We start from the raw sequence: 56089 nt of genomic DNA on the forward strand, positions 1-56089 counted from the left end.
AGGGAACGCCCGTAGTATCGGAGCTTGCGCGCGTACATGCCTATGAATGGCCGGTGTGCGATATCGGACCGGGCTATCAACCCACCGAAAAACCGGCGGCGCCGACCTTGGTCCTGCTCCAACGCCATGCCGGACACGTGAATTTTTCACGCCTGGCGCCGATGGCTTATGCGTTGTTGGTGTCGCTGATGGAGCATCGGCGCAGCGGGCGGGAGCATCTGGTTGCGTTGGCGGAGATAGCCGGCGTGACGGCGCGGGAGTTAATGCCGATCGGGGTGGCGGCGCTTGAGGGGCTCAAGACGCAGGGGATTGTGTTGGGGGCGCGTTGGGGGTGAGCGAACGACTCTCGAATGTTCCGCGTTCCCAAAGAGTTAAAAACTCTTGATACGCAACGCGCTCAATTTCCAGTCTCGGCATGCTTTCCATATACACATCCATTTATGTCAGCGATGACCGAATCCTACTGACGCCGGACAGATGCGGCAACGCGCGTTTTGCCGAGACAGTTGTTGCTGCATTCGTGACCGACCGCTTTGGGTCCAGGAGGTTTAAAAGCACCGCAAAAAAAATCGAAGTGCGTACTCCTACGTCACCTCTGAAAACGTATGGCTAGTCGACAGACCTGAATTTCACATGGAACGCGATTTTTAATCATCCGAGCTGGCTTTGGAGTTTTTACACACTCTGGGCCAGAAGCGGACATTGATTCTCCTGTAGTTAGAGAGGGCCTCGTTGCCCAAACGCCTCACGTGCGAATTCCAAGAAGCTGCGCAGCTTTGGGGTCATTCTTCGGTCAGGGGCGTAAAGCATATGCATTGAGGTGGTCGGCACTGGATACTGCGGTAGCAGACGCACCAACGTCCCATCACGCAATGCATCGCTAACCAGCTCTATCGGCTGTAGAACCACACCCAGTCCCGCTACAGCTGCTGCCAGCAGTGGGTCACCCTGATTAATCGTCAATTTGCTTGTAATGGGAACATCGATACGCCCCTCTTGGCTATCGAAGCTCCAGTGCGAGCGACCATCAGAATAGGTAAAACCCAGACACTCCTGCTGCTGTAGATCCCATGGATTCGTGATGGGTGGGCGACGTGCAAGGTAGGACGGTGCAGCGCACAAAACCATTTGATAGGGCTCTAACGGCATCGCCTTCAACCCACTGCTCACCAGCTCGCCGATGCGAAAGACCACGTCGTAACCATGATCGACGATATCGACCAGCTCGTTCGATAGAGTTAGGTCGACAGACACCTGTGGATATCGAACCATGTATTCCAGCAGGCGTGGCGAAAGCGCGCGAATCCCGAACGTAACCGGCGCGTTGATACGAAGGCGACCGCTTGGTGTGCCACGCGTAAGGGCCGCCAGGCTCTCGGCGGACTGCATGTCTGCGAGGATTATTTTCGCGCGCTGGTAGAACGTCCTGCCGAAGTCAGTGAGGCTTTGCCTGCGCGTAGTCCGATGCAGTAGGGAGACACCGAGATGTTGTTCGAGCATTTTCACCTGTTTCCCTACCAGCTGAGGGGACAAGTTCAGATCGTCCGCAGCGGCGCTGAATGAACCCAGCTCAACTGTTTTGACGAACGTAGCCATCTGCGTCAGGCGATCCATTATAAACACCTTGTTTTTAGTCATGAGCCATCGTAGGCCTTTATCCCCTCCCTACCAATGGCTAAATTCTCGTCACCCTTCGAGTGGCCGGAGACATTCCGGGTTTACATCGAGGCCCATTAATAAACGAGGTATCCAAGATGGCACGCATTGTCAGAATCCACGAATACGGGGATGCCAGCGTTCTGAAGCTGGAAAATCTGGAAGTTTCGGCACCGGCACCAAACGAGGTGCAGATTGGTGTTAAAGCTATTGGCTTGAACCGGGCCGAAGTGATGTTTCGCAATCACGCCTATCTACAGGAGGCCGAGTTCCCTAGCCGCTTAGGCTATGAGGCCGCTGGCATCGTGGTTTCAGTTGGTAGCGACGTAACGGAGATCAAGATTGGTGACAAAGTCGCTGTGATCCCGCCTTTGGATATCGCTCGATGGGGCACCTACGGCGAGCTGGCCAATGTACCGGCTCACCTGGTGGTAAAGAGTCCTGAGAACTTATCCTTTGAAGAGGCTGCTGCGTCTTGGATGCAATACGTCACTGCTTGGGGGGCATTGATCGAACAAGCGAAGCTGCGGCAGGACGACTTTGTCATCATCACCGCTGCATCAAGCAGTGTTGGCCTGGCCGCCTTCCAACTTGCTCGTATGGTCGGAGCCATATCGATTGCGATCACTCGAACCAGCGCGAAAAAGCAAGCCCTACTTGATGCTGGCGCTGCGCACGTCATCGTTAGCGATGAAGAGGACATCGTCGAGCGTGTTATGGCGATAACTGCCGGTCAAGGCGCCCGTGTTGTGTTCGATCCTGTAGGCGGGCCGTCCTTTGACCCCCTCACGCAGAGCATGGCGCGAGGCGGAATCTTGCTGGAATACGGCGCACTTAGCCCTGAGCCGACGCCATTCCCACTGTTTACAGTGCTGGGCAAAAGCTTGACCTTGAAGGGCTATCTCTATGCAGAGATTGTGGCCGACCTAGAAACCTTGGAAAAAGCGAAGGCATTTATTCTGCAAGGGCTGAGGTCTGGTGCGTTGCGCCCGATCATCGCCAAGACATTCGCGCTTAGCGACATCCAGAATGCCCACCGTTTCCTTGAAGCCAATCAACAAATCGGCAAAATCGTGGTAACTGTCTGACCGGTATTTATGGGGCTGAGAGCGTAATCCTCGGCCCCGATTCCACCCGATCCAGATGACCGCTTCTGACCGCTTCTGGCCGATTGCTGCCGACCGCTTTCGGCCAATAGCTGCCTGTCACGATTGGCCCGGTTGTCGCGATCAGCCGATTTAGAACGCACTGCTCAGAGGTGGTCCCCAACCCGTTGAAGGTACCCACTAAGGGCACCTTTTTTCAGCTCTATCCCCAATGTGGCCAGACTTAAAGCAAGTCTTCAAGCTGCATCGTCAAAATGATTTTCCCGACGTTTTCGGAAGACTCCATCCGGCGATGCGCATCGGCAGCCCGTGCTAGCGCAAAGGTGCTATCAACAACCGGCTCAAGGCTTCCGGCACCCTCGAAGCGATCAAGCCAGTGCTCGCGGAAGCGCTTGATCATGGCGTGTTTCTCCGGTTGCGTGCGCGACTTCATGACCGTACCGATGATTTGCAAATGGCGATAAAGAATGTCCTCCAGCGCCACCGTGACGTTGCCGCCACCGCCGAGAATCCCCACCTGAACGAGGCGGCCGCCGCGTGCAAGGGACGCGACGTTGCGGGCGAAGTAGGGCTCACCGATAAAGTCGATGATCACATCGACGCCGCGACCCTGGGTTTTGTCGGCGATCACTTCAGCGAAGTCCTGCGTCTTATAATCGATCGCCACGTCAGCGCCCAAATGCTCGACACGCGCCAACTTGCTGCCTTCGGTCGTCGCATACACCGTGGCGCCGGTGGCGTAAGCCAACTGCACCGCGGCTGATCCGACGCCGCCGGCGGCCGCGTGAATCAGCACCGAATCGCCAGCCTTGAGTCGAGCCAGGTGCATCATTGCTTCATGGGCCGTGACGAAGACCTCGGGAATGGCTGCTGCGTGTACATAGTCAAGCTGCGCGGGGATGTGCATCGCCATGCGGTAATCGATGCGTGCCAACTCGGCGTAGGCACCGCCGCCGACCACGCCCATGACTCGATCTCCGACCTCGAACCCCGTCACCGCTTTACCTTTGCCGATCACTTCGCCGGCAATTTCCAGTCCGATGATCAGCGAGTCACCGAAATTCGGATGGCCGTACCCTCCGGTCCGGTGAGTCAGATCCGCACGGTTCACCCCGGCGGCATAGACACGTACCAGCAGGTCGTGAGGACGGACTTCAGGATTGGCGACTTCGACGAGTTCAAGGACGTCTGGCGAACCGAATTCTCTGATGTTGATGGCTTTCATTCAGTTGATCTCCGTTTCGCTGAACGTGGCGTTGGCAATAGCAGACGCAGTGATGGCGCCAGGGAAGCCCACGTAGAACGCCAGGTGCGTGATGGCTGCCCCCAGTTCGTCTTGGGTCACACCGTTGCCAGCCGCACGGCGTAAGTGGGCTGGCAACTCTTCCGAGTGCCCAGCGGCAATTAATGCTGCCACGGTGATCAGGCTACGGTCGCGCGGGGACAGCGCCGGGTCACTCCATATCTGCGGATAAAGCGTCGAGTCGACGAATTGCGACAGCTTTGGCGTGAACGCGCGCGCGGCTTCGCGAGGACTGCTGAAGTTGAGCTTGGACATGGGCGAGTTCCTTAAACCTGGCTGATGAATTTGTGGGTGAGATAGTGTTCGATGCCTTCAATGCCGCCTTCGGAGCCGTGACCGCTTTCTTTCATGCCGCCGAACGGGAGTTCGGTCGCGACGATGCGGTATTGGTTGATGCCGATCATTCCGGCCTCCAATCCGTCGGCGACATCAATGGCCGTGCGCGCGCTGGAGGTAAACGCGTAGGCCGAGAGCCCGTAGGGCAGGCGGTTGGCTTCTTGCAGCCCATCGGCCAGTTCATCGAACGGCATCAGTACGGCGATGGGGCCAAAAGGCTCTTCGTGCATGACGCGGGCGCTTATCGGTACATCTGCCAGAACCGTGGGTTGGAAGAAGTAGCCCTCGCCTGACAAGGCTTCGCCACCGACCAATACCCGTGCACCTTTCTCGACGGCATCGGCGACCAGTTCTTCCATTTTTGCCAATTGCCTTGGGTTGGCCAAAGGTCCGACCTGAGTATTCGGATGCAGGCCGTCACCGATTCTCAGGGCTTGGGTCGCCGCGACAAAGTGATCGACGAAGGCTTGATAGGCGCCACGCTGGATCAAAAACCGAGTGGATGAAATGCACACCTGCCCGGTGCCGCGAAAGCGGTTCGCGACGCCTTCGATAGCGGCTTTTTCAATGTCGGCATCTTCGAAGACCAGCACCGGTCCGTGCCCACCGAGTTCAAGGGTGATGGGCTTCACGCCTTCGGCAGCGCGTGCAGACAGCAGGCGCCCGATCGGCACTGAACCGGTGAAGGTCACTTTGCGAATGATCGGCGAGGCGATCAGATGGCTGGACACTTGATCCGGCACGCCGAAGACCACTTGCAGCACACCCTTGGGCAATCCAGCATCGTCGAGTGCACGCGCCAGGGCCAGCGCTGTGGAGGGGCTTTCTTCACCGGGTTTGAGAATGACGCTGCAACCGGCGGCCAGCGCTGCCGAGAGCTTGCGTGCCGGGGTGATGGCCGGGAAATTCCACGGTGTAAATGCGGCCACTGGGCCGATGGCCTGGCGTTTGACCAGTTGCAACACGCCTGGACGGTTGGCCGGGACCACACGGCCATCGATACGCCGGGCGCTTTCGGCAAACCATTCTAAATAATCCGCCGCGCGGGTCACTTCATCCAGGCTTTCATTCAGCGGCTTGCCTTCCTCCAGGGTCATCTGCGCGGCGATCTGCGGTGCGCGTTCGAGGATCAGGTCGGCGGCACGCTTGAGGATCTTGGCGCGTTTTTCAGGCACGGTCTGGTGCCATTGCTCGAAGCTCAGGCGAGTCACTTCCAAGGCGTGATCAAGGTCGCCTGCGGTGGCGAGTGGGACGCGCCCGATTTCCCGGCCGGTTGCCGGGTTGACGACGGCGGCAGTATCGCGCCCTTCGGCACTGATCCATTCACCACCGATGAAAAGATAAAGCGGGTCGTAGGAGGTTTTCATGATGTGCCCTTCAGTTGGTTATCAGAGATTCGTATGAAACCCGGCGCCTGTTCAGGCGGCCTGTGCAACCAAGTCTATGGAAGGAGGGCCCATTGATTTAGACGGGCCAGAGGGAATCATTGTTGTCGCCAGAGGTAATATCGAGTGGCGAGCCGAACGTGTAGGATCCGGTAAAAATGCGCGTTATCACGGGTGAGCGTCAGATCTACAGGAAGGTCGCGATGGATAAGCTTTCGAACATGTCGGTGTACATAAAGGTTGTCGAAATGGGCAGTTTCACGGCCGTGGCCAATCATCTGAATTCCACGGTCGGTAACGTCTCGCGTGCTGTCTCTGCGCTGGAAAACGTGCTCGATGCGCGCCTGTTGCAACGCTCGACCCGACGCCTGTCGGTCACCGATGCGGGGCGACGGTTCTATGAGCGCTGCACGAAAATTCTGGCTGATCTGGAGAGTGCCGAAGCCGAAGCCAGCAATGCCGCGCTGGAACCTCGGGGAACACTGAGGGTGCATTGCGTTCCCGGACTAGCCCGGCATCTGGTCACCGGGGCCGTGCTGGAATACCGCCAGCAATTCCCGGAAGTGACCGTGGATTTATTGCTCTCGCAACGCATGCCTAACCTTTTGGAAGACCAACTGGATGTCTCGATTCTGATCGCCCGCGCGCTCCCCGATTCGGCGTATGTCAGCCAAAAGATCGGTGTCAGCCATTGTGTGCTGGTGGCGTCGCCAGACTACCTGGCCCGGCATGCGGCCCCGGAGACGCCTGAAGATCTGCGCGATCACCAGTGTCTTTTGTTGGGTACCGTGGACTATGTGCGGGATGAGTGGCAGCTAAAGAGCAAAGCGGGGGACGCGACATTTGTCCCGACAGGTCCAAGTTTCAGCGTCAACGATATGGATGCGATGGCGCTTGCCATTCGAGAGGGCGCGGGGATTGGCTTGCTGGCCGGGTTCACGGCCATCGACGATTTGCGTTCCGGCAAGCTAGTGCAGGTTTTGCCTGACTACCATACCTATGAGCGCAACGTGTACGCCGTCTATACCTCTCGGCAGTTTGTCGATGCAAAAATTACCCGGTTTATTGAAACGCTGAAAGATCGGGTTGGCAGTCAGCTGGCAGCCACGGCCCAAGCACTAATCGATTGAAACAATGCGTGGCAAAAAAGTATTTGCGCCTCGATGAGACCACTCTCCGAGGCGCAATGATGGGCGAACATCTGACTTAGCCCTGGCTGCAACGGCCCATGACGTCATAGGCCAGTACGTGCTGTTTTCCTTGTGAATCCTGGTAGGTCATGTACGTCGGCACTACAGCGCAAACATCTGGCACCGGGTCTTCAGAGATGACCTTGGCGACATCAAGGTGGGTGCCATAACCGTATTGCTCTACAGGTTGAGTATTTGCAGCGCCGTCCTGTGCCGCTACCACAGAGCTGAAGCCCAAGAGTGCGACGATGATCATTGCCGTTTTCATAATGAGATTTCCTAAAGAAAGTGTGATGTTGCTGGCAGGACGTACTTTAGGTTCGAGGGTTTTCTGGAAACAGGAGCGAATCAGGGAAAGACTTTTCCAAATTTCGAACACAATGTGAGGATGTCTGACTTAAAGGCTATTCGTCTGTGACCGTCCGCTATTGGCCGACAGCAGCCCGTCACGCTGCCGTTTAGCTCGACGGAGATGTGCATTGACGTAAGATCGCCGCCCCCAAAAAAACAGGGAGGAAATCGGGGCCAGACCACGATTTTGGCTCACAGTCGGACTGTCTCATAATCGTGATTTGTCCCCGTTCCCCAATTAATGTCAATGGGTGGCGCTGCTGTCGACCTAGGGACTTCAGACGCTTGAGCGGATGCTAAAAGCCTTGTACCTGCTGCCTGTGCATCTTCGAGGGCGGCCGTCGCGAGCCGAGCCGCCGGGGAGTCTCGGCCCTTCGGGCATTCATCCTTCACACCTACGGGCTTCGGCCTGCGCGCACCGCTTGCGAGGGAACGCACCACTCCTCATTAATCTGTAACCTGCGGGCAAGGGTTGAAAACCTCGGTTACGTCGAGTGTTGTATGCCACGGGATGGCAGTGCCTGACACCATTCCGCCTACGGTTTGCTGTCGACCCGACTTGCGCACATATCCACCATCCGTTCCAGTGAAGACGTGCTGCCCTGGCTTCGTCAGATAATCAAAGAAACTGACCTTCACAGGCACATTCATTTGTCCACCTGGCGTGATGACGGCGAGCATGATCGCTCGGTCTTTGGTAAATACAACGAACGGTTCGACTCCAGTGCGACCACCAACTGTCTTCACGCACTGCACTTGTTCTGGGAGGATGCGTGCGGTTTCAGTGTAGGTGTGGTTGTTGTAGAGGCTGAGGATCAGGCCTTTGCTGGTCAACACTCCCAGGCCTTGAGTGGCCCTGCAGCTGCCTTCGCTTCCATATGGGAACAAGCACCAGTTCGTTTCCGACACGGCTTGAATATCCGATGGTGCAATTTTCAGATCGCGCTGGATTTGGGCTTTTGATTCCGGAGTGTCGTAAGGGATCATCACGCATCCTCCGACTGTCACTGCTGCGATGAGGCCGATGGCCGCAGCTACGTTTTGGATTGATGATTTGAAGGTGGTCATTATTCGCTCTCCTTGCTGTATGGCCACCACTGGAAGGCTGTGGTGATTTTGGTAGCGAACCTTACGGCATGGGCGGCAAACAGTCATCCTCGTGCTGATAGCTGGATGGGTAGATGACTTGACTGGACGCTTGTTAAAGTTCTGCGGAAACCGGAGACAGACCTACGATTTGGGCTCACCTGTCATCGGACTGTCTCATAATCGTGGGCTCTCCCCGTTTCCCCTATTTAACGAACTTCAGGCATGCGAACCCAGTCTTGATTTGCAGCTTCTGAATGGGTTCGACGCTCTCTTGGTCGCCAACTTTCTTGAGCACGCCTACGCCGCAGAAATACTCGTCGCGGTCAAAGATCGGAAGAATACCTGCCTTGGGCTTGATCGAGAAATCTTCGATTAAGGTATAGGTGGCGCCCTTCTGTGGCGTGAAGGAGAACGGTATCTGACAAGCGCTGTTTCCTGCGACCTTCCAATAGGTGAGGATCAGCTCCTTATTCACGGCGACACGCGATTCGATGTAACCACCGTTAGAGGGCAGGACGGTGTAACCCGCATAGCATCCATTGTCACTGAACGTCATGGCATCCAGTCTCGCACCACTTCCAGCCTTGAGGCGAACCGTCGCAAAGGGTTCATCCGGACCGGGAACGACATACTGCTTGCCCTGCAAAAAAGAAGTGCAACCGCTCATTAGCAACGCGCCGGCCAGCAAAATACAACGGCCGGATTTTTGATAGAGGTACATCCATCTCTCCCTGATTCCATTGGGTAACCCATTCCGGGGCTTGGGACTGCCGGATTGCGGGCTGGATAATACTGTACGAGGTCACGTGCCAACCAGTATTCAGGCACAGGCATGGAGAACGAGGCTCTTCCCCGCGAAGACGATGAGTGGTCGCGTAACTGAATGAAATGCCGTTTGATTTCCGCTCATCCGATCACGACAAGGATTTTCGAACCAAGCGTTGGCGTACCGGCTCGGAGCTACATAACACCGCCGCAGCCCACCGAGGATGACTCGGTCTCGCGGCTTTCACGGCGGGGTGAAAGTCCAAATCTGCCTGGAGTTTTCGCGATGTGTGAATGTTTCGTTCAGCCTGTCTCTGCCAAGGATTCCCTGGCGTTCTTTGCCCAGCGGGATGCCTTCGGCGCCCACAACAACCCAGGCCTGTCGGCCGACAGTCTTCACGCCGCGGCAGCTCCTGCGCTCCATGATCGACAAAGCGTGATCAAGCCGAACATGCAGGTCAGTGCCATCCGCAACCGTGGCGGGCATCTGGAGAGCATCAAGGTTCGCTGGGGGTGGTCGCCCGTCTGGTCGATGGGCACCATGCCGCCGCTGACGCACCTGCCCTTGCACCTGGTAATGCGCTCCAAGGTATTTGACCGGATCAAGCGCGACGGCCGCGTCCTGGTGGCAGTGGACGGCTGGTATGAAGAAGCCGCGGACACCAGCGCGCCCGCCCAGGCCAAGCGCCTGAGCTATACGACTTCGCGGCAGTCGTCGCCCATCTTCCTCGCCGCCCTGGCCCAGGCCAGCGAAACGCCCAACGGTTGTGACGGACTGGCCTTGGTGACGTATGGCGACATTGCCAATCAACAGCAGCGGCTGCTGGCCTTCACCGGGGAAAATGCCCTCGAATGGTTGCGCCCTGATCTGGATTGGGAGCAAGCGCGACACATGGCCGCCCACGTGGCTGTCGACGAACCGCAACTGGAACATGTGCTGACCGCCAGGCGCATGGTTCAGGGCCGACGGTGACCGCGGCCCACGCCAGAGGAAATCGCTGACAGCTCGAAGATCGGCGCTAAACTGGCAGGCCAGTCGCTTTGAAGTGGCTGGCCTTTTTTCTTTGACGAGCTAGAGACTTCCATGGCGAACCAAGACATCACGTTCACTCCCGACCCGGACACGGACTCCATCTCTTCCGACGTCGCCGGCTTCGGCGGCCTGCTGGTTTCCACGCAAATCCCCACCCGCGCCGACGGCAGCCTGGAACTGGGCGACATCACGCTGCAGAGCGAGTGCACGTTGCAGGCGCTCAAGACCGCACTGGAACGTGCCGGCAGCTCCATGGACCGCGTGTTGCACCTGACCATCTACCTCACCGACATGGCCGATCGCGCGGCGTTCAACGAGGTGTACAAGCGCTTCTTCGCCAAGCCTTGGCCTGTACGCGCGGCTGTCGGCGTGGCGGCCCTGGCGGTCGAAGGGATGCGGGTGGAAGTGACGGCGATGGCGGCGAAGGGCTGAGCCGCACGCCTCAGACATGCGAGTTGCTTTTGTGGTGAGGGAGCTTGCTCCCTCGCCACGGGTTTTGGGATAACCCAGATTGCAGCTCCAGCAGCGGGCCTTGTTTATTCGGTTGTAGGATCCCTCGGGTTCGGGCTACATCGTCTTGCGTCGTTGCCTACAACTACGCCAGAATCCGCCGGCTTGTGCGCCTTGGGGCCGGGCTTTACTGTTGCTCGGTCGCTGAAAATCAGCGATCGGGTTTGGTAGCCCGGCTTTCTGGTGCAAGTGCAGCCTCATACAGGGGACTTCTACACCCTCTGTCTTATGGTGGTCATGCGCAGGGCGTCCTCGGACGCGCCGGGTTGCCAGGTAACCGGTCTACCAACCTTCGTATGGCCACCACCCTTCGTTTGGTAGCGAGGATGATGGCTCCAATTCTTATCTGGAGTTTCATCTATGTTCAAAGTAACCCCGAATCCACCCGACACCGATCCAGCCGACCCGAAAGAATTCGACAAAGCCGCCGATCGCGCCCTCGATTACTACCTCAAGCCCAAATCCTGCAAACCGACACCTGACCCAAGCCAACTCTTCACGGTGATCAACGGTGTCGACACCGAAGCCCTGCTTGCCAACCTCAGCGAAACCCTCGCCTCGGCCAACGCGATGATCAACGACCTGGCGTTCGACCTGGACGGCTCGCGACGACACGTTGCCCTGGGCATCCTGCAGTTGATCGAAATGGGCGCCATGCTGGCGAACCGCGCGCTGGACAACGTCGAAGCGCGCTAGCCGCCGTTGCACAACTCCCCCTGTGGCGAGAGAGCTTGCTCCCTCGCCACAGGGGTTTGGCTGGCAATCGCCTGGCAAATCCCCGCCTATACTTCTCTGCCAATCCCCCCGGGGCCTGCACTTCCAACAATAAAAAGCAGAGGTGGAACATGGTCTGGCAACAAGTCTACGATCCCTTCGGTAATGCGGTGCTATCGACGTTCCTGGCGGCGGTTCCGGTGGTGGTAATGCTGGCGTCCCTGGCGTTCTTTCATGTCAAGGCGCACCTGGCGGCGCTGTATGCCCTGGCCTCGGCGTTGCTCATTGCGATTTTCGCTTTCGGCATGCCGGCGGACATGGCCGGTTCAGCGGCGCTTTATGGCGCGGCCAACGGGCTGCTGCCCATTGGCTGGATCGTGCTCAACATCATCTTCCTGCACCGGCTGACCACCGAGAACGGTTCGTTCAAGGTCCTGCAGGATTCCCTGGCGCGCATCACCGATGACCGCCGCTTGCAGTTGCTGTTGATCGCCTTCTGTTTCGGCGCATTCTTCGAGGGCGCGGCGGGTTTCGGCACGCCGGTGGCGGTGACCGGCGCGATCCTGATCGGGCTGGGTTTTTCGCCCCTCGCCGCCTCGGGCCTGGCGTTGATTGCCAACACCGCACCCGTGGCGTTTGGCGCCCTGGGCACGCCGATCATCACGCTGGCAAAAGTCACCGGGCTGGATGAGATGGAGTTGTCGATGATGGTCGGTCGGCAACTGCCGTTCTTCTCGGTGATCGTGCCGTTCTGGCTGATCTGGGCGTTCGCCGGCTGGCGCAAGATGCTTGAAGTGTGGCCCGCGATCCTGGTGGCCGGTGTCAGCTTTGCCATCCCGCAGTTCGTGGTGTCGAACTACCACGGACCGATGCTGGTGGATGTGATTGCCGCGCTCATTTCGATGGCCTGCCTCGCGGGTTTCCTGAAAGTCTGGAAGCCCGCCACGGTGCATACCTCGGCGGCGCTGACAGGGCGGCACGATGATTCGAAGATCGACGCCAGCGAACAACAGACGCCGGTGGCCAGCGCCGCGTTTTCCAATGACGCTCGACCCGCGGTGCTGCGCGCCTGGATGCCGTGGATCATCCTCACCGTGTTCGTGTTCGCCTGGGGCACCCAGGGCTTCAAGAACATTTTCGACACCCGCCCGGCCATCGATCCGCAGACCCAATCGGTCAAGCTCGATCCTCAAGGCAAGCCGATGCGCGAGGCAAATCCGATCTTCTCGCCGTTGCTGACCTTCGGCACGATCCATCAGCAGATCGAAAAAGTCCCGCCGGTGGTGCCCCAGCCCAAAACCGAGGAAGCGGTCTACAAGTTCAACTGGTTCACCGCCACCGGCAGCGGCATCTTCCTGGCGGCGATCGTAGGGGGCTTGTTGATGGGCTATTCCATCCCGCAACTGGCGCGCCAGTATCTTCGAACGCTGTGGGTGGTGCGCTATTCGCTGATCACCATCGTGGCGATGCTGGCGCTGGGTTTCCTCACGCGTTATTCGGGCCTGGACGCCACCATGGGCCTGGCGTTCGCCGCGACGGGTATCTTCTACCCGATGTTCGGCACTCTGTTGGGCTGGCTCGGCGTGGCGCTGACCGGTTCGGACACGGCGTCCAACGTACTCTTTGGAGGGTTGCAACGAGTGACGGCGGAGCAATTGGGCATCAGCCCGGTGCTGATGGCCGCTGCGAACAGTTCAGGTGGGGTGATGGGCAAGATGGTCGACGCCCAGTCGATCGTGGTCGCTTCCACCGCGACCCGCTGGTACGGCCACGAAGGAGAGATCCTGCGCTACGTGTTTTTCCACTCGGTGGTGCTGGCGATTCTGGTGGGCGGGCTGGTGACGTTGCAGGCGTATGTGGAGCCGTTCAGTCACATGGTGGTGGGAGGAAAGTAATCAGTAATGAACAAGCTCTTGTGGCGAGGGAGCTTGCTCCCTCGCCACAGGTAACGCGCTTACTGAACGCTCTTCAGCTTGACCACATCACCGGACACCGAGGTGGTGTAGCCGGTCAGGACCCAGGCCCAGAACCAGTTTTCCTGGACTTGGGTGTTGATCATGGCGTCGCCGCCCTTGGCTTTGATCGCGGCGGTCTGGGCGCGCACGAAACGGTTGTTCTGGCGGATCGGGATCACGCCGAACAGCAGCAGGCCGGTGGCCTTGGCTTCACTGTGACCAACGACGGTGTATTGGCTGCTGTCGTATTGCTGGGTCTTCATTGGGGTGCCGGTGCAACCCGCCAGGACCAGGCCGAACAGTGCGCAGGCGACAACTTTGCTGATGTGGTTCATTTGATGCTCCATGGGAAAACGCCCGGGATCCATCTCTCGGGCGGCGCGTACTTTAATCGATCAGCAACAAAAAGACACAACATCTCTCCCCCCATTTTTGGGATCGAAAGGTTCGTCGCAGAGCCATTCGTCAGGTGCGCCTCCAGCGAAACAGACCCTCGTCGATAGCATGAAGACTACGCCACGGAAGGCAGTTCTTGTCTTGACGGCCGCAACTATCGGCCGGTCCCGTTGGAGGGTTTTATCATGATTGACGTGACTGTCTGGAGCGTGACCCTGCCGGTGCAAACGCCCGCGCAGGTGGTGGCAACCAAAGCCATGCCCAGTTTGAACAACAAGTATTTCGACAATAACGGCCAGCGGATCATCTTCTGGGCGCCCGTCACCGGCTCCCATACCGGTAACAGCGACTATCCGCGTTCCGAACTGCGGGAAACCAGCAGGGACGGGAAACACCGCAACTGGCGCTACAACAGCGGCATCAACACACTCAAGGGCGAATTGACGGTCAACCAGGTGCCCTCGGAAGGTCGTGTGGTCGTGGCGCAGATTCACGCCAAGAATGCGCCGACGCCGTTATTGAAACTGGTGTACCGCTTTGAAAAGGGCACCGGCAATATTGACGTGGAATATAGGGTCAAGCCCAAGGACAAAAAGAGCCCGGTGATCTACACCGTGCCCAAGGTACCGCTGAACAAGTCCTTCTCGTACACGCTGCAAATGGACAAGCAAGGCCAGCTCTCGGTGCTGATTGGTAAAAACGGCAAGCAGGTCAAGCTGGACAAGTCCTGGCACGGCTACGATTTCTATTTCAAGGCCGGCGTCTACACCCTGGATAACAAGGGCTATTCCAATGAAGGCGGGAAAGTGACCTACACCAAACTGAGCGTCAGTCACAAGTGACTGACGCCCTTCCCCACGCTCATGCCTTGGACGGCGCCACGACCGCTTGACGCCCGTTGAAGGTCAGCAGGAAACACACGAGCACCACCAGCGCGAAACCGGCCGGGAACAGCCAGATGCTTTTCCAATCGTGCCCGCCCCCCACGACAAAGTGATCGGTCACCTGCCCCGCCACCCAGAACCCGATCAACATGCCCACGCCATAGGTCGCCAGGGTGATCAACCCTTGGGCCGAACTGCGCAAGTGTTTCGGCGCCTTGGCATCGGTGTAGATCTGCCCCGAGACAAAAAAGAAGTCGTAGCAGATGCCATGCAGCGCGATGCCGGTGAACAGCATGAACGCCAGTTCGGCGTTGTTGCCATAGGCAAACAGCACGTAGCGCAACGCCCACGCCAACATGCCCACCAGCAGCGCCAGCTTGATGCCGAAGCGCTGGATGAACAGCGGCAACAGCAACATGAACAGCACCTCGGACACTTGCCCGATGGCCATTTTCGCCGTCGGGTTGGTCATGCCGGTTTCGGCCAGGAACGGGTTGGCGTTCTGGTAATAAAACGCCAAGGGGATGCAGATCAGGATCGAGGCGATGAAGAACACCAGGTAGCTACGGTCCTTGAGCAGCCCCAACGCATCGAGCCCGAGGGATTGCTTGATGCCGCTGGAAACCGCCTGCTCCTTGAGCGGTGCCGTGCCGGGCAGCGTGAAGCTGTAGAGTCCGAGCACCAGCGAAGCGACGGCGGCCATCAGGAAAGTATTGCGCAGGCCGCCCGCCGAGATTGCCTCGCGCGAATCCCAGGCGAACACAAAGCTGATCACCACGCCGGCAACAATCCAACCGACGGTGCCCCAGACCCGGATGCGCGAGAATTCCAGCGCCGGGTCGCGCATCTGCCGGAAGGCCACGGAATTGACCAAGGCCAGCGTCGGCATGTAGACCACCATGTATGCCAGCACAAAGGGATAGAACCCGCTGAAATCCGTCGCCCAATACAGCTGGTACAGCAGCACCGCGCCCACCAGGTGCAACACCGCCAGGATGCGCTCGGCGTTGAAGTAGCGATCGGCGATCAGGCCGATCACGAACGGCGCGATGATCGCGCCCCAGGACTGGGTCGCGAAGGCCCTGCCGACCTGCCCGCCGCTGGCGCCCAGGGTGCTGGACAGGAACGTGCCGAGGGTGACGAACCAGCCACCCCAGATAAAGAACTGCAGGAACATCATCGTGCTAAGGCGTGCGTACATCGTCGTCATGACCGTCACCGTCTTGTTGTTGTTTTTGTTGAAACACGTCGTTCGTTGCTGTTGTGGCCTGCTTCTTCGTGGCGAGGGAGCTTGCTCCCGCGCCACAGGGGTTACGTCATCGGCATTGGAGGCAACCCCAACAACCGCCGGTTGGATGCCTCATCCGCCGTAACCCCGGCAAAATCATCGAACGCCTTGGCGGTCCTGGTGATCATGTGCCGCTGGATAAACGCCGCGCCTTCGGCCGCACCCTGTTGCGAATCCTTCAGGCAGCACTCCCATTCCAGCACCGCCCAGCCGTCGAAGCCGTATTGGGTCAGCTTGCTGAAAATCGCCTTGAAATCGATCTGTCCATCGCCCAGGGAACGGAACCGGCCGGGGCGATCCACCCAACCCTGGTAACCGCCGTAGACACCGGAGCGGGCGTCGGGGCGGAATTCGGCATCCTTGACGTGGAACATGCGGATGCGCGCGTGGTAGCGGTCGATGAAGCCCAGGTAGTCCATCTGTTGCAGCAACAGGTGGCTGGGGTCATAGAGAATCGCTGCCCGTGGATGATGCTCGACCGCTTCCAGGAAGCGCTCGAACGAGGCACCGTCGTGCAGATCTTCGCCAGGGTGGATCTCGTAGCACAGGTCCACGCCCGCTGCGTCGAAGCAATCGAGGATCGGCCGCCAGCGCCGGGCCAGTTCAGCAAAGCCTTGCTCGACCAGGCCCGATGGACGCTGCGGCCACGGGTACATGTACGGCCACAACAACGCACCGGAGAACGTCGCGTGGGCCTTGAGGCCCAAGCGTTCGCTGGCGCGGGCGGCCAGTTTCAATTGTTCGATGGCCCACTCGGTGCGCGCCTGGGGCTGGCCGCGCAGATGGCCGGGGGCGAAGTCGTCGAACAGCGCGTCGAACGCCGGGTGCACCGCCACCAGTTGCCCTTGCAGGTGCGTCGACAATTCGCTGATCTCGACGCCTGCCGCTGCGCAAGTGGCCTTGAGTTCGTCGCAATAGTCCTGGCTCTCGGCGGCCCGGGCCAGGTCGATGTAGCGCGTGCCCAGGGTTGGCACCTGGATGGCTTTGTAGCCTTGCGATGCCGCCCATCGGGCGATGTTTGCCAAGCTGTCGAACGGCGCTTCATCGGACATGAATTGCGCCAGGAAAATCGCCGGCCCGCGCAGGCCACTCGGAGTTTGGTCGTGGGTATTCACAGCAGCGACTCTCCGGTTTCCAGCGTGGTCCACTTTGCCTCGCCCCGATGATTGATGATCGCGGCCTCGATAAACGCCATGCCGCGCAAGCCGGTTTCGATGCCGGGTACGCCAGGCACATCGGGACCTTCGCCACGGGCGCGAATGGCCCGGGCGAAATCGCCGTAGAGGTTGGCCATGGCCTCCAGATAACCTTCCGGATGCCCTGCCGGCAAACGCATGCGCTGGGTCGCCGCTTCGCACAGCCAAGGCTGGCCGACACCGGCGCGCAGGATGCTTAGCGGTTGGTCGAAGGCCCGGTGGATCAGGCTCGAGGGTTCTTCCTGGCGCCACTCCAGCGCGCCTTTGTCGCCGTAGACACGGATTTTCAGCGGGTTCTCTTCGCCGGTGCAAACCTGGCTGGCGAGCAGCACGCCGCTGGCGCCGTCCTTCATCTTGAACAACATTGCGACGTCATCGTCCAACTGCCGCCCCGGAACATGGGTGCCGAGGGTGGCGCAGAGCTGCTGGATTGGTTGATCCGCGACGAACTCCGCCAGGGAAAACGCGTGGGTGCCGATGTCGCCGATGCAACCGCCCAAGCCGGACTGGGCCGGATCGTCTCGCCACTCGGCCTGCTTGTTGCCTTGGGCGGCGACATCCTGGCTCAGCCAGCCTTGGGGGTATTCGACAAACACTTTGCGCACCCGGCCGATCACGCCCGAGCGCACCATCTCCCGCGCCTGCCAGACCATCGGATAACCCAGGTAGGTATGGGCCAGGCCGTAGAGGCAGCGACTGCCTTGCAACACGTCCTTGAGGGCCAACAGCTCCTTGAGGTTCAGCGCGGCGGGCTTCTCGCTGAACACGTGGAAACCGGCCTTCAATGCCTGGCTGGCAATCGGTGCGTGGAGGTGATTGGGCGTGACGATCACCAGCAATTCCATGCGCTGATCCAACGGCAGCAGCGCCTGGGCATCGAGCATCTGTTGCCAATCGTGATAACAACGCGAGGCGGCCAGCCCCAGCGCCGCGCCGGTCTGCCGGTTGTTGTGCGGGTCGCGGCTGAACGCGCCGCACACCAGCTCGAAACCGCCGTCCAGACCCGCGGCCTGGCGATGGGCCTGGCCGATGAACGCGCCCTCCCCACCACCCACGAAGCCCATTCTTATTTTTGGTGCTACAGGATTCATCGCGATTCTCTTCTGTCCGGACCGATGATGTAACCGGTTACATCATGACGCGAATCTAGGCTTGGTTTTGCCCCGTGTCAAACCCCTTGCAATGCCATTGAGCGTTTGTCAGGTGCCGAACCTGCGGTAAGCTCGCCGTCATGCCTGGTTTCCAGGCGCGAGATCGAGGTGAATTTGTCCAATATCCGTGAAGTAGCGCGGCTGGCCGGAGTGTCGGTGGCAACGGTGTCCAGAACGCTGAAATCCCCGGAGCGGGTGTTGCCCGAGACCCGGGACAAAGTCAACGCAGCGGTGCAGCAGGCCGGTTATCGACCGAACCTGATGGCGGTGCAGTTTCGCTCCCGACGCACCGGCAACCTGGTGATTCTCGTGCCGAAGATCGCCAACACTTTTTTCGCCCGGGTCATCAGCGGCGCCCAACAAGCGGCGCAAGCGGCCGGCTATCGGCTGCTGCTGTGCGACACCCAGGGCCGCGAAGCCATCGAGCAGGAATTCGCCGGGCTGGTATACGCCCATCAGGCCGACGGCGTGATCCAGTTGCGCGCCAGCGATCCCTTTGTCTCACTGCCTCCCGGCACTGACGCGCTGCCACTGGTCAACGCCTGCGAAGTGGTCAAGGACGCGCCCTACCCGACCATCAGCCTGGACAACCGCGGCGCCGCGCGAGCCATGACCGAGCATTTGATCGGACTCGGCCACCGACGCATCGGCATCATCAAGGGCCCGCGCAGCAGCCCCCTGACCCTCGACCGCGTGGCCGGTTACCAGGACGCGCTGCACAAGGCCGGTATCGCCGTTGCCCCTGAACTGGTCTGCCACGGCGACTTCACCCTCAAGGCCGGCTACGAAGGTGCCGGGACGATGCTGGCCTTGGCCGATCGCCCCACCGCGCTGTTCTGCGAGAACGATGAAATGGCCATCGGCGCACTCAAGCGCATCAAGCAGATGGGCTTGCGCGTGCCCGAGGACATCTCCCTGGTGGGCTTCGACGATATTCCGTTCGCCGCGTATTGCGATCCGCCGCTGACGACCATTTCCCAACCGGCCGAAACCTTTGGCCACAAATCGGTGGAAATGCTCATCGCGCTGATCGAGAAACAACCTATCGCGCAGATGCACGTGCGGTTGCCGTTCGAACTGACCGTGCGCGGCAGTAGCGCCGCGCCAGGCAGCTACGCTGTTTAATCGGACATACCGGTATCTGCCTATTCGCCATCAAGCCCGTTTCGACTACAGTGGAAAGACTCTGCATAAAGCCATAACAAGACGGAGAGTTCCCAATGCGAGTCAACAAGCGCTTCACCCTCCTGGCCGCCGCTGCAGCGTTGGCGGTCACCACCACCGCTTACGCGGCCCCGGTGTACATCAACATCCTGACCGGCGGCACCAGCGGTGTGTATTACCCCATCGGCGTCGGGCTTTCACAGATCTACAGCAGCGGCATCCAGGATTCCAAGACATCGGTGCAGGCCACCAAGGCGTCGGTGGAAAACCTCAACCTGCTGCAAGCCGGGCGCGGGGAGCTGGCGCTGGCCCTGGGAGACTCGGTGGCCGATGCGAAAAACGGCGTGGAGGACGCCGGTTTCAAGGCGCCGCTGACCAAATTGCGGGCGATTGCCGGGGCCTACCCCAATTACATCCAGATCGTCGCCAGCCAGGAATCGGGGATCAAGACCCTGGCCGACCTCAAGGGCAAGACCGTTTCCGTCGGCGCGGCGAAATCCGGCACCGAACTCAACGCCCGGGCGATCTTCAAGGCCGCCGGCCTGAGCTACAGCGACATGAAGGTCCAATACCTGCCGTTCGCCGAGTCGGTGGACTTGATCAAGAACCGGCAACTGGACGCCACCCTGCAATCCTCCGGCCTTGGCATGGCGGCGATTCGTGACCTGGCGTCGACCATGGCGTTGAGCTACGTGTCGATTCCCACCGACGTGGTGGCAAAGATCGGCAACCCGGCCTACCAGAGCGCCATGATTCCCGCCAACACCTACGATGGCCAGGCCGACGCCGTGCCCACCGTCGCCATCACCAATATCCTGGTAACCCGCGCGGACGTCCCGGACGAAGTGGCCTATCAGATGACCAAGCTGCTGTTCGACAACCTCACCCGCCTGGGCACCTCCCACTCGGCGGCCAAGGACATCTCGCTGAAAAACGCCGCGAAAAACCTGCCGATCGCCCTGCACCCCGGTGCCGAGCGTTACTACAAGGAAGTGGGCGCGCTGTAGCCCCAGGCACTGCAACGGCGCGCGTCGCCGTTGCAGCAACGCGTTTGACCTTCGCACGTCGACAACAGGCAGGCATTTCATGAGTGAAGACCAGCACGGCATCGCCACGGACCCGCGGGACTGGCCCAAGACGCTGTTCTACGTGGCGTTGCTGTTTTCCATATTCCAGATCATCACGGCGGCCTTCTCACCCGTGTCCAGCATCGTGCTGCGGGCGGTGCATGTGGGCTTTTTGCTGTGGGTGGTGTTTTTGAGCTACCCGGCCCATGGCAAGCAACGGCCCTGGCAGCCCCTGGCCTGGGTGTTGGGACTGGCGGGGATGGCGACGGCGGCCTATCAATGGGTGTTCGAGGCCGACCTGATCCAGCGCTCAGGCGACTTGACGACCGCCGACATGGTGATCGGCGTCGTCCTGATCGTGCTGGTGTTCGAGGCGGCACGGCGTGTGATGGGCATCGCCTTGCCGATCATCTGCGGCTTGTTCCTGGCCTATGGCCTGTTCGGCGAACACCTGCCAGGCGACCTGGCCCATCGCGGCTACGGCGTCGATCAAATCATCAATCAATTGTCGTTCGGCACCGAAGGGCTGTACGGCACGCCGACCTACGTTTCGGCCACTTATATCTTCCTGTTCATCCTGTTCGGCGCCTTCCTGGAAAAGGCCGGCATGATCAAGCTGTTCACCGATTTCGCCATGGGCCTGTTCGGTCACAAGCTGGGCGGTCCGGCGAAGGTGTCCGTGGTGTCATCGGCGCTGATGGGCACCATCACCGGCTCGGGCATTGCCAACGTGGTGACGACCGGGCAGTTCACCATTCCGCTGATGAAACGCTTTGGCTACAAGGCCGCATTCGCTGGCGGCGTGGAAGCGACGTCAAGCATGGGCAGCCAGATCATGCCGCCGGTGATGGGCGCGGTGGCGTTCATCATGGCCGAGACCATCAACGTGCCGTTCGTGGAAATCGCCAAGGCCGCGCTGATACCCGCGTGCCTGTATTTCGGTTCGGTGTTCTGGATGGTTCACCTGGAAGCCAAGCGATCCGACCTCAAGGGCCTGCCTAAAGACCAGTGCCCGAGTGCCTGGGCTGCGGTCAAGGAGAGCTGGTTCCTGCTGATCCCCCTTGGGGTGCTGGTGTACTTGCTGTTTTCCGGTCGCACGCCGCTGTTCTCCGGCATGGTCGGGCTGGCGCTGACGGCCATTGTGATCCTCGGCTCGGCGATCATTCTCAAAGTCTCGAACTATGCCTTGCGCTGCGCATTCTGGGTTGCGCTGGGCATTCTTTGCGTCGGGTTCTTCCGGCTGGGTATCGGTGTCGTATTTGCGGTGATCGGCCTGCTGGTGGTGGCGTGCTGGTTCATGAAAGGCACCCGGGAAACCCTGGTCATTTGCTTGCACGCCTTGGTCGATGGCGCCCGGCACGCCGTTCCGGTGGGGATCGCCTGCGCCTTGGTCGGCACCATCATCGCGGTGGTTTCGCTGACGGGCGTGGCGTCCACGTTCGCCGGCTATATCCTGGCGATCGGCAAGGACAACCTGTTCCTGTCACTGCTCCTGACCATGCTCACCTGCCTGGTGCTGGGCATGGGCATCCCGACCATCCCGAACTACATCATCACCAGTTCGATTGCCGCGCCCGCCTTGCTGGAACTGGGCGTGCCGCTGATCGTGTCGCACATGTTCGTGTTCTATTTCGGCATCCTCGCCGACCTGACCCCGCCGGTCGCCCTGGCCTGCTTCGCCGCCGCGCCCATCGCCCGGGAGAGCGGCCTGAAGATCAGCTTCTGGGCGGTGCGCATCGCCCTCGCCGGCTTCGTCATTCCGTTCATGACGGTATACAACCCGGCGCTGATGCTCCAGGGCGACAATCTTTGGATGACCGCCTACATGTTGGTCAAGACGCTGTTGGCGGTGGGCCTGTGGGGCATGGCGTCCACCGGTTACCTGCAGCAGAAAATGCCGGTTTGGGAGCGCCTGATGTGTTTTGCCGCTGGTGCGATGCTGGTGGTTGCCCTGCCCTTGACCGATGAGATCGGCTTCGTCCTGGGTGCGCTGATGATCGGGCAGCACCTCTGGCGTGCGCGGCGCGTCGGGCGAGCCTTGGCGTGATTGGCTTGTGCCTGGGCCTGTCCGGCGTGGTCTGGGCACAACTTCAACTCAGCGAGTTTACGCTGGCCTGGAACCACACCATCGAAAAGGTCCGCTGGGAAGAAGACTATCGGGTCACCGAAACGGGCTTGATCCTGGGTGAAGCCAGGATCAAGGGCAACGGCGCCGGCATGGAAATTCCCGAAGGCGCACGATTGGAGCACGGCAGCTGGCGCTACCATCGCTCGCTGCCGCCATTGCAACCGTTGAAGCTCGGCCGCACACCCCAGGCCGGTGATTACCAGCTGTGTGATGGCGGCCATTGCGAGCCGATGGCCCATTGGCTGGGGCCGCCCTCCGCACAGCAACCGGCCGTGGAATTGTGGAGCTGCCCGCTATGACGCTCATTCAGCGCTGATGGAGCGCCACGCCGCTTGGGCCAGTAGTTCCCGATGAACCTTGGATGCTCACGGCGCAGATCACCATGAACGTGAAGTTGGGCTGAAGTCGAGGGCGTCCAGGACGCCCTCTGTCCAATGACTGTATGAAAATATCGTGGCGAGGGGTTTCATTCCCTCGCCACAAAACAGGTGCTCGACTCACTGAGAGACGTTGCTCTTTGGTCAGGCGAATGTAGCCCCTCGGGTATTCACGAACAGCGAGTACAAGGAGTGGCTACCGGCCATGAACAGCCGGTTGCCCTCCCTGCCGCCAAAGCAGACGTTGGGACAACGCTCCGGCAACGAGATGTGCCCGATGGCCTTGCCCTCGGGGTTGAACACCCGAACGCCGTCGAGTTTTTCCAGGTCGGCCTTGGGGTCGCCGTTCCCGCCCCAACCGCACCAGAGGTTGCCGCTCTCGTCGCACTTGATCCCGTCGATGGCCGCGTAGTCCAGCCCTTCGATGTGCTTGCGGCGCTCGCCCAGGGTGCCGTCGTCCTTGACGGTGATCGCCCAGACCAGACGGTTGGGCTTGGCCCGGCCTTCGACCACGTAGAGGATTTTTTCATCCGGTGAAAAGCACAGGCCGTTCGGCCCAGCGAGATCGTCGATCACCCGGCTGAGCTTGCCGGTCTCGCCGTCGATGCGGTACACCGCGTGGGGCTGCGCCGGGGTGACTTTGTGGCCTTCATAATTGTTGCCGGTCTGGAACGGTGGGTCGGTGAACCAGATCGAGCCATCCCGTTTGCAGACGATGTCGTTGGGCGAGTTCAACGGCTTGCCGTCGAAACTGTCGGCCAGCACGGTGATCGTGCCGTTGTGTTCGGTACGGGTAATGCGTCGCCCTTCGGTCGATGTGGTCGAGCCTTCGCAGACCAGCAACCGCCCCTGGCGATCGCGGCACATGCCGTTGGAGAAATTGGAGTTCTCGCGGTACACCGACAAGCCACCGGTGACTTCGTCCCAACGCACGATGCGGTTGTTGGGGATGTCACTGACCAGCAGATAGCGACCGTCGCCGATCCATACCGGCCCTTCCGCCCACCGCAAGCCGCTGGCGAGCTTCTCGACGCTGGCGTTGAAGATGCGCAAGTCCATGAAGCTGGGGTCGAGGATATTGACCAGGGGGTCTGGATAGCGCTGGCTCAGAGGTTCGGCCTGGGCCAGCCCGGGCAGGTTTCCAAGTGTCGCGGCGGCGGCCGAGACCACCAGGGATTTTTTCAGGAAGATCCGGCGCCCCTGATCGGCGGTTGCAGGTTGCGAAGCATCCATCGTACGTCTCCGTTAATTATTATTGGACGGGGACGTTTGTTTTACTCTCTGATAGGACATCGTACAAGTAGGATTCTCACCCGCGCCTGTCACTCGGGATGGAGCGGGATTCGAACGGTGAACGTGGTACCTCCGCGCGCCTTCGAGTGCACTTCGATAGTCCCCTGGTGAGCCGCCACGATCGCCGAGGCGATGTAAAGACCCAGCCCCAGCCCGGCCGTAGGGCCGTATTGCTGGTCGCCACTGCGCAGTTGGCGGATCAAGGGATTGAAGATGCTCGCGATGGCGTCCTTCGAGATGGGCTTGCCCTGGTTGTTGATCGCGATGACGGCGTCATCCTCTTCACGGCTAAGCGATACAGTGATTGGCGCGCCCTCTGCGCCATGCTGGACGGCGTTGCCGATCAGGTTGGAAAAAACCTGCTCCATCCGCGCCGGATCGAACAGCCCTTCGAGCGGACCGTGGGGCTCGAAAAGGATCCTGCTTTCAGGATGATAGGCCCGCGCCTCCTCCACCATGCCTTCGCACGCGGCGACCAGGTCGCCGTTGAAGCGCTGCACCGGTATGCCTGAGCCCAGCTGGGTACGGGTGAAGTCCAGCAGGTCGCCGACAATCTTGTTGGCCCGTTTGACGCTCGTATAGATGCGCGAGGAAATCTTGGTGGCCTTGGCGGGCAGATCGCCCGCCCGCAGGAGCACTTCGGAACTCAGCAGGATCGCGCCCAACGGGCTGCGCAGGTCATGTCCCAGAATCCCCAGGAAGATATTGCGCGCCGCATCGACAGCGCCTGAGTAACTGACCACCGATTCCGCCAAGGCCTGGTCGACGGCCTCGTTGAAGCGGATCACATCCGACATCGCCTGCGCCTGGTCCAACTGGGCATGGGGCATCCACAACATCAGCACGCTGGTGCGCAACGCGCGGTACTCCGAGACCATCTGCTCCACGGTGAAACCGGAGGACTGACGAATGACGGCATGGGTCTCTGCCGCCGTCTCGGCTTCTGCCGCCGGCGCTTCGCCCTGGGATTTGGCGATCTGCTCCTCAGCTGTCTGAGAGGTGCGCAGGTCGACGGCGATGGTTCGCAGCATCTGCTCGGCATGGTCACGCAGAGCAATCGAATCCATGCCGATGGAAGCCGGCGTAATAGTCCTGGCGAAGTCCTCCCAGGCCTGGAGGATCGGTTCGATGTTGTCGACAATGAAATCAGCCAGGCGCATGGGTTGCTCCGCAGGAAACTCAGGGGGGATCGGTGCCGGAAACAACACAGCGTTGAGGTTGTTGTACAGCAAATCGTCGGGGCGTGTGTGCCTGTCTGGAATTGATTGGGCTAGTGGAGCTGACGACTGCTTCGCAGCCGAGCGGGAGCAAGCTCCCTTGCCACAAGGGTCTGCGAACATCTGCCAAGAACTGCTCGAGCGCAGACCAATGGCTTGTCTCCCTCGGCTTGATCCGGTACAAAGCCCGATGTTGTACGACAACCTATAACTACTAAATCAACCACCGAAGCCTCGCTGCAGCGGTGGTACATCTTTGAGATTCCTGCCATGACCCGCTCCATCGCCGCATCCGATGCTCCCATTCCTTTCCCACGCCCCATCGCCGTGCTCATTCTGCTTTGCATGGGCTGCGCCTTCGCGGGCAACCATGTCGCCGCGCGGGCGGCGTTCGATGACGGTGCCGGGGTGTTGCTGGCGATCCTGCTGCGCTCGGGCGGGACGTTGCTGGTATTGGCGGCGATGGTGTTGTGGCAACGCCAGAGCTTGCGACTGCCGCCCGGCGCCTGGCGCTGGCAATTGGCGTTAGGCCTGCTGATCGGCGCCCAAAGCCTGTGCTTGTATTCCGCCGTGGCGCGGGTGCCGGTGGCGCTGGCCCTGCTGGTGGGCAACGTATTCCCGATCCTCTTGGCCCTGTTGACCTGGGCCCTCGGCGGCCCGCGCCCCACTGCTCGTACCGCAACGCTGATGGGCATGATCCTGGTGGGCCTGGTATTCGTGCTGGAAGTGCCGACGCGGTTGGCGTCCCAGGCGGATGTCGGCCCGCAATGGCTGCTGGGGGTTGGCCTGGCCTTTTGCGCCGCGTGCGTCTTCGCATGCGCCTTGTGGATCACCGACCACAAGTTGTCCCAAGTGCGCGGTTCGGTGCGCAGCCTGCTAACGATTTTCATTGTGTTCAGCAGCGTCAACCTCGCCGGCCTGACCGGCGCCCTGCCCGGAGGCCTTGACTTCCCCGCGAGCAGCACCGGCTGGTTCGCGCTAGCCACCCTGATGGTGCTTTATGGCACTGGCTTCATCGTCTTGTTCATGTGCGTGCCGCGCTTGGATATGCCGCGCAACGCCCCGGTGATGAACATCGAACCATTGGCGACCTTGCTGATCGGCTGGCTGGTGCTGGACCAGATGCTCAACCCGGGCCAAATCCTCGGCGGCGCGATCGTGGTGGCCGGCATCGTGTTGCTGACCTGGCGCAAGGTAGAGCGGGTCAAGGCGCCGGTGGCTGAAGCCGCAAAGTGATCAAGCGCAAATATTATTGTGGCAAGGGTATTTATCCCCTCGCCACAGGGGCTGTGTGAACTGAGGATTAATGTCCTCAACCTCTGAAACTAGTGCCAAAACCCGCAGTCCTACCCCAGCCCTGAAAAACACATCCAGGGCTGACCGGCGCCGTTCTGGCGTCAAGGCAATTTCCTCCCGAGCCGTTCGTCCCATGCGCCATCCTGTTCGCTCTCGCCGTTTCGCTTCGCTGTGCCTCACGATCCTGTCTTCTCTCCTCGCCAGCCCGGCCCATGCCCGGGGTGAAGGGCAACTGGTGAGCGCTATCAACGATTACCGCAGCCAGTCCCAACGGTGCGACTGGCGAAAGTCGCGCGCCGCGCCACCTTTGGTACTGCGCTCGAACCTGGCGTTGCCGATCGGTTTTCGTGGCGGACTGCGCGACGCACTGAAGGAGGTTGGCTACCAAGCCCGCGAGGTGCGCAGCATTCGCCTGACCGATGCACGGGACGCCGACGAAGCGATGGAAATGCTCGCAGACGAGCATTGCGCGGCGCTGCTGGACAATCGGTACGCTGATATCGGCATCAATCGGGTCGGTGACGAGTGGCGCGTGGTGTTGGCACAACCCATAGGGGGCGGCATGCGAGTGAGCGATGCGGGTGCGCCGGACAAGACGTTGCTGGCGCAGGTCAACGCCGCCAGGGCCAAGCCGCGGATGTGTGGACGCCAGCGCTTTGCCGCGGCTCGCCCATTGAGCTGGAACGCCGCACTGGGATCAGCCGCTCTCGGGCATAGCCGGGCCATGGCCCGTGGCAATTATTTCGCCCATCGCGACCCGGACGGTCGCTCCACGTCCGATCGAGCCAGGAGCGCCGGCTTTCGCGGACATAAGCTGGGCGAGAACATCGCCGCCGGACAACGCTCGCCGAGCCAGGCCATGGGCGACTGGCTCGCCAGCCCGGGACATTGCGCGAACCTGATGAACCCGATGTTCACCCAGATGGGCGCCGCGTCCGCCAGCGATTCGCGAAGTGACGCGGGGGTTTACTGGACGATGGTGCTTGGCGCGCCTTGAGGCAATAGGTGGAGCTTATTGTGGCGAGGGGCTTTATCCCCTCGCCACAAATGCGGTATTTCAGAGACTAAACTCGGCCTGCCCTCAAACCGGCCGACGCACCGCCCTCACCTTCCCGCTGCCGCCCCCGCCACAAAAAAACCGATCCGCGCCATCGGATTCGAGCCCCGACACGCCGATCCCCGGCGGCATCGTCACGCTTTCCAGTACTTGCGCCGTTTGCGGATCGATGCGCCGCAGGTCGCTTTCATCCTCTTCCCAAGTGCCATGCCACAGTTCGCCATCGACCCAGGTCACGCCCGTGACGAAGCGATTGGATTCGATCGTGCGCAGAACCTTGCCGTCGGAGGGATCGATCTGCAGGATCTTGCGCGCCTTGTACTGACCGACCCAGAGCGATCCTTCGGCCCAAGCCAGGCCTGAATCGTCACCACTGTTGGGCGCCGGGATCGTCGCCACTACCTGGCCGGTGCGCGGATCGATCTTGCGGATGCTGTCGCCGGCAATCTGGAACAGATGCCGACCGTCGAACGCGGTGCCAGCGTTCGCTGGAACATCAAGGGAATGCACGGTCTGGCCACTGGCGGGATCGAGGGCGTGCAGCTTTTCGCCCGAGGCGAACCAGACGTGCTCGCCGTCATGACTCACGCCGTGCACGCAATCGACGCCCGAGAACGGACCATATTCGCGCAGGATCTGTGCTTCTGAACGTTTCATCTCACATCGCCTCATCGGTGGGTGTGATTGCATGCTAACCATCGAACGGCAGCGCGGTGAGTAACAATACCGTCGCGAATCCAGGCATCGGTGGCGCCGTCCAGCGGCGGGCCCTTGCACGACCGAACGACTGCGCCTTGCCGCGAGCCGCGAGGACTTCCAAGGCTCGTTGCACACTGCGCTGGCTGGTGCCCAAGGCCAGCGCGAGGGCCGAGCTGGACCAGGCCTCTCCGTCCGCCAACAGCGCCAGCACCGCCCCGTAGGGTTCCTCGACGACATGCGCCAGGACCACAACCTCGCCCGCATGATGCGGCACCAACCTGAAACCGTGCCGGGTGGCGACCAGGTCAGCCATTGGACGCAACGCGGCCCGCAACCGCCCCATCTCGACGCGCAACCGGGCGCGATGGGACTCATCCGTCAATTGCAAGCCAAAGGCCTGGGCCATGAGCACGTCCCGCGGCGCATCGCCAGGCCAGGCTTGGGCCAGTTCGCGGGCCAGGGCAAACAATACCGGACGCCTGGCCAGGGCGACCTGGACGCCAGCGCAACTGACGCCATATCGGCAGGCGTCCACCACCAGCGCCGAGCCGGCCAGCAGGGCTTGCACGTCTTCGAGCACCAGCAAACGCTCTTCGCCTCGGGCGATCAGCCGCGCTGCGGGCGTCAGCAGCATCCGCCAGGCACTGTCGATTTCGCCGTCCAACGCGCCGATCTCTGCTTGCCGCGCGGCTTGCCTGGCTCTTTCCAAGGCTCCCCGGGCGATTTGCGCTTGCAGTCGCCGCATGGCAATCCCGGCGGCCACCAACTCGCAGGCCGCCCGGGACGCCAAAGGCAACCCGGCAAGGTCCAGTTCGATGAGCTTGAGCTCGGCCTCGTCGAGCCGGCCAATCAGCAACAACCGGCGGATTTCGATGGTCCGCGCATGGCCGGCGTTCGCCCGGTCGCCCTGGGTTTCGAGCTCCGCCCGGGCAGCGTCGAGGCGCTTCATCGGCCAAGCCAGGTCACGGGAGGCCAGGGCAATTTCAGCCTCGGCCACGACACACCGCGCCCGTGCCATGGGCTCCTTGGGGCCGAAGGCCGAAGCGGCCCGACGCATCAGGCCCCGGGCTTTCTCCAGGTCCCCCAACTGCGCCATGGCAATGCCGCGAAGCGCGAGGGCCGGCGCATCGTTGCGCAAGGCGACACGATTGAGCGCGGCCACCGGGTCCCCCGCCGCCAATGCGTGCGCCGCCGTGGTGATGTCACGGTCCATGAAAGATGACCTTTAATGTCGAGGTAGCGTGCTCCCGCTGGGACGGTTCGACGCTTCGGGCGCAGCCGCCCCCAAAAACTTTGTGAGCGCTACGCACTCAAGCGCGAGCAAGCTCCCTCGCCACGGGTTAGTCCTTGCGCATCGGCTACAGGCGGATCTTGGCCGCTGGCGTCACATCGATCCGCGACACCGCACTGCTCAGCCGCCCGAGTCGATGGTTGTGATTGGCAATGATCTGCTCGGCCGACAGGCTACCGTTGTTTACCGTCGAGTGGGCGTCGGCGGCCAGGACCACTTCGTACCCCAGGGCATGGGCCTGGCGCACGGTCGCGTTGATGCAATAGTCCGTTTGCAGCCCGCAGATCACCACGCGATCGATGCTCCGGGCTTGCAGCAGCGCCAGCAGGCCGGTCTGGTAGAACGCGTCCGGGGTGGTCTTGCGCACGCGTAAGTCATCCACTCCGGTGAGCAAGCCGTCGGCCAACTGCCAGGCGGCGCTGCCATGTGCCAGCGAGCCGTCCAGCTCTTCATGCTGGATAAGGATCACCGGCAACCCGACAGCCCGGGCCCTGGCGCTGAGGTCGTTGATGGTCTGGACCAGGCGTTGGCTGTCGAAGCATTCCTCCTCCCCGGCACACAGCCCCTCCTGGACATCGATGATCAGCAATGCGGTGATCATATTCGCCTCTTCGAATGGTCAGTAGCCCAACGACAACCCGGTGTTGCGGCGTGGATCGTTAGCGCCGTAGAAGCGGTTCTTGCCCACCGGCTTGCCGCCCAATGACGGCGCGCCCACCAGGATCGCGGCAATGTGGTTCGGGTCCTGTGGGCCGGCAAACTTATGGCCCCAGCTCTCCAGCAACTTCAGGGTATCGGGGCTGGCGGCGAAGGTCTCCAGGTTGGTCTCTTCCGGCATCCACTGTTGATGGAAGCGCGGCGCATCGACGGCTTCCTGCAGGTTCATGCCGTAGTCGATCACATTGAGGATGGTCAGCAAGGTCGCCGTGATGATGCGGCTGCCGCCCGGCGTGCCGACCACCATGACGGTCTTGCCGTCCTTGGTGACGATGGTCGGGCTCATGGATGAGAGCGGCGCCTTGCCCGGCGCGATGGCGTTGGCTTCGCCCTGCACCAGGCCATACATGTTGGGCACGCCGACCTTGGCGGTGAAGTCATCCATTTCATCATTGAGGATCACCCCGGTCTTGCTCGCCATCACGCCGGCGCCGAACCAGTCGTTGAGGGTGTAGGTGACGGAAACGGCGTTGCCCCATTGGTCGACGATCGAATAATGCGTGGTGTTGCTGCCCTCATGGGGCGCCACGCCGGGTTTGATCTTTTGCGAGTCGCCGGCTTTTTGCGGCTCGATCGCGGCGCGCAGCTTTGCCGCGTAGTTCTTGTCCAGCAAATGGTCGATGGGGTTCTGCACGAAGTCCGGGTCGCCCAGGTAGCTGTTGCGGTCGACATAGGCGTGACGCATGGCTTCGATCTGGTAGTGCATGCCCTGGGCCGAATGGAAACCCAGGTCTTTCATCGGGTAGCCGTCGAGGATGTTCATGATCTGGCACAGCACTACGCCGCCAGAACTGGGTGGCGGCGCGGAGATGATGTGATAGCCACGATAATCGCATTCCACCGGCGCCAGCTCGCGGGTCTTGTACTTGTCCAGGTCCGCCTGGGTGATGATGCCTTTGTTGGCCTGGCTGGAAGTCACCAGCGCATCGGCCACCCAGCCTTTATAGAAGCCATCGGCGCCCTTGGCGGAGATTTCCCGCAGCGTCTTGGCGAGGTCTTTTTGCACCAGTTTCTGGCCGACCTGCATAGGCTCGCCGTTATGAAGGAAGATCGCGCCGGAATCACGCGCATCCTTCTTGAAGACATCCGTGGCGGTTTCCAGCAGTTCCACATCGCCCTGCTCCAGGACAAAACCGTCTTCGGCGAATTTGATCGCCGGCGCGATCAATTCCGCCCGGGGTTTGCTGCCATATTTCTTCAACGCCAGTTCCATGCCGGACACGGTGCCGGGCACGCCTACTGCCAAATGGCCGCGCGTGCTGAGTTCGGGTATGACGTTGCCGTCCTTGTCCAGGTACATGTCGGCGGTGGCCGCCAGGGGGGCTTTTTCGCGGAAGTCCAGGAAGGTCTTGCGGCCATCGGCCATTTGCAAGGTCATGAAACCACCACCACCGAGGTTACCCGCCGCCGGGTAAACCACCGCCAAGGCATAGCCCACCGCGACCGCCGCATCCACGGCGTTGCCACCGCTCTTGAGCACATCGACGCCGACGTGGGTTGCCAGGTGCTGGGCGGTGACGACCATGCCGTTCTCGGCGGCAACCGGGGCCTGGGACGCGGCGTGGGCAGTCAGACAGTAAAGGGAGAGCGAGGTAGCGATGAGGGTCCGGGCCAGTGATTCGAACTTCATGAGTCGGTCTCTTCTTGTTCTTGAGGGTAGGGATCGCTTCAAAAGCACACAGGAGTATGGCTCGGTTTAAACAATATGCCTGTTTGCTGTAGGCTCGCGTGCTTGATCATCCCTTGCACAAGGACATTGCCGATGACGCTGCGAATCGAACGCACGGACGCTCCAACCGATGAAGAACGCCAAGCCATCGTCGCGCCATTGCGCGCCTACAACGTCGCCCAAGCCGGTGGAAGCGCACCGGAACTGGTCGCCTGGCTGGTGCGTGACGAACACGATGCAATCGTCGGCGGACTGTATGGCCGGGTATTTTTCCGTTGGCTTTATATCGAATTGCTGGTGGTGCCTGAACAAGCGCGCGGCCAGGGCACGGGCTCGAAACTGATGCAAATGGCCGAACAACTGGCCCGGGAGAAGAATTGCGTGGGCATCTGGCTCGATACGTTCGACTTCCAGGCCCCGGATTTCTACCGCAGGCATGGCTTCACCGAATGCGGCCAGATCCATGACTATCCACCAGGGCATCAGCGCTTCTTTTTCCAGAAGCGCCTCGATTCCGAAAGTTGAAACTCACCCCGACATTGGTTCGTGGCGCTCAGAGGCACGTCGCCAACGCCGCCAACCGGCGCTTGGCGACAAAATCATCATGCTTGGCGTAGTAATTCAGCGCCGTGCCCGTGGCACTGGTTTGCAGATCGACAAACGATTCGGCCGAACGGGTGTATACCGTCGAGCCACCTTGCTTGCCGGGCTGCAAGTAAGCGCCGGCATCGACCCCGAACACCGCCTCGTCTTCCCAGGCGAACTTCACGCATTGGGCGACATTCTGCTGGGGCTTGTCCGAGGACAAGGTCTTGTAGGGGGCTTGGGTCCGGGCCTGCTCCATCGCCGAACCCGCGCAGCCGGCCAGCAGGGTCGAGACCACGGCCACCATCAGCATTCGCATTGCATTTCACTCTTCGAAAAAAAGCCGACTGTAGCATTACGCCCCGGGTTGCCGTGCGGCTTTACCGAAATTTGCAGGCGACAACCGCTATCGATTCGCGCAACCTGTCGGCTTATCGACCAAGGAGCAACCATGGCGACAACCGAACAGCAGCACGAACGAGCCCTGCAGATTTTTCTCGACGCACGCCCCCAACTGCGTCACGAACTGGACAACCTCAACCCGCTGCTGGCCCAGGCCAAGGGTGAAACCGCCGCACAATACCGCGCCGAGCGTTTGCACGAAGCGTTCGAAGCCGAGGCCGAACGCGTGGGCTTGTTCGCCTGGGAACTGACGCTGTTGCTGACGACCGCTTCAGCCGAGGACTACCAGGCCCAGCGCATGGAAGTGCACAAGGAAGTGGCGGAGATGGCGGGGTTGGAATGGGAGGAATATTGCGAGCTGTATGGCCTCACAAACCAAGGCTGAGCTCCCCTCGCCACAATGAGTACACCTGGATTCTGTTTTGGAAGGCTCGCAATCGCCCCACCGCCCATAAAGCATTATCATGGCCGCAGTTTTGCCGATCGGGTCCGTCATGAAGTTTGCCATCGCGCTGTTTTCCGCCGCTCACGCGCCCTCCTCGCGCCGCGCCTTGCTGTTTGCCCAGGCAGCGCTGGCCGCCGGGCATGAGATCGTGCGGTTGTTTTTCTACCAGGACGGCGTTTACAACGCTGCCAACAGCGTCGTCACGCCTCAGGACGAGCAAGACCTGCCCCAGCAATGGCGCGCATTTGTCACCGAGCACCAGCTCGACGGCGTAGTGTGCATCGCCGCAGCATTACGCCGTGGCGTGTTGAACGAGGAAGAAGCCCAGCGCTACCAGCGTTCGGCGGCCAGCGCCGAAGCGCCGTGGGCCTTGTCCGGCCTGGGTCAGTTGCACGATGCGATCCAGGATGCCGACCGCTTGATCTGCTTCGGAGGCGCGTAATGGCCAAGTCTTTATTGCTCATCAGCCGCCAAGCGCCTTGGTCCGGCCCTGGCGCCCGGGAAGCGTTGGACATCGTCTTGGCCGGCGGCGCGTTCGACTTGCCCATCGGCGTGCTGTTTCTCGATGATGGCGTGTTTCAGCTCGCCGCCGGGCAGGACGCCAGGGCCATCCGGCAAAAGGACCTGAGCGCCAACTTGCAGGCCTTGCCGATGTTTGGCGTCGAAGATCTCTTCGTCTGTGCCGACAGCGCCGCGCAGCGCGGTCTCGCCGCCGATGCCCTGGCGCTGGACGACCTGAAAGTATTGGCCGCAGCGGACATCGCCGCGCTCATTGACCGTTACGACCAGGTGATCACCCTCTGATGTCGACCTTGCATGTGTTGTCTCATTCCCCCTTCGGCGACAGCCGCCTCGCCAGTTGCCTGCGGATCCTGGGAGACCACGACGCGCTGCTGCTGTGCGGCGACGCGGCTTATGCGCTGCAACCCGGCACCCTGCCGTTCGACACGCTGCAAGCCGGCGGCTGCAAAGTGTTCGTCCTGGCCGAAGACGCACAGGCCCGCGCCTTGGCTATTCCGGGCTGGGCCGAAGCCGTCGATTATCCGGCCTTCGTCGAGCTTTCGATCCAGCATGACAAGGTCAACAGCTGGCTATGAAGACCCTGACCGTGGGCGAACGCAGCATTGCGCTGGACAAGGATGGCTACCTGGCCGACCTCAATGATTGGTCCGCCGACGTGGCCACCGCCCTGGCCACCGCCGAAGACATCGACTTGAGCCCCGAACACTGGGAAATCCTCGAACTGCTGCGAGCCTTCTACGATGAATTCCAGCTGTCCCCCGCCACCCGGCCACTGATCAAGTACACCGCGCTGAAACTGGGGGCGGACAAGGGCAACAGCCTGCACCTGAACCGATTGTTCAAAGGCACTCCCGCCAAACTCGCCGCCAAGCTGGCGGGCCTGCCCAAACCGACGAATTGCCTATGACCGACTTTCCAGCACTGACCCTTGAGACTCCAGCCGAACACCCCTTCGCCCAGTTCGTGCGCATCCTTGGCAAAGGCAAGCGTGGCGCCCGGAACCTGACCCGTGAAGAAGCGCGGGAAGCCATGGGCATGGTGCTCGATGAACAGGTCGAAGAAACCCAACTGGGCGCATTCCTCATGCTGCTGCGGCACAAGGAAGAAAGCGCCGAGGAAATGGCCGGCTTCACCGAAGCCCTGCGTGAACGCCTGGTGGTCCCGGCGTTGACGGTGGACCTCGACTGGCCAACCTACGCCGGCAAGAAGCGCCACTTGCCGTGGTACCTGCTGGCGGCCAAATGCCTGGGGCAGAACGGCGTGCGGATTTTCATGCACGGCGGCGGCGCTCACACCGCCGGGCGGCTGTACACCGAGCAACTGCTGGGCTTGCTGCAGATCCCGCTGTGCCGCGACTGGCAACAGGTCGGCACCGCGCTGGACAACGGCGGCCTGGCCTTCATGCCGCTGGTGGATTGGGCGCCGCAAATGCAGCGCATGATCGACCTGCGCAACACCTTGGGCCTGCGCTCGCCGATCCATTCCCTGGCGCGGATCCTCAACCCGCTGGGCGCACGCTGCGGCCTGCAAAGCATCTTCCACCCGGGCTACCAGGCCGTGCACCGCGAAGCCAGTGGCTTGCTCGGCGATACCGCCATCGTGATCAAGGGCGACGGCGGCGAGATCGAGATCAACCCGGACGCCGACAGTCATTTGTACGGCACCACCGGGGGCGTCAGTTGGGATGAGGAATGGCCACGCTTGTCCGAGCAGCGCCACGTCAAGCCGGAGAGTCTTGACCCCGAGCATTTGAAAGCGATCTGGCGCGGCGACGTCGAGGACAGTTACCCGCAACTGGCGCTGATCGCCACCATGGCTTTGGCCTTGCGCGGCCTGGGTGATACTCGCGACGAAGCGTTCGAGAAGGCCCGGCAGTATTGGGATGCCCGGGATCGTTCGATATAACCGATCATTAACGCCCAACCTTTGCGCTATTAGTTCGAACCTATCGGCATAGACTCGTCTCGAATGATTATTGAGCGAGGACATTCAGATGGGTTTGTTGGTCGAGGGCCGCTGGCAGGACCAGTGGTATGAAAGCAAGGACGGCAGTTTCCAGCGCGAGCAGGCGCAACGCCGCAATTGGGTGACCGCCGACGGCAGCCCGGGCCCTTCGGGCGAGGGCGGCTTCGCTGCCGAGGCCGGGCGCTACCATTTGTATGTATCCCTCGCCTGCCCCTGGGCGCACCGCACGCTGATCTTTCGCAAGCTCAAAGGCCTTGAAGACCTGATCGACGTCTCGGTGGTCAGCTACCTGATGCTGGAGAACGGCTGGACCTTCGACAAGACCCACGGCTCAACGGGCGACAAACTCGACGATCTGCAATTCCTGCACCAGCGCTACACCGCCGACACGCCGGACTACACCGGCCGCGTCACCGTGCCGGCGCTGTGGGACAAACAGCAACGGCGCATCGTCAGCAACGAATCGGCTGAAATCATCCGCATGTTCAACAGTGCTTTCGATGGCCTGACCGGCAACGACCTGGACCTGTATCCCGAACACCTGCGACACGAGATTGATGCATTGAACGGGCGTATCTACCCGGCGGTGAACAACGGCGTTTATCGCGCCGGGTTCGCGACGACCCAGGCCGCTTATGAAGAGGCCTTCGACCAATTGTTCGCCGAACTGGATCGATTGGAAGCCCTGCTGGAAACCCGTCGTTACCTGGCAGGCGAATACCTGACCGAAGCGGATATCCGCTTGTTCACCACGATGATTCGTTTCGACGCGGTGTACTTCGGCCATTTCAAGTGCAACCTGCGGCGCATTGCCGATTATCCGAACCTGTCGAACTGGCTGCGGGAGCTATACCAATGGCCGGGGATTGCCGAGACCGTGGATTTCACCCATATCCAGGGCCATTACTACGGCAGCCACAAGACCATCAACCCCAATGGGATCGTGCCCAAGGGACCGAAGCAGGACTTTACGGTGGCCCATGATCGGGAGAGGTTGAGCGGGAAAGGGATCTGGCGTGGGACCGGGATTGATCCGAAGCATTCGTTATAGCTGAAGGCGTCTTCGCGAGCAGGCTCGCGAAGAGCGCCGCACGGTCTTCAGACCTGCCCCTGAGCCCCTTCAAACCAGGCCAGCTTCTCGCGCAACTGCACCACTTCCCCAACGATCACCAAGGTCGGCGCATGCACCTCGTGCTCGGCCACCAGCCGCGGCAAGTCTGCCAAAGTGCCGGTAAAGACCCGTTGGTTGGCTGTCGTACCCTGTTGGATCAACGCCGCTGGCGTGTCCGCCGCGCGACCGTGCTTGATCAGCTCGTTGCAAATCACTGGCAAGCCGACCAAACCCATGTAGAACACCAGCGTCTGCGCCGGCGACACCAGGTCGGCCCACGGCAAGTCGCTGGTGCCGTCCTTGAGGTGACCGGTGATGAACCGCACCGACTGGGCGTAGTCGCGATGGGTCAGCGGGATCCCGGCGTAGGCTGCGCAACCGCTGGCGGCGGTGATGCCCGGGACGACCTGGAACGGGATGCCATGGGCCGCCAGTTCTTCAATCTCTTCGCCACCACGACCGAAGATGAACGGATCGCCGCCCTTCAACCGCACCACGCGCTTGCCTTGTCGGGCCAGGTCCACCAGTTGCTGGTTGATCTGATCCTGCGGCACTGCGTGCTCGGAACGACGCTTGCCGACGTAGACCCGTTCGGCGTCGCGACGGCACAGTTCCAGGATCGCCGGGGCCACCAGGCGGTCGTAAAGCACCACGTCCGCCTGTTGCATCAGGCGCAAGGCGCGGAACGTCAGCAGGTCGGGATCACCCGGCCCGGCCCCCACCAGATAGACTTCACCCGGCGCGTTCGGCGCCTCACCATCGATTTTCTCCCGCAGCAGGCGTTCGGCTTCGGCGCCCTGCCCGGCCAACTGACGGTCGGCAATGGGGCCTTGGAATACCTCTTCCCAGAACGCCCGCCGCTGCTGGACATCCGGGAACAAGCCTTTGACCTGATTGCGAAAACGCGCCGCCAAACCGGCCAGTTGCCCGTACGTCGAGGGGATCCAGGTTTCCAGCTTGGCCCGGATCAGCCGCGCCAGCACCGGCGCATCGCCGCCACTGGACACCGCGATCACCAGCGGTGAGCGGTCGACGATGGCCGGGAAGATCACGCTGCACAGGGCCGGCGCGTCCACCACGTTGACCGGTACGCAACGCTTGTGGGCATCGGCCGAGACATGGGCGTTGAGCGGTTCATCGTCGGTGGCGGCGATGACCAGGCCGCAACCGTCCAGGTCCGCTTCCACGTAGCCACGCTGGACACACTCGCCACCGCTGCCACAGACCAGTTCCCGCAACTGCGGTTCGATGTCGGGTGCGACCACCCGCAGCAACGCACCGGCATCAACCAGCAGGCGAGACTTGCGCAAGGCAATCTCGCCGCCGCCAACCACCAGCACGCGGCTGCCGCGCAGGTTGTGGAACAGTGGCAAATAGTCCATTTAGCCGATGACCTCGATGCCGCCCATGTAAGGCTTCAACACGTCGGGCACCCGGATCGAACCGTCGGCCTGCTGGTAGTTTTCCAATACCGCCACCAGGGTACGACCCACCGCCAGGCCGGAGCCATTGAGGGTGTGGACCAGTTCCGGCTTGCCGGTTTCCGGGTTGCGGAAGCGCGCCTGCATGCGGCGGGCCTGGAAGTCGCCGCAGTTGGAGCACGAGGAAATCTCGCGGTACTTGTCCTGGCTCGGGATCCAGACTTCCAGGTCGTAGGTCTTCACCGCGCTGAAGCCCATGTCGCCGGTACACAGCGCCAGGGTGCGATACGGCAGCCCCAGCAGTTGCAGGACTTTCTCGGCGTTGGCGGTCAGGCTTTCCAGGGCTTCCATGGATTTGGACGGCTCGACGATCTGCACCATCTCGACCTTGTCGAACTGGTGCTGGCGGATCATGCCGCGGGTATCACGACCCGAGGCACCGGCTTCGCTGCGGAAGCACGGCGTGTGGGCGACGAACTTGATCGGCAGTTGCTTGGCGTCGACGATTTCACCGGCGACGATGTTGGTCAGCGACACTTCGGCGGTCGGGATCAGGTACAGGTCGGCTTCACCGTCGCGCCCGATCTTGAACAGGTCTTCCTCGAACTTCGGCAACTGGCCGGTGCCTTGCAGCGCCGGGGCCTGGACCAGGTACGGCGTGTAGGCTTCTTCGTAACCATGCTCGGTGACGTGCAGGTTGATCATGAACTGCGCCAGTGCGCGATGCAGACGGGCAATCGGCCCACGCAACAAGGCGAAACGCGCGCCCGACAGCTTGGCGGCGGTCTCGAAGTCGAGCCAGCCGAATTTCTCGCCCAGGGCCACGTGGTCCTGCACCGGGAAATCGAACGTTGTTGGTGTGCCCCAGCGGCGCACTTCGATGTTGCCGTCTTCGTCTTCACCGACCGGTACCGATTCGTGAGGCAGGTTCGGGATGCCCAGCAGGATCGAATCCAGCTCGGTCTGGATCGCGTCCAGCTCGACCTTGCCGGCGCTCAACTCGCCCGCCATGCGCTCGACATCGGCCATCAACGGCGCGATGTCTTCGCCGCGTTGCTTGGCCTGGCCGATGGATTTGGAGCGCGCGTTACGTTCAGCCTGCAGGGCTTCGGTGCGGGTCTGGACGGTCTTGCGCTGTTCTTCCAGCGCTTCGATGCGCGCGACATCCAGGGCAAAGCCACGGGAAGCCAGGCGGTCCGCTACGTCCTGTAGACTGCTACGTAACAGTTTGGAATCGAGCATGTCGGTCTCTCGTTATCAAAGTTTGGTCAGGGACAGGCCGGCCCAGGTGGCGAGCAGCCCGCCGAACACGCTGATGGCCGCATAGCCCAGGGCCAGCGGCACCTGCCCGCTTTCCAGCAGGCGCACCGTATCCAGTGAAAAGGATGAAAAAGTCGTCAGGCCGCCAAGAAAACCGACCATCAACCCCGCTCGCACCTCGATGGGCACCTCGGGGCGAATCAAAAACAGGCCGTAAAGAACGCCGATCAGCAGACAGCCCACGATATTAACGGCCAGCGTCGCGGTATAGAAGTGCCGCGGCCAATTTGCGTTGATCCAGTTACCCGTGGCAAAACGCAACAACGTACCGGCCACACCGCCAGCGGAGACTGCGAGAATCAAGGGGATCACGGTTTTCTCCGCTGCCGTGGACTCAGTCGGTCCAGCTGGGCCAAGTGATTGAGCTTCTCGCCGATCTTCAATTCCAGCCCACGAGGCACTGGTTGATAGAACCGCTGGGGTTCGAGCTCATCGGGAAAATAATCTTCGCCAGCGGCATAAGCGTCGGGCTCGTCGTGGGCATAGCGGTATTCGTCGCCATAACCCAACTGCTTCATGAGCTTGGTCGGCGCGTTGCGCAAGTGCAGCGGCACTTCGAGGGAGCCGTGCTCGGTGGCGCTGCGCATCGCAGCCTTGAAGCCCATGTACACGGCGTTGCTCTTCGGCGCGCAGGCCAGGTAAGTGATGGCCTGGGCCACGGCGAGCTCGCCTTCCGGGCTGCCGAGGCGTTCCTGCACGTCCCAGGCCGCCAGGCACAGGCTCAACGCCCGCGGGTCGGCATTGCCGATGTCCTCGCTGGCCATGCGCACGACACGACGGGCCAGGTACAGCGGATCGCAACCGCCGTCGATCATCCGCGCAAACCAGTACAGGGCACCGTCGGGATTGGAGCCGCGTACAGATTTGTGCAGCGCCGAAATCTGGTCGTAGAACGCCTCGCCGCCCTTGTCGAAGCGTCGCCGGGTATCGCCCAGCAGGCTTTGCAACAGCTCGACGCCAATTTCGCTGTCGTCTTCGGCCAGGTCCGAGGCGTTTTCCAAGAGGTTGAGCAAGCGCCGGCCATCGCCATCCGCGGCACTGAACAATATCTGGAAGCCCTCATCGCTGAGGCTCAGGTGACGCTTGCCCAGGCCGCGTTCTTCGGTCAATGCCCGATGCACCAGCTTGCGCATGGCGGTTTCGTCGAGGCTCTTGAGCACGTAGACCCGCGCCCGCGACAGCAAGGCGTTGTTGAGTTCGAACGAAGGGTTTTCGGTGGTCGCGCCGATGAAAATCAACGTGCCGTCTTCGACATAAGGCAGGAAGGCGTCCTGCTGGGACTTGTTGAACCGATGGACTTCGTCGACGAACAAAATGGTGCGCTTGCCGTACTGGCCGGCCTGTTGCTTGGCGACTTCCACCGCCTGGCGGATCTCCTTGACCCCGGCCAGCACCGCCGACACCGTTTCGAAATGCGCGTCCGAGACTTCCGCCAACAGCCGCGCCAGGGTGGTCTTGCCAACGCCTGGCGGGCCCCAGAAGATCATCGAGTGCAGGGCGCCCTGCTCCAAGGCTTCGCGCAGAGGCTTGCCGCGGGCGAGCACATGTTCCTGGCCGACGTACTCATCCAGGTTGGTCGCGCGCAAGCGGGCCGCCAATGGCTGGGCAATCGGGGCGCTTCGAAACAGGTCCATCACTGCTTATGCAACCTCCACTGGGGCGCTTGGGGTTATTCCTGGATCACGTCCGCACCCTTGGGGATGTCGAACTTGAACTTGGACGCAGGGATCGCCTCGTTGGCCTTGACCCCGGTGAACAGGATATTGGTGCGCTGGCCGACGCTGTCGATCAGTTGCATGTCGTTGACCACGCCGTTGCGGAACGACAGGCGCAGGCTGTCGAACAGGCTGTCCTTGGTCTTGGGCTTGAGAGTGAAGTCAATCACGCCGCCCGCTTCCTTGGAGCTGATGTCGAAGCTCTGGCTGATCTCGGAGATGTCACCGGAGAGCAACAGCGCGGGCGTCTGGGTCAGGCGCTGGTCGAGGGTCTTGATGGTCACCTGTTCCAGGTCCGGGTCCCACAGGGAAACTTTCTTGCCGTCGGAGACCATCAGTTGCTCGGCTGGCGCATCGGTGTGCCAGTAGAACAGGCCCGGACGCTGCAGGGCCATGTCGCCGGCAGTTTCCTGCAATTGGGTGCCGCTGCCGTCGAGGGTCAACTGGGAAAAGCGTGCCGTCAGGGTCTGGGAGCTGCCCAGCAACTGGGTCAGGCGGGCCACGTCCTTCTCGCCGGCCTGGGCCGAAAAAGCAGACAGGGCCAGTACGGGCAACAGCAGCATGCGAATCAGGCGCATGGGAATCCTCATGAATTCGTGGGGGGTCGAACGGCGTGTCATCACGCCGCCCGGGTAGTCAGTCGCGCATCGGGCCCGGCGCGAGCACTTCGCGCGAACCGTTGGTGTTCATGGCCGTCACGACCCCGGCCATTTCCATGGCTTCGATCATGCGGGCGGCGCGGTTGTAGCCAATCTTCAGCTTGCGCTGTACCGCGGAAATCGAGGCCCGGCGGCTCTCCAGGACGAACTGCACCGCTTCGTCATAGAGCGCGTCGGTCTCGGCATCGTCATCGCCGCCACCGCCACTGCCACCTTCAAAGCCGCTGCCGGCCTCTTCGACACCGTTGAGGATGTCGTCGTTGTATTCAGGGGCGCCGCGCAACTTCCAGGCTTCCACCACGCGGTGCACTTCGTCATCGGAGACGAACGCGCCGTGGACACGAATCGGCAGGCTGGTGCCCGGCGGCATGTAGAGCATGTCACCGTGGCCCAGCAGTTGCTCGGCGCCACCCTGGTCGATGATGGTCCGCGAGTCGATCTTGCTCGACACCTGGAACGCCATGCGGGTCGGGATGTTGGCCTTGATCAGGCCGGTGATCACGTCCACCGACGGCCGCTGGGTGGCGAGGATCAAGTGGATACCCGCCGCACGGGCCTTCTGGGCAATACGGGCGATCAGTTCTTCGACCTTCTTGCCGACGATCATCATCATGTCAGCGAATTCGTCCACCACCACCACGATCGTCGGCAGCTTGTGCAGCAGCGGCGCTTCGTCGTGGATGCTTTCACGGTGATACAGCGGGTCGCTCAATGGCGTCCCGGCCTCTTCGGCCTCCTTCACCTTGGCATTGAAGCCCGACAGGTTGCGCACGCCCATCTTCGCCATCAGCTTGTAGCGGCGCTCCATCTCGGCGACGCTCCAGCGCAGTGCGTTGGCGGCGTCCTTCATGTCGGTGACCACCGGACACAGCAGGTGCGGAATGCCCTCGTAGATCGACAGTTCCAGCATCTTCGGGTCGATCATGATCAGCTTGGCGTCTTCCGGGCCGGACTTGAACAGGATCGACAGAATCATCGCGTTCACGCCCACCGATTTACCGGAACCGGTGGTACCGGCCACCAGCAGGTGGGGCATTTTCGCCAGGTCGGTGATGACCGGCTTGCCGCCGATGTCGTGGCCCAGGGCCAGGGTGACCGGCGACTTGTGGTTGTCGTACTCCGGCGTCGACAGCACCTCGGAGAAACGCACGATCTGCCGGTCTTCGTTGGGAATCTCGATGCCCACGGTGGTCTTGCCGGGAATCACTTCCACTACCCGCACGCTGGTCACGGCCAGGGAACGCGCCAGGTCCTTCGCCAGGTTGGCGATGCGGCTGACTTTCACGCCAGCGGCCGGCTGGATTTCGTAACGGGTAATGACCGGGCCCGGGTGAATCGAATCCACCGAGACCTCTACACCGAATTCCTTGAGCTTGATCTCAAGCAAGTGCCCGACGGCCGCCAGGGACTCGGGGGAATAATTGAGTTGTTTCTTCTCGGCCGGGTCGAGGATCGAGATCGGCGGCAAGGTGCCCTCGACCGCGCTGTCGACGAACAACGGCGCCTGTTTTTCCTTCTGCACGCGCTTGCTTTGCTCGGGCGGCTTGGCCGGGGCCATGGTGATGACCGGCGGTACCTGTTTTTCGCGCTCGGACATGTGCTTGCTCAGGGCCTGCTCGCGCTCGATCAAGCGCTCCTTGACCTTGGCCTGCTCGCGTTTGTCCGTCACCGTTGGCGCCACGACGTCGTGGACGCGGTCGTCGACTTCACGCAGTTGCGCCACCAGTTGCTTGCGCTCATTGCGCGCCGCCCACCAGCGGTTCAGCGCGCCCTGGATCAATTCGATGAGATCGAGGGTGATCTTGCCGGTAACGTCCATGACCTTGAACCACGACAGGTCGGTGAAAACCGTCAGGCCGAACAGGAACAAGGCGATGAACAACAGCGTACTGCCCTGGATGTTGAGCGCGTTCCTGGCCAGGTCGCCGAGGCTTTCACCCAGCGCGCCACCGGCCCCGGCCGGCAGGCCCGTAGGCGCGTGGAAATGAATGTGGGCCAGGGCGGCGCCTGACAACACCAGGAAGACCAGGCCGATCAGGCGCCAGGAAAACAGCCAGCCGCTCCACTGCCACGGCTCATGGCGCTGGCGGAATATCTGGTACGTCTTGATCGCCAGCAGCAGCGGGAAGATATAAGCGAAGTAGCCCAGCACCATGAACAGGATGTCGGCGCTGTAGGAACCGGCAGGACCGCCGAAATTCTGCACGTCTTCGATCTTGCTGTTGTGGCTCCAGCCCGGATCGTCCTTGCCGTAGGTCAGCAAGGCCATCATCAGGAACAGGCACAAGGCACCGATGGCGATCAACGCACCTTCCTTGAGCCGGTAGTGCAATTGTTGGCGCCAGAGCGGAACGACTGTCTTGGGTGCTGCGGTGGATTTCTTCAAAACGCTTCTTTTCCTGCGCCTATGGCGCGTCCATCTGTTGAATGACTATGAAAAAACCGCCCATGACGAGCAGGTAAAAAAGTGAATGTGCCCAACCGGTACTACTTTTACCACTGTGGCATGCGTCCGGAAAACCACAGGAGTCGCCAAAGAGGTTGATCTTTTGCGCATCCTGCGTTCAAAACCCAAGCATTGTACGGGTTTGTCATGCCCAAGGCATTGCCCGCACGCTCGGCGACAGCATAGCCATGATCAAGGGTCTTGGGCGCCAATTTGAGCATGCATTCTCTTTTGTGACAAAGGCTTATGAGGTGTTTTTATGAGCGAAGCGAAGCATTCACGCCTGATTATTCTCGGTTCCGGCCCTGCAGGGTACAGCGCTGCTGTCTATGCGGCCCGTGCCAACCTCAAACCCGTTGTCATTACCGGCATACAGGCCGGTGGCCAGCTCACCACCACGGTCGAAGTCGATAACTGGCCGGGCGATGTCGAGGGCTTGACCGGCCCAGTGTTGATGGAACGCATGCAGCGGCACGCCGAGCGCTTCGACACGCAGATCGTCTACGACCATATCCACACTGCCAAGTTGCAACAGCGTCCTTTCGAACTGGTCGGTGACAGTGGCACCTATACCTGCGACGCGCTGATCATCGCCACCGGCGCCTCGGCGCAGTACCTCGGCCTGCCGTCGGAGGAAACCTTCGCCGGCAAGGGTGTTTCAGCCTGCGCGACCTGCGATGGTTTTTTCTATCGAAACCAGGTGGTGGCAGTGGTCGGCGGCGGCAACACCGCCGTCGAGGAAGCCCTGTACCTGTCGAATATCGCCAAGGAGGTGCACTTGATCCACCGAAGGGACAAGCTGCGCTCGGAAAAGATATTGCAGGACAAGCTTTTCGAGAAAGCCGCCAACGGCAATATCCGCCTGCACTGGAACCAGAACCTGGATGAAGTCCTGGGCGACGCCAGCGGCGTGACCGGCGCGCGCCTGCGGCACAGCGAGACCGGCGAAACCAGTACGCTGTCCCTGGCCGGGGTCTTCATTGCCATCGGTCATAAACCCAACACCGACCTGTTCCAGGGCCAACTGAACATGCGCGACGGTTATTTGATCGTGCGCGGCGGCAGCGAGGGCAATGCCACCGCCACCGACATCGAAGGCGTCTTTGCCGCCGGTGACGTGGCCGATCATGTCTACCGCCAGGCCATCACCTCCGCCGGCGCCGGCTGCATGGCCGCCCTGGATGCGGAAAAGTATCTCGATGACATCCCGGCCGTTTGACGGTTAACCTCTAGGCGGGCTCCGGCCAATCTGGAGCCCCGCCCTCCCCTTCTGCAAGCCCGGACAACAATGCTGACTTGGTTACAACGCAACACATTCGATTTTCCGCCCCTGGAAAAAGCCATGCGCGACCCCAACGGCCTGCTCGCCGCCGGTGGGGATCTGTCCGCCGACCGCTTGATCCAGGCCTATCGCCACGGCTGCTTCCCGTGGTTCTCGGAGGGCCAGCCGATCCTGTGGTGGTCACCGGACCCGCGCACCGTGCTGTTTCCCGACGAGCTGCATGTCTCGCGCAGCCTGGGCAAGCTATTGCGCAAGCGGCGCTATGAAGTGACGTTCGACCGGGATTTCGCAGCCGTCATCAAGGCCTGCGCCGCGCCCAGGGATTATGCCGACGGCACCTGGATCACCGACGCCATGCAGACCGCTTATCTGGAACTGCACCGACGCGGCTTCGCCCATTCCGTGGAGGTCTGGGATCGAGGCGTGTTGGTTGGCGGGCTGTACGGCCTGGCGATGGGGCAATTGTTTTTTGGCGAGTCCATGTTCAGTCGAGCCGACAATGCGTCGAAATTTGGCTTCGCAACCCTGGTCCAACACCTCAAGGAAGCAGGGTTCGTCCTGATCGATTGCCAGATGCCCACCGAGCACCTGCACAGCCTGGGCGCGCGATCGATTCCGCGAACCGAGTTCACCGCTTACTTGAAAGCCCATCTGGACCAACCCAACCAAGCCACCTGGGTTTGCTGAGCGATATTCGCGCTCCTGGCTTACACTTGAATTGAAGTTTATCCCGAGGGTTGATCATGACCGAGTTGGCGCGCTTGAAGTTCTATGCCACTCAACCTCACTCATGCAGCTACCTGCCCGAGGAGCAGGCCACGACCCTGTTTCTCGATCCCAGCCAGCCCATGGACGTGCATGTCTATGCCGACCTGTCGGAGATGGGTTTTCGTCGCAGCGGCGATCACCTCTACCGGCCCCATTGCCAGCATTGCAACGCGTGCGTCCCGGCGCGCATTCCCGTGGCCCGCTTCACCCCCAACCGACAGCAGAAGCGCATTTTCAAGCGCAACGCCGATGTGCAGGTACGCCCGGCCAAACCGCAGTTCAGCGAAGAATATTTCGACCTGTACCAGCGCTACATCGAACAGCGCCACGCCGACGGCGACATGTACCCGCCCAGCCGGGACCAGTTTTCGACCTTTCTGGTGCGCGACCTGCCGTTTTCACGTTTCTATGAGTTCCGCCTTGAGGGCCGGCTGGTGGCCATCGCCGTCACCGACCTGCTGCCCAACGGCTTGTCGGCGGTCTACACCTTTTATGAGCCCGACGAGGAAAAACGCAGCCTGGGACGCTTTGCCATCCTCTGGCAGATCAATGAATGTCGGCGCCTGGGCCTGGAAGCGGTGTACCTGGGGTACTGGATCAAGAATTGCAAAAAAATGAACTACAAGACCCAATATCGGCCCATTGAATTGCTGATCAACCAGCGGTGGGTTGTCCTGAACTAAGGCCGCTCGCGAGTCCGCGTCTTATCGAAGCGCCGGACTCATTGAGTAACCTCCCAAGAACCCCTTGGCTTGGCCCCCCTTTTTCGGGCACAATGCACGCCGCTTTTGCCTGGCGCAGTTGCACCGGGCCATTCACTGGATACCGAGGGCTTTACTGCATGTCGAAAGAAGACAGCTTCGAAATGGAAGGCACTGTCGTCGACACCCTGCCCAACACCATGTTTCGTGTGGAGTTGGAAAATGGGCACGTCGTAACCGCGCATATCTCCGGCAAGATGCGCAAGAACTACATTCGTATTCTTACCGGTGACAAAGTGCGCGTCGAGCTGACGCCCTATGACTTGAGCAAAGGGCGCATCACTTACCGCGCTCGCTAACAAGTCAATACAAAACGCCCGGCTCATGTCGGGCGTTTTTGTTTGCCTGGGATTTACCCCAAACCATCGGAAACACAAAGACCTCACAGGGGCTGAGTGAATCCAGAATAAAAAAAGGCGCCTTTCGGCGCCTTTTGCTTTGTAGCAACTAACAATCAAGCCATTTCGGCGGTGGTTTCGAAGTCGAAGGTCAGCTCGCCGTCCTTGATGTCGATGTGAACCACACCGCCATGTTCGGCCAGTTCGCCAAACAGGATCTCCTCGGCCAGCGGACGCTTGATCTTGTCCTGGATCAAGCGAGCCATCGGCCGGGCGCCCATCGTCACGTCGTAGCCACCTTCCGCCAGCCAGCTGCGCGCCGCATCGGTGACTTCCAGCAACACGCGCTTGTCTTCGAGCTGCGCCTGAAGTTCGGTAAGGAACTTGTCCACCACGCTCTTGATGACCTCATGGCTGAGGCGACCGAACTGGATAATGGTGTCCAGGCGGTTGCGGAACTCAGGCGTGAAGCTCTTCTTGATCACTTCCATCGCATCGGACGAGTGGTCCTGATGGGTGAAACCGATCGAAGCGCGTGCGGCCGTCTCGGCACCCGCGTTGGTGGTCATGATGATGATCACGTTGCGGAAGTCCGCCTTGCGCCCGTTGTTGTCGGTCAAGGTACCGTGGTCCATGACCTGCAGCAGCAGGTTGAAGACTTCCGGATGCGCCTTCTCGATTTCGTCGAGCAACAGCACACAGTGAGGTTGCTTGGTAATCGCCTCGGTCAGGAGCCCGCCCTGGTCGAAACCAACATATCCCGGAGGCGCACCGATCAGACGCGATACGGTGTGGCGCTCCATGTACTCGGACATGTCAAAGCGAACCAGCTCGATCCCCAGCGCCTTGGCCAACTGCCGCGCCGCCTCGGTCTTGCCGACACCGGTAGGCCCGGCAAACAGGAACGAACCGACCGGCTTATCTGGCGACTTCAGCCCGGCGCGAGACAGCTTGATCGCGGTCGACAGCGAGTCGATGGCCGCGTCCTGGCCGAACACCGTCAGCTTCAGGTCGCGCTCCAGGTTACGCAGCAGTTCCTTGTCGGAGCTGGTGACGTGTTTTGGCGGAATCCGCGCGATTTTCGCGACGATGTCCTCGACTTGCGGCACCTCGATGCGCTTGACGCGATTTTCGATCGGCTGCAGGCGCTGGTAGGCACCCGCCTCGTCGATGACGTCGATGGCCTTGTCCGGCATGTGCCGATCATTGATGTAGCGCGACGCCAGCTCGGCAGCAGCGCGCAACGCTTCATCACTGTATTCGATGCTGTGGTGCAGCTCGAAACGTCCTTTCAGGCCGCGCAGGATACCAATGGTGTCTTCCACCGACGGCTCCGACACGTCGACTTTCTGGAAACGCCGCGCCAGGGCACGGTCCTTCTCGAAGATGCCGCGGAACTCCTGGAACGTGGTCGAGCCAATGCAACGGATATCACCCGAGGACAGCAGCGGCTTGAGCAGGTTCGAGGCATCCATGACGCCACCGGACGCAGCACCCGCACCGATGATGGTGTGGATCTCGTCGATGAACAGGATCGCCTGCGGGCGCTTCTTCAGCTCGCCGAGCAGCGCCTTGAAGCGCTTCTCGAAGTCACCACGGTATTTGGTACCGGCCAGCAAGGCACCCAGGTCGAGGGAATACACCACGCTATTGGCCAGCAGGTCCGGCACCTGGTTGTCGACGATGCGCTTGGCCAGGCCTTCGGCGATGGCGGTCTTGCCCACCCCAGCCTCGCCCACCAGCAGTGGGTTGTTCTTGCGGCGCCGCGCGAGGATCTGTGCCACGCGCTCGACTTCCGCCTCGCGTCCGACCAGCGGGTCGATACGGCCCTGGCGGGCCAGTTCGTTCAGGTTGCTGGCATACGCGTCCAGCGGATTGCCTGATGAAGAAGACTCACCGCCCTCGTCGTCCTGCATGTCCTGTTCACCTTCGGAATGATCGCCATGCCCAGGCACTTTCGAGATGCCATGGGCGATGTAGTTGACGACATCGATGCGCGCAACGCTCTGTTGCTTGAGCAGGAATACCGCCTGGCTTTCCTGCTCGCTGAAGATGGCCACCAGCACGTTGGCCCCGGTGACTTCGCGCTTGCCCGAGCTCTGCACGTGAAAGACAGCACGCTGCAGCACACGCTGGAAGCCCAGGGTCGGCTGGGTTTCGCGGTCCTCGTCGTGAACGGGGATCAACGGCGTGGTGGAGTCGATGAACTCCTGCAAATCGTGCTTGAGTTTGTCGAGGTTCGCGCCGCAGGCACGCAAAACGGTGGCGGCAGCCTCATTATCCAATAGGGCCAACAGCAGGTGCTCGACGGTCATGAATTCATGACGCTTCGAACGAGCCTCCTTGAAGGCAAGATTGAGGGTGACTTCGAGCTCGCGGTTTAACATGGTTCACCTCATACCCAAGTGGTCGGCGTTAACCGTCCTTCTCGATTTCACAGAGTAGCGGATGCTGGCTTTCCCGGGCGTACTGGTTGACCTGCATGGCCTTGGTCTCCGCGATGTCGCGGGTAAACACACCACATACTGCCCGTCCCTCTGTATGAACGGCCAGCATGACCTTGGTCGCCAGCTCACGATTCAGGTTGAAAAACACCTCGAGCACTTCGACGACGAAATCCATCGGTGTGTAGTCATCGTTGAACAAAACCACCTTGTACATCGGTGGAGCCTGTAAAGCGGGCTTTGATTCCTGAACAGCAATGCCCGCTGAATCGTCGTCATGTTGATCCGGGCGATCCTGATTGAATGTTAGTCGAATCTGGCTGATTGCATGCATGGAAAGAAAGGTTCGTTTAGTTGGCAAATACAGTGATGGGGCCGCTTGCGGGCGATTTCAACCGCTACCGCCCGATCACCTTGACTAACGGCGAATCGGTGTTACAACCAATAGAGCCCACCGTGGGTTAAAAAGGTCCGCGAAGTCAATCCGATTTCCATTTGATCGACAGCGGATGATCAGGATGATACTCCGTTGCCGGGGTGTGTTGCAGAGGGAAATTGGTATGTCAGGTACCACCAGTGCGCGAGTCAAGGGAAAGGTCAAATGGTTCAACAACGCCAAGGGCTACGGCTTCATTATCCAAGACGGGAACGACGAGGATCTCTTCGCTCATTTCTCTGCCATTCAGATGGACGGTTATAAAACCCTGAAGGCAGGCCAGCCGGTGACGTTCTGCATGGTACAAGGGCCAAAGGGTACGCATGCCGTTGGAATCTGCCCGGTCGCCGTCGAAGCCGAGGGGACTGCGTGCAGCGAAATACCAGAGCCCACCAAGGTCCGCCTCAAGCCGCGGGTCACCGAAGATCACTAGATTACCCGCCCACACGATAAAAAATGCCCGGTTTCGATCACTCGAACCGGGCATTCTTGTTTCCACGCTTCGCTTACATGTGCGAAATCAGCGCATCGCCGAAGCCGGAAGACGACACCAGCTTGGCACCGTCCATCAGGCGCTCGAAGTCATAGGTCACGGTCTTGGCCGAAATCGCGCCGTTGGTGCCCTTGATGATCAGGTCGGCCGCTTCGGTCCACCCCATGTGGCGCAGCATCATTTCTGCCGACAGGATCAGCGACCCCGGGTTGACCTGGTCCTTGCCCGCGTACTTGGGCGCGGTGCCGTGGGTAGCTTCGAACATCGCCACGGTGTCGGACAGGTTGGCGCCCGGCGCGATGCCGATACCGCCCACTTCCGCCGCCAGGGCATCGGAAAGGTAGTCGCCGTTGAGGTTGAGGGTCGCGATCACGTCATATTCCGCCGGACGCAGCAGGATCTGCTGGAGCATGGCGTCGGCAATGGCGTCCTTGACCACGACATTCTTGCCGGTCTTCGGATTCTTGAACTGCATCCACGGCCCGCCGTCGAGCAGAGTCGCGCCGAACTCTTCGGCCGCCACTTCGTAGGCCCATTCCTTGAAGGCACCTTCGGTGAACTTCATGATGTTGCCTTTGTGCACGATGGTCAGCGAATCGCGGTCATTGTCGACAACATACTGCAAGGCCTTGCGCGCCAGGCGCTTGGTGCCCTGCTTGGAAACCGGCTTCACACCGATGCCGCAGTCCTCGTCGAAGCGGATCTTGGTGACGCCCATTTCTTCTTTCAGAAACTTGATGACCTTGGTGGCCTCGGCCGAACCGGCCTTCCACTCGATGCCGGCATAAATGTCTTCGGAGTTCTCGCGGAAGATCGTCATGTCCACGTCGCCAGGCTTCTTGACCGGGCTTGGCACACCTTCGAACCAGCGCACCGGGCGCAAGCAGACATAGAGGTCGAGCTGCTGGCGCAGCGCTACGTTCAGCGAGCGGATACCGCCACCGACCGGCGTGGTCAGCGGGCCTTTGATGGAAACCACGTAGTCCTTGACCGCGTCCAGGGTTTCCTGGGGTAGCCAGGTGTCCTGGTCGTAGACCTGGGTCGCTTTTTCGCCTGCATAGACTTCCATCCAGGAAATCTTGCGCTTGCCGCCGTAGGCCTTCTCGACTGCCGCGTCCACCACCTTGATCATGACCGGACTGATATCAACGCCAATGCCGTCGCCTTCAATGAAGGGGATGATCGGGTTGTCGGGAACATTAAGAGAATGGTCTGCATTGACGGTGATTTTGTCACCGACGGCCGGAACCTGAATCTTTTGATACCCCATGCTGAACTCCATTGCTTGGATTGAACATCTGGCTGCGTTCGAGCGTACCCCAGTTGTATCGGCACGCAAACCCTACGTTCGGCCCATCCCGGGCAAATTAATCAAGTTCGCCCCGTACAAGCCTGAAAACCAAGGGAAAAGCGCCAAAATCCAGCATAGTCCAACGCCACGGCATGCGACGTTTAGACCAATGGACGTGTACGGAAGTCTATGAACCGTCGGCAGATCGCCAGCTACCTATGTATAATGCCGCCGCTGACCACAGGGTCACGACGGCTGACGGCTCTATCACGAGACTTTCCGCCATTTTGAAAGCCGGACCGTTACCGCGGCCCGACCGCTTGACGCTCGACTGATGCACCCAACATCACCGCGAAGAAACCTCGACATTCGGCTCACGGATGACTTTGAACGAACGCGCTTACCCGGCGCCCCTCGAGTTTCTGCGCATGCTTTAGCAAAGAAGAGAGTTAATCCGAATATGCCCACCCGCTCGAAGATCATCTATACCTTCACCGACGAAGCGCCTGCCCTCGCCACCTATTCGCTGCTGCCGATCGTCGAAGCCTTCACCGCTTCGGCCGATATCGCCGTGGAAACCCGCGATATCTCCCTCGCAGGGCGCATCCTGGCCAGCTTCCCCGAGCAACTGGGCGACAAAGCCGTAGCCGACCACCTCGCCGAACTGGGCGACCTGGCCGTCACGCCTGAAGCCAACATCATCAAACTGCCGAACATCAGCGCCTCGGTGCCGCAACTGCAGGCCGCGATCAAGGAATTGCAGGCCCAGGGCTACGCACTGCCGGACTACCCGGAAACCGTGACCACCGACGCCGAGAAAGACGCTCGCGCTCGTTACGACAAGGTCAAGGGCAGCGCCGTGAACCCGGTCCTGCGCGAAGGCAACTCCGACCGCCGCGCGCCGCTGTCGGTCAAGAACTACGCTCGCAAGCACCCGCACAAGATGGGCGCCTGGGCTGCCGACTCCAAATCCCACGTGGCGCACATGAGTGCCGGCGATTTCTACGGCAGCGAAAAAGCCGCCCTGATCGACGCCGCGGGCAGCGTGAAGATCGAGCTGATCGCCAAGGACGGCACTGCCACCGTCCTGAAGGAAAAAACCACCGTGCAAGCCGGTGAGATCCTCGATTGCGCCGTGATGAGCAAGAATGCCCTGCGCAACTTCATCGCCGCCGAGATCGAAGACGCCAAGCAAAAAGGCGTCCTGCTGTCGGTCCACCTGAAAGCCACCATGATGAAGGTCTCCGACCCGATCATGTTCGGCCAGATCGTCGCCGAGTACTACAAGGACGCGCTGGCCAAGCACGCCGAAGTGCTGGAGCAGATCGGCTTCAACCTGAACAACGGCATCGGCGACCTGTACGCCCGCATCAAGGCCCTGCCGGCCGAGCAGCAGGCGCAGATCGAAGCCGACATCCAGGCGGTCTACGCCATTCGTCCAGCGTTGGCGATGGTCAACTCCGACAAGGGCATCACCAACCTGCACGTGCCGAGCGACGTCATTGTCGACGCCTCGATGCCGGCCATGATCCGTGACTCCGGCAAGATGTGGGGCACCGACGGCCAGCTGCACGACACCAAGGCCGTGATCCCGGATCGCTGCTACGCGACCATCTACCAGGCGGTGATCGAAGACTGCAAGCAACACGGCGCCTTCGACCCAACCACCATGGGCAGCGTGCCGAACGTTGGCCTGATGGCCAAGAAAGCCGAAGAGTACGGTTCCCACGACAAGACCTTCCAGATCAAGGCTGACGGTGTGGTCCGTGTTTCGGACAACAATGGTCAAACCCTGCTGGAGCAAACTGTCGAGGCTGGCGATATCTTCCGCATGTGCCAGACCAAGGACGCGCCGATCCAGGATTGGGTCAAGCTGGCCGTCAACCGCGCCCGCGCCAGCAGCACCCCGGCGATCTTCTGGCTCGACCCGATGCGTGCCCACGACGGCGTGATGATCGAAAAGGTCCAGGCCTACCTGAAGGACCACGACACTTCCGGCCTGGATATCCGCATCATGTCGCCGGTCGACGCGATGAAGTTCACCCTCACCCGCACCCGCGAAGGCAAGGACACCATCTCGGTGACCGGCAACGTGCTGCGTGACTACCTGACCGACCTGTTCCCGATCATGGAACTGGGCACCAGCGCCAAGATGCTGTCGATCGTACCGCTGATGAATGGCGGTGGCCTGTTCGAAACCGGCGCCGGCGGCTCGGCACCCAAGCATGTGCAGCAACTGCTGGAAGAGAACTTCCTGCGCTGGGATTCCCTGGGCGAGTTCCTGGCCCTGGCCGCGTCCCTGGAACACCTGGGCGTGACCTACAACAATCCTAAGGCGCTGGTGCTGGCCAAGACCCTCGACCAGGCCACTGGCGAGTTCCTGGACCGCAACAAGTCGCCTTCGCGCAAGGTCGGCGGCATCGACAACCGCGGCAGCCACTTCTACCTGACCCTGTTCTGGGCCCAGGCACTGGCCGCCCAGGACGACGACGCAGCCCTCAAGGCCCAGTTCACCACCCTGGCCAAGACCTTGACCGACAACGAAGAAAAAATCGTTGCCGAGCTCAACGCCGTGCAAGGCAAGCCCGTGGACATCGGCGGTTACTACTTCGCCAACCCCGAGCTGACCAGCAAGGCCATGCGCCCGAGCACCACCTTCAACGCGGCGATTGCTGCGCTGGTGTAAGGTTGTAAGGAAGCACCACGAACCCCGGCCTTGTGCCGGGGTTTGTGTTTCTGGCACTTACACCATTCACCAACCAGAACCCACACCTGTGTGCGAGCTTGCTCGCGATTGCAATTCATCATTCAATTCAAATATTGACTGACCCACCGCTATCGCGAGCAAGCTTTGCTCCCACAAATCTGACAGATGTATGACCGGGAGAACCAGGTCGGCTATCAGGCCGCCTCGCTTTTGATTTTGATCTCGGGCGCCCCGTTAACCACGATGGCCGAACGAAGGTGTTGCGCAGTGGGCACCTCGGCATGAATGCCGAGGTAGCCGCGCTGGGCCATGGATGGCCCTTCGCGGCGGCCCACGGAGCAATGCCTTCGTTCGGGCATGCCGAGCCTAGGCGAGGCACCGAATGGTGGGGCAAAGCCTTTTTGGTTACTTTTTTGGCGTCTGAAAAAAGTGACCCGCTGTAAGAGCGGAACCATAAGCAGCCGTTACCGCAGCAATGGATATGTACCCGATCAAGACCAGCGACCAGTCCATCATCGCGAACAACCCCTACAGCAGCTAACATCCGAGAAATAAAGGAGCCTTATGAACTGGCACCCCCACATCACCGTCGCCACCATCGTCGAAAACCATGGCCGCTTCCTGATGGTGGAAGAATCCAAAGGCGGACGCGCGGTGCTCAACCAGCCCGCCGGCCACCTGGACCCCAACGAAAC

The 56089-nt window shown here is 61.0% G+C and carries 56 protein-coding genes (2 of these 56 cut by a window edge); 29 read left to right on the plus strand and 27 right to left on the minus strand.

Annotated elements, in window-relative coordinates:
* Positions 1 to 335: the end of an HvfC family RiPP maturation protein gene (locus tag JZ00_RS02015; RefSeq protein WP_039592942.1), read on the plus strand. It extends 406 nt beyond the left edge of the window; only the last 335 of its 741 coding nucleotides appear in the window; the start codon falls outside the window, past its left edge; the stop codon is at positions 333 to 335.
* A gap of 382 nt (positions 336 to 717) precedes the next feature.
* Here the strand turns inward: JZ00_RS02015 and JZ00_RS02020 are convergent, their stop codons facing one another.
* Positions 718 to 1614: a LysR family transcriptional regulator gene (locus JZ00_RS02020; protein ID WP_039593042.1), complete on the minus strand. Its 897-nt coding sequence runs from the start codon at positions 1612 to 1614 to the stop codon at positions 718 to 720.
* A 140-nt stretch (positions 1615 to 1754) separates the two neighbouring features.
* Here JZ00_RS02020 and JZ00_RS02025 point away from each other — a divergent pair, with 140 nt between their 5' ends.
* Entirely contained in the window at positions 1755 to 2744 is a 990-nt protein-coding gene (locus JZ00_RS02025; RefSeq protein WP_039592941.1) for a zinc-dependent alcohol dehydrogenase family protein, read from the plus strand.
* A gap of 241 nt (positions 2745 to 2985) precedes the next feature.
* Here the strand turns inward: JZ00_RS02025 and JZ00_RS02030 are convergent, their stop codons facing one another.
* The 3 genes from JZ00_RS02030 to JZ00_RS02040 are packed head-to-tail and all read right to left on the minus strand — an operon-like array spanning position 2986 to position 5768.
* Positions 2986 to 3987: an NAD(P)H-quinone oxidoreductase gene (locus JZ00_RS02030; RefSeq protein WP_039592940.1), complete on the minus strand. Its 1002-nt coding sequence runs from the start codon at positions 3985 to 3987 to the stop codon at positions 2986 to 2988.
* A complete protein-coding gene (locus tag JZ00_RS02035) occupies positions 3988 to 4320 on the minus strand; it encodes a carboxymuconolactone decarboxylase family protein (RefSeq protein ID WP_039592939.1) in 333 nt (110 codons plus the stop codon).
* An 11-nt stretch (positions 4321 to 4331) separates the two neighbouring features.
* Positions 4332 to 5768 (minus strand): NAD-dependent succinate-semialdehyde dehydrogenase, encoded by a 1437-nt coding sequence (locus JZ00_RS02040; protein WP_039592938.1) that lies wholly within the window; start codon positions 5766 to 5768, stop codon positions 4332 to 4334.
* Between the two features lie 221 nt (positions 5769 to 5989).
* On the opposite strand from JZ00_RS02040, the gene JZ00_RS02045 reads away from it, so the two are divergent.
* Positions 5990 to 6916, plus strand: coding sequence for a LysR family transcriptional regulator (locus JZ00_RS02045; protein ID WP_039592937.1), 927 nt, complete (start codon positions 5990 to 5992; stop codon positions 6914 to 6916).
* Between the two features lie 76 nt (positions 6917 to 6992).
* On the opposite strand, the gene JZ00_RS02050 is transcribed toward JZ00_RS02045, so the two are convergent.
* The 3 genes from JZ00_RS02050 to JZ00_RS02060 all read right to left on the minus strand — a co-directional run bounded on the left by JZ00_RS02050 (position 6993) and on the right by JZ00_RS02060 (position 9137).
* Positions 6993 to 7244, minus strand: coding sequence for a DUF2790 domain-containing protein (locus tag JZ00_RS02050; RefSeq protein WP_039592936.1), 252 nt, complete (start codon positions 7242 to 7244; stop codon positions 6993 to 6995).
* 530 nt (positions 7245 to 7774) lie between these two features.
* Positions 7775 to 8395: a hypothetical protein gene (locus JZ00_RS02055; protein WP_039592935.1), complete on the minus strand. Its 621-nt coding sequence runs from the start codon at positions 8393 to 8395 to the stop codon at positions 7775 to 7777.
* Positions 8396 to 8618: 223 nt separating this feature from the next.
* Positions 8619 to 9137, minus strand: a complete 519-nt coding sequence (locus JZ00_RS02060; RefSeq protein WP_039592934.1) for a hypothetical protein — start codon at positions 9135 to 9137, stop codon at positions 8619 to 8621.
* Positions 9138 to 9467: 330 nt separating this feature from the next.
* On the opposite strand from JZ00_RS02060, the gene JZ00_RS02065 reads away from it, so the two are divergent.
* The 4 genes from JZ00_RS02065 to JZ00_RS02080 all read left to right on the plus strand — a co-directional run bounded on the left by JZ00_RS02065 (position 9468) and on the right by JZ00_RS02080 (position 13333).
* Positions 9468 to 10154, plus strand: coding sequence for an SOS response-associated peptidase family protein (locus JZ00_RS02065; RefSeq protein ID WP_039592933.1), 687 nt, complete (start codon positions 9468 to 9470; stop codon positions 10152 to 10154).
* A gap of 111 nt (positions 10155 to 10265) precedes the next feature.
* Positions 10266 to 10646: a RidA family protein gene (locus JZ00_RS02070; protein WP_039592932.1), complete on the plus strand. Its 381-nt coding sequence runs from the start codon at positions 10266 to 10268 to the stop codon at positions 10644 to 10646.
* A 438-nt stretch (positions 10647 to 11084) separates the two neighbouring features.
* Positions 11085 to 11420, plus strand: coding sequence for a DUF6124 family protein (locus tag JZ00_RS02075; protein ID WP_039592931.1), 336 nt, complete (start codon positions 11085 to 11087; stop codon positions 11418 to 11420).
* Positions 11421 to 11569: 149 nt separating this feature from the next.
* Entirely contained in the window at positions 11570 to 13333 is a 1764-nt protein-coding gene (locus JZ00_RS02080; RefSeq protein WP_039592930.1) for an L-lactate permease, read from the plus strand.
* Between the two features lie 59 nt (positions 13334 to 13392).
* On the opposite strand, the gene JZ00_RS02085 is transcribed toward JZ00_RS02080, so the two are convergent.
* Positions 13393 to 13728, minus strand: a complete 336-nt coding sequence (locus JZ00_RS02085; protein ID WP_039592929.1) for a hypothetical protein — start codon at positions 13726 to 13728, stop codon at positions 13393 to 13395.
* Between the two features lie 246 nt (positions 13729 to 13974).
* Here JZ00_RS02085 and JZ00_RS02090 point away from each other — a divergent pair, with 246 nt between their 5' ends.
* Positions 13975 to 14631, plus strand: coding sequence for a polysaccharide lyase family 7 protein (locus tag JZ00_RS02090; RefSeq protein WP_039592928.1), 657 nt, complete (start codon positions 13975 to 13977; stop codon positions 14629 to 14631).
* 19 nt (positions 14632 to 14650) lie between these two features.
* Here JZ00_RS02090 and JZ00_RS02095 read toward each other — a convergent pair whose 3' ends face one another.
* The 3 genes from JZ00_RS02095 to JZ00_RS02105 form a co-directional block, all read right to left on the minus strand.
* Positions 14651 to 15883 (minus strand): nucleoside permease, encoded by a 1233-nt coding sequence (locus JZ00_RS02095; protein ID WP_039592927.1) that lies wholly within the window; start codon positions 15881 to 15883, stop codon positions 14651 to 14653.
* Positions 15884 to 15984: 101 nt separating this feature from the next.
* Complete coding sequence (locus JZ00_RS02100; protein WP_039592926.1) at positions 15985 to 17076, minus strand: sugar phosphate isomerase/epimerase family protein; 1092 nt, start codon at positions 17074 to 17076, stop codon at positions 15985 to 15987.
* Complete coding sequence (locus tag JZ00_RS02105; protein WP_039592925.1) at positions 17073 to 18248, minus strand: Gfo/Idh/MocA family protein; 1176 nt, start codon at positions 18246 to 18248, stop codon at positions 17073 to 17075. Before JZ00_RS02105 ends, JZ00_RS02100 begins: the two co-directional genes overlap by 4 nt.
* Before the next feature lie 174 nt (positions 18249 to 18422).
* Between JZ00_RS02105 and JZ00_RS02110 the strand changes: the two genes are divergently transcribed.
* The 4 genes from JZ00_RS02110 to JZ00_RS02125 all read left to right on the plus strand — a co-directional run bounded on the left by JZ00_RS02110 (position 18423) and on the right by JZ00_RS02125 (position 22966).
* The gene (locus tag JZ00_RS02110; RefSeq protein WP_039593041.1) at positions 18423 to 19433 is read left to right on the plus strand and encodes a LacI family DNA-binding transcriptional regulator; all 1011 of its coding nucleotides are present in this window, start codon (positions 18423 to 18425) and stop codon (positions 19431 to 19433) included.
* A 95-nt stretch (positions 19434 to 19528) separates the two neighbouring features.
* Complete coding sequence (locus JZ00_RS02115) at positions 19529 to 20479, plus strand: TAXI family TRAP transporter solute-binding subunit (protein WP_039592924.1); 951 nt, start codon at positions 19529 to 19531, stop codon at positions 20477 to 20479.
* Positions 20480 to 20558: 79 nt separating this feature from the next.
* The gene (locus JZ00_RS02120; protein ID WP_039592923.1) at positions 20559 to 22586 is read left to right on the plus strand and encodes a TRAP transporter permease; all 2028 of its coding nucleotides are present in this window, start codon (positions 20559 to 20561) and stop codon (positions 22584 to 22586) included.
* A complete protein-coding gene (locus JZ00_RS02125) occupies positions 22583 to 22966 on the plus strand; it encodes a DUF1850 domain-containing protein (RefSeq protein WP_039592922.1) in 384 nt (127 codons plus the stop codon). The genes JZ00_RS02120 and JZ00_RS02125 overlap by 4 nt, the downstream gene beginning before the upstream one ends.
* A 222-nt stretch (positions 22967 to 23188) precedes the next feature.
* On the opposite strand, the gene JZ00_RS02130 is transcribed toward JZ00_RS02125, so the two are convergent.
* Together JZ00_RS02130 and JZ00_RS02135 are read right to left on the minus strand one after the other, a co-directional pair.
* Positions 23189 to 24277 (minus strand): SMP-30/gluconolactonase/LRE family protein, encoded by a 1089-nt coding sequence (locus JZ00_RS02130; protein ID WP_039592921.1) that lies wholly within the window; start codon positions 24275 to 24277, stop codon positions 23189 to 23191.
* An 89-nt stretch (positions 24278 to 24366) separates the two neighbouring features.
* On the minus strand, positions 24367 to 25497 hold the full coding sequence (locus JZ00_RS02135) for a sensor histidine kinase (RefSeq protein WP_039592920.1): 1131 nt from the start codon (positions 25495 to 25497) through the stop codon (positions 24367 to 24369).
* A 327-nt stretch (positions 25498 to 25824) separates the two neighbouring features.
* On the opposite strand from JZ00_RS02135, the gene JZ00_RS02140 reads away from it, so the two are divergent.
* The gene (locus JZ00_RS02140; protein WP_039592919.1) at positions 25825 to 26790 is read left to right on the plus strand and encodes an EamA family transporter; all 966 of its coding nucleotides are present in this window, start codon (positions 25825 to 25827) and stop codon (positions 26788 to 26790) included.
* Positions 26791 to 26983: 193 nt separating this feature from the next.
* On the plus strand, positions 26984 to 27847 hold the full coding sequence (locus tag JZ00_RS02145; RefSeq protein WP_039592918.1) for a CAP domain-containing protein: 864 nt from the start codon (positions 26984 to 26986) through the stop codon (positions 27845 to 27847).
* 84 nt (positions 27848 to 27931) lie between these two features.
* On the opposite strand, the gene JZ00_RS02150 is transcribed toward JZ00_RS02145, so the two are convergent.
* The 4 genes from JZ00_RS02150 to ggt all read right to left on the minus strand — a co-directional run bounded on the left by JZ00_RS02150 (position 27932) and on the right by ggt (position 32244).
* Positions 27932 to 28564 (minus strand): Vgb family protein, encoded by a 633-nt coding sequence (locus JZ00_RS02150; RefSeq protein ID WP_039592917.1) that lies wholly within the window; start codon positions 28562 to 28564, stop codon positions 27932 to 27934.
* 34 nt (positions 28565 to 28598) lie between these two features.
* Complete coding sequence (locus JZ00_RS02155) at positions 28599 to 29819, minus strand: hypothetical protein (RefSeq protein ID WP_039592916.1); 1221 nt, start codon at positions 29817 to 29819, stop codon at positions 28599 to 28601.
* A 145-nt stretch (positions 29820 to 29964) separates the two neighbouring features.
* Complete coding sequence (locus JZ00_RS02160; RefSeq protein ID WP_039592915.1) at positions 29965 to 30498, minus strand: cysteine hydrolase family protein; 534 nt, start codon at positions 30496 to 30498, stop codon at positions 29965 to 29967.
* A gap of 18 nt (positions 30499 to 30516) precedes the next feature.
* Positions 30517 to 32244 (minus strand): gamma-glutamyltransferase, encoded by a 1728-nt coding sequence (gene ggt / locus JZ00_RS02165; RefSeq protein ID WP_039592914.1) that lies wholly within the window; start codon positions 32242 to 32244, stop codon positions 30517 to 30519.
* Between the two features lie 132 nt (positions 32245 to 32376).
* Here ggt and JZ00_RS02170 point away from each other — a divergent pair, with 132 nt between their 5' ends.
* Positions 32377 to 32808, plus strand: coding sequence for a GNAT family N-acetyltransferase (locus JZ00_RS02170; protein WP_039592913.1), 432 nt, complete (start codon positions 32377 to 32379; stop codon positions 32806 to 32808).
* Between the two features lie 28 nt (positions 32809 to 32836).
* Here JZ00_RS02170 and JZ00_RS02175 read toward each other — a convergent pair whose 3' ends face one another.
* On the minus strand, positions 32837 to 33187 hold the full coding sequence (locus tag JZ00_RS02175; RefSeq protein ID WP_039592912.1) for a hypothetical protein: 351 nt from the start codon (positions 33185 to 33187) through the stop codon (positions 32837 to 32839).
* Between the two features lie 132 nt (positions 33188 to 33319).
* Here JZ00_RS02175 and JZ00_RS02180 point away from each other — a divergent pair, with 132 nt between their 5' ends.
* The 7 genes from JZ00_RS02180 (at position 33320) to JZ00_RS02210 (ending at position 37253) form a co-directional block, all read left to right on the plus strand.
* Entirely contained in the window at positions 33320 to 33655 is a 336-nt protein-coding gene (locus tag JZ00_RS02180; protein WP_039592911.1) for a DUF6388 family protein, read from the plus strand.
* Between the two features lie 109 nt (positions 33656 to 33764).
* Positions 33765 to 34157, plus strand: coding sequence for a sulfurtransferase complex subunit TusD (tusD, locus tag JZ00_RS02185; RefSeq protein WP_039593040.1), 393 nt, complete (start codon positions 33765 to 33767; stop codon positions 34155 to 34157).
* Positions 34157 to 34519, plus strand: a complete 363-nt coding sequence (gene tusC, locus JZ00_RS02190; RefSeq protein WP_039592910.1) for a sulfurtransferase complex subunit TusC — start codon at positions 34157 to 34159, stop codon at positions 34517 to 34519. Before tusD ends, tusC begins: the two co-directional genes overlap by 1 nt.
* Positions 34519 to 34812, plus strand: coding sequence for a sulfurtransferase complex subunit TusB (gene tusB, locus JZ00_RS02195; RefSeq protein WP_039592909.1), 294 nt, complete (start codon positions 34519 to 34521; stop codon positions 34810 to 34812). The genes tusC and tusB overlap by 1 nt, the downstream gene beginning before the upstream one ends.
* Entirely contained in the window at positions 34809 to 35144 is a 336-nt protein-coding gene (locus JZ00_RS02200; protein ID WP_039592908.1) for a TusE/DsrC/DsvC family sulfur relay protein, read from the plus strand. The genes tusB and JZ00_RS02200 overlap by 4 nt, the downstream gene beginning before the upstream one ends.
* Complete coding sequence (locus JZ00_RS02205) at positions 35141 to 36142, plus strand: glycosyl transferase family protein (RefSeq protein WP_039592907.1); 1002 nt, start codon at positions 35141 to 35143, stop codon at positions 36140 to 36142. The genes JZ00_RS02200 and JZ00_RS02205 overlap by 4 nt, the downstream gene beginning before the upstream one ends.
* A gap of 88 nt (positions 36143 to 36230) precedes the next feature.
* A complete protein-coding gene (locus JZ00_RS02210) occupies positions 36231 to 37253 on the plus strand; it encodes a glutathione S-transferase family protein (RefSeq protein WP_039592906.1) in 1023 nt (340 codons plus the stop codon).
* A gap of 47 nt (positions 37254 to 37300) precedes the next feature.
* On the opposite strand, the gene cysG is transcribed toward JZ00_RS02210, so the two are convergent.
* From cysG to JZ00_RS02240, 6 genes are read right to left on the minus strand one after another with little or no spacing between them, the layout of a single operon-like run.
* On the minus strand, positions 37301 to 38695 hold the full coding sequence (gene cysG, locus JZ00_RS02215; protein ID WP_039592905.1) for a siroheme synthase CysG: 1395 nt from the start codon (positions 38693 to 38695) through the stop codon (positions 37301 to 37303).
* The gene (gene serS, locus JZ00_RS02220) at positions 38696 to 39976 is read right to left on the minus strand and encodes a serine--tRNA ligase (RefSeq protein ID WP_039592904.1); all 1281 of its coding nucleotides are present in this window, start codon (positions 39974 to 39976) and stop codon (positions 38696 to 38698) included.
* A gap of 15 nt (positions 39977 to 39991) precedes the next feature.
* A complete protein-coding gene (gene crcB, locus JZ00_RS02225) occupies positions 39992 to 40366 on the minus strand; it encodes a fluoride efflux transporter CrcB (protein ID WP_018608522.1) in 375 nt (124 codons plus the stop codon).
* The gene (locus JZ00_RS02230; protein ID WP_039592903.1) at positions 40363 to 41688 is read right to left on the minus strand and encodes a replication-associated recombination protein A; all 1326 of its coding nucleotides are present in this window, start codon (positions 41686 to 41688) and stop codon (positions 40363 to 40365) included. The genes crcB and JZ00_RS02230 overlap by 4 nt, the downstream gene beginning before the upstream one ends.
* Positions 41689 to 41723: 35 nt before the next feature.
* On the minus strand, positions 41724 to 42347 hold the full coding sequence (gene lolA / locus JZ00_RS02235) for an outer membrane lipoprotein chaperone LolA (RefSeq protein ID WP_039592902.1): 624 nt from the start codon (positions 42345 to 42347) through the stop codon (positions 41724 to 41726).
* 58 nt (positions 42348 to 42405) lie between these two features.
* Complete coding sequence (locus JZ00_RS02240) at positions 42406 to 44814, minus strand: DNA translocase FtsK (RefSeq protein WP_045155662.1); 2409 nt, start codon at positions 44812 to 44814, stop codon at positions 42406 to 42408.
* 319 nt (positions 44815 to 45133) lie between these two features.
* Between JZ00_RS02240 and trxB the strand changes: the two genes are divergently transcribed.
* From trxB to infA, 4 genes are all read left to right on the plus strand, one after another.
* Positions 45134 to 46093, plus strand: coding sequence for a thioredoxin-disulfide reductase (trxB, locus tag JZ00_RS02245; RefSeq protein ID WP_039592888.1), 960 nt, complete (start codon positions 45134 to 45136; stop codon positions 46091 to 46093).
* A 69-nt stretch (positions 46094 to 46162) separates the two neighbouring features.
* Complete coding sequence (gene aat / locus JZ00_RS02250) at positions 46163 to 46843, plus strand: leucyl/phenylalanyl-tRNA--protein transferase (protein WP_039592887.1); 681 nt, start codon at positions 46163 to 46165, stop codon at positions 46841 to 46843.
* Positions 46844 to 46899: 56 nt separating this feature from the next.
* On the plus strand, positions 46900 to 47607 hold the full coding sequence (locus JZ00_RS02255) for an arginyltransferase (RefSeq protein WP_039592886.1): 708 nt from the start codon (positions 46900 to 46902) through the stop codon (positions 47605 to 47607).
* Between the two features lie 158 nt (positions 47608 to 47765).
* Positions 47766 to 47984 (plus strand): translation initiation factor IF-1, encoded by a 219-nt coding sequence (infA, locus tag JZ00_RS02260; protein ID WP_002553999.1) that lies wholly within the window; start codon positions 47766 to 47768, stop codon positions 47982 to 47984.
* A gap of 155 nt (positions 47985 to 48139) precedes the next feature.
* Here the strand turns inward: infA and clpA are convergent, their stop codons facing one another.
* Entirely contained in the window at positions 48140 to 50410 is a 2271-nt protein-coding gene (gene clpA / locus JZ00_RS02265; protein ID WP_039592884.1) for an ATP-dependent Clp protease ATP-binding subunit ClpA, read from the minus strand.
* 28 nt (positions 50411 to 50438) lie between these two features.
* Entirely contained in the window at positions 50439 to 50801 is a 363-nt protein-coding gene (gene clpS / locus JZ00_RS02270; RefSeq protein WP_030141336.1) for an ATP-dependent Clp protease adapter ClpS, read from the minus strand.
* 226 nt (positions 50802 to 51027) lie between these two features.
* On the opposite strand from clpS, the gene cspD reads away from it, so the two are divergent.
* A complete protein-coding gene (gene cspD / locus JZ00_RS02275; protein WP_039592900.1) occupies positions 51028 to 51336 on the plus strand; it encodes a cold shock domain-containing protein CspD in 309 nt (102 codons plus the stop codon).
* Positions 51337 to 51409: 73 nt separating this feature from the next.
* On the opposite strand, the gene icd is transcribed toward cspD, so the two are convergent.
* On the minus strand, positions 51410 to 52666 hold the full coding sequence (icd, locus tag JZ00_RS02280; RefSeq protein WP_030141334.1) for an NADP-dependent isocitrate dehydrogenase: 1257 nt from the start codon (positions 52664 to 52666) through the stop codon (positions 51410 to 51412).
* A 481-nt stretch (positions 52667 to 53147) separates the two neighbouring features.
* Between icd and JZ00_RS02285 the strand changes: the two genes are divergently transcribed.
* Both JZ00_RS02285 and JZ00_RS02295 read left to right on the plus strand, forming a co-directional pair.
* A complete protein-coding gene (locus JZ00_RS02285; protein ID WP_039592883.1) occupies positions 53148 to 55373 on the plus strand; it encodes an NADP-dependent isocitrate dehydrogenase in 2226 nt (741 codons plus the stop codon).
* Between the two features lie 585 nt (positions 55374 to 55958).
* Positions 55959 to 56089: the 5' portion of an NUDIX hydrolase gene (locus JZ00_RS02295; protein ID WP_039592882.1), read on the plus strand. Its footprint extends 316 nt past the window's final position; 131 of the gene's 447 nt are visible here — the first part of the coding sequence; its start codon is at positions 55959 to 55961; its stop codon lies off the right edge, out of view.

The organism is Pseudomonas frederiksbergensis, from assembly GCF_000802155.2.
In the GTDB taxonomy this organism is placed as follows: domain Bacteria; phylum Pseudomonadota; class Gammaproteobacteria; order Pseudomonadales; family Pseudomonadaceae; genus Aquipseudomonas; species Aquipseudomonas frederiksbergensis_A.

Bases quoted from the DNA above. Each gene is read 5' to 3' on its own strand.
- JZ00_RS02200 (WP_039592908.1), top strand. From the start codon at position 34,809: ATGAAGACCCTGACCGTGGGCGAACGCAGCATTGCGCTGGACAAGGAT.
- JZ00_RS02150 (WP_039592917.1), bottom strand. From the start codon at position 28,564: ATGAAACGTTCAGAAGCACAGATCCTGCGCGAATATGGTCCGTTCTCG.
- icd (WP_030141334.1), bottom strand. From the start codon at position 52,666: ATGGGGTATCAAAAGATTCAGGTTCCGGCCGTCGGTGACAAAATCACC.
- JZ00_RS02135 (WP_039592920.1), bottom strand. From the start codon at position 25,497: ATGCGCCTGGCTGATTTCATTGTCGACAACATCGAACCGATCCTCCAG.
- JZ00_RS02155 (WP_039592916.1), bottom strand. From the start codon at position 29,819: ATGGACCGTGACATCACCACGGCGGCGCACGCATTGGCGGCGGGGGAC.
- clpA (WP_039592884.1), bottom strand. From the start codon at position 50,410: ATGTTAAACCGCGAGCTCGAAGTCACCCTCAATCTTGCCTTCAAGGAG.
- JZ00_RS02045 (WP_039592937.1), top strand. From the start codon at position 5,990: ATGGATAAGCTTTCGAACATGTCGGTGTACATAAAGGTTGTCGAAATG.
- JZ00_RS02050 (WP_039592936.1), bottom strand. From the start codon at position 7,244: ATGAAAACGGCAATGATCATCGTCGCACTCTTGGGCTTCAGCTCTGTG.
- JZ00_RS02080 (WP_039592930.1), top strand. From the start codon at position 11,570: ATGGTCTGGCAACAAGTCTACGATCCCTTCGGTAATGCGGTGCTATCG.
- ggt (WP_039592914.1), bottom strand. From the start codon at position 32,244: ATGAAGTTCGAATCACTGGCCCGGACCCTCATCGCTACCTCGCTCTCC.
- tusB (WP_039592909.1), top strand. From the start codon at position 34,519: ATGTCGACCTTGCATGTGTTGTCTCATTCCCCCTTCGGCGACAGCCGC.
- cysG (WP_039592905.1), bottom strand. From the start codon at position 38,695: ATGGACTATTTGCCACTGTTCCACAACCTGCGCGGCAGCCGCGTGCTG.
- JZ00_RS02120 (WP_039592923.1), top strand. From the start codon at position 20,559: ATGAGTGAAGACCAGCACGGCATCGCCACGGACCCGCGGGACTGGCCC.
- JZ00_RS02020 (WP_039593042.1), bottom strand. From the start codon at position 1,614: ATGGATCGCCTGACGCAGATGGCTACGTTCGTCAAAACAGTTGAGCTG.
- JZ00_RS02095 (WP_039592927.1), bottom strand. From the start codon at position 15,883: ATGACGACGATGTACGCACGCCTTAGCACGATGATGTTCCTGCAGTTC.
- JZ00_RS02170 (WP_039592913.1), top strand. From the start codon at position 32,377: ATGACGCTGCGAATCGAACGCACGGACGCTCCAACCGATGAAGAACGC.
- JZ00_RS02025 (WP_039592941.1), top strand. From the start codon at position 1,755: ATGGCACGCATTGTCAGAATCCACGAATACGGGGATGCCAGCGTTCTG.
- JZ00_RS02090 (WP_039592928.1), top strand. From the start codon at position 13,975: ATGATTGACGTGACTGTCTGGAGCGTGACCCTGCCGGTGCAAACGCCC.
- JZ00_RS02130 (WP_039592921.1), bottom strand. From the start codon at position 24,277: ATGGATGCTTCGCAACCTGCAACCGCCGATCAGGGGCGCCGGATCTTC.
- JZ00_RS02175 (WP_039592912.1), bottom strand. From the start codon at position 33,187: ATGCGAATGCTGATGGTGGCCGTGGTCTCGACCCTGCTGGCCGGCTGC.
- lolA (WP_039592902.1), bottom strand. From the start codon at position 42,347: ATGCGCCTGATTCGCATGCTGCTGTTGCCCGTACTGGCCCTGTCTGCT.
- JZ00_RS02115 (WP_039592924.1), top strand. From the start codon at position 19,529: ATGCGAGTCAACAAGCGCTTCACCCTCCTGGCCGCCGCTGCAGCGTTG.
- clpS (WP_030141336.1), bottom strand. From the start codon at position 50,801: ATGCATGCAATCAGCCAGATTCGACTAACATTCAATCAGGATCGCCCG.
- JZ00_RS02140 (WP_039592919.1), top strand. From the start codon at position 25,825: ATGACCCGCTCCATCGCCGCATCCGATGCTCCCATTCCTTTCCCACGC.
- JZ00_RS02230 (WP_039592903.1), bottom strand. From the start codon at position 41,688: ATGGACCTGTTTCGAAGCGCCCCGATTGCCCAGCCATTGGCGGCCCGC.
- JZ00_RS02055 (WP_039592935.1), bottom strand. From the start codon at position 8,395: ATGACCACCTTCAAATCATCAATCCAAAACGTAGCTGCGGCCATCGGC.
- JZ00_RS02205 (WP_039592907.1), top strand. From the start codon at position 35,141: ATGACCGACTTTCCAGCACTGACCCTTGAGACTCCAGCCGAACACCCC.
- trxB (WP_039592888.1), top strand. From the start codon at position 45,134: ATGAGCGAAGCGAAGCATTCACGCCTGATTATTCTCGGTTCCGGCCCT.
- JZ00_RS02285 (WP_039592883.1), top strand. From the start codon at position 53,148: ATGCCCACCCGCTCGAAGATCATCTATACCTTCACCGACGAAGCGCCT.
- JZ00_RS02040 (WP_039592938.1), bottom strand. From the start codon at position 5,768: ATGAAAACCTCCTACGACCCGCTTTATCTTTTCATCGGTGGTGAATGG.
- JZ00_RS02065 (WP_039592933.1), top strand. From the start codon at position 9,468: ATGTGTGAATGTTTCGTTCAGCCTGTCTCTGCCAAGGATTCCCTGGCG.
- aat (WP_039592887.1), top strand. From the start codon at position 46,163: ATGCTGACTTGGTTACAACGCAACACATTCGATTTTCCGCCCCTGGAA.
- infA (WP_002553999.1), top strand. From the start codon at position 47,766: ATGTCGAAAGAAGACAGCTTCGAAATGGAAGGCACTGTCGTCGACACC.
- serS (WP_039592904.1), bottom strand. From the start codon at position 39,976: ATGCTCGATTCCAAACTGTTACGTAGCAGTCTACAGGACGTAGCGGAC.
- JZ00_RS02160 (WP_039592915.1), bottom strand. From the start codon at position 30,498: ATGATCACCGCATTGCTGATCATCGATGTCCAGGAGGGGCTGTGTGCC.
- JZ00_RS02210 (WP_039592906.1), top strand. From the start codon at position 36,231: ATGGGTTTGTTGGTCGAGGGCCGCTGGCAGGACCAGTGGTATGAAAGC.
- JZ00_RS02255 (WP_039592886.1), top strand. From the start codon at position 46,900: ATGACCGAGTTGGCGCGCTTGAAGTTCTATGCCACTCAACCTCACTCA.
- JZ00_RS02105 (WP_039592925.1), bottom strand. From the start codon at position 18,248: ATGAATCCTGTAGCACCAAAAATAAGAATGGGCTTCGTGGGTGGTGGG.
- JZ00_RS02030 (WP_039592940.1), bottom strand. From the start codon at position 3,987: ATGAAAGCCATCAACATCAGAGAATTCGGTTCGCCAGACGTCCTTGAA.
- JZ00_RS02180 (WP_039592911.1), top strand. From the start codon at position 33,320: ATGGCGACAACCGAACAGCAGCACGAACGAGCCCTGCAGATTTTTCTC.
- tusC (WP_039592910.1), top strand. From the start codon at position 34,157: ATGGCCAAGTCTTTATTGCTCATCAGCCGCCAAGCGCCTTGGTCCGGC.
- JZ00_RS02145 (WP_039592918.1), top strand. From the start codon at position 26,984: ATGCGCCATCCTGTTCGCTCTCGCCGTTTCGCTTCGCTGTGCCTCACG.
- JZ00_RS02075 (WP_039592931.1), top strand. From the start codon at position 11,085: ATGTTCAAAGTAACCCCGAATCCACCCGACACCGATCCAGCCGACCCG.
- JZ00_RS02085 (WP_039592929.1), bottom strand. From the start codon at position 13,728: ATGAACCACATCAGCAAAGTTGTCGCCTGCGCACTGTTCGGCCTGGTC.
- JZ00_RS02035 (WP_039592939.1), bottom strand. From the start codon at position 4,320: ATGTCCAAGCTCAACTTCAGCAGTCCTCGCGAAGCCGCGCGCGCGTTC.
- tusD (WP_039593040.1), top strand. From the start codon at position 33,765: ATGAAGTTTGCCATCGCGCTGTTTTCCGCCGCTCACGCGCCCTCCTCG.
- cspD (WP_039592900.1), top strand. From the start codon at position 51,028: ATGTCAGGTACCACCAGTGCGCGAGTCAAGGGAAAGGTCAAATGGTTC.
- JZ00_RS02060 (WP_039592934.1), bottom strand. From the start codon at position 9,137: ATGTACCTCTATCAAAAATCCGGCCGTTGTATTTTGCTGGCCGGCGCG.
- JZ00_RS02070 (WP_039592932.1), top strand. From the start codon at position 10,266: ATGGCGAACCAAGACATCACGTTCACTCCCGACCCGGACACGGACTCC.